Genomic DNA, 42,394 nt, shown 5'->3' with positions numbered 1-42,394 from the left:
CTGAAATCGGATATCGAAATCGGCCCGGTATACCACCGGCTGCCTGAGCGGATCAGAGCCCATGCCATGATCTGCTTTATCGCTTTGGTTCTGCAGCGCGTGATGCGGATGCGCTTAAAGGCAGCAGGCTCCGAACACTCGCCCATGAGGGCACTGGAGCAGTTACGGCGTATCCAATATCACCAAGCCACCCTCGGTGGCAGCACCGTGACAGGCGTGTCCAGCATGAGCCGGGAGCAGCTGGATATCTTCAAGGCCCTTAGTATCGAAAAACCCAGCGTTGGCACCGATAACCTGATCGTGTAGTGGAGCATTTTGCAGTGCTGTCTATACGAATCAATAACTTATAACGCTAACTGTCGAAAATGGGGGATCAGGCGAAAGGTCAGGTTGATGCGCGGTTCATGGCAGCGCCGGCTGCGTGGCAGGCAATGCTGCCAGTGGTGCTGGGTAGGGCCGGCCATCAGCAGCAGCGAACCGTGCTCCAGTATTAGAGTGTGAGTCTCGCGATGGGTGTTGTGGCGCAGCCTGAAGCGACGCTCGGCACCCAGACTGACGGATGCGATCAGAGGGTTGGGGCCAAGTTCGGGCTCGTTGTCTGCATGCCAGCCCATGGCATCCTGACCATCGCGGTAGAGGTTCAGCAGTAGGGCGTTGAACGGCTGGCCACACACTGACTCCAGCCGCTGTTTCAGTGGCCGCAGAGCGGGTAGCCAATCGCTGCCGGCCAGACGCAGCCCCGAATAGGTGTAATGAATGCCGGGGTCGGACTGGAATGCCTGCAGGCGCGGAATCAGATGCTCGCGGCCAAACAGCCGGATCCGATCCTGACGCCAGTTCACCCGTTGCTGCAGCAGTTGCAGCAGAGTGTCGGCTTCCCCGCGCTCAAGGAAGCCCGGGCGATAGCGCAACTCGGCGTCCGGCAGTGACAGTTCAGTCGGTGTCACGTTGTTGCATCAGCTCACGCACGGCCTCGGCAATGGGGGGGGCGATATCGATCTGGTTGCTCAGGTGCGGGATGCAGGCGGTCGTGACCACATCGGCAACCTGAGTCAGGCGAGTATAGGCGTCGCCGGCAAAGATGCCGTGTACGCCGATGATGGTCGCTCTGGGCAGGCCGGCAGACTGCAGGTGGCTCAGGGTTTCCAGCATGGTACGACCGCTGGAAATGATATCGTCCACCAGTACCGGGGTGCATTGCTGACCCTGCTCCAGATCCGGCAGCGAGATGCTGACATCATAGTCGCCACGGCGCTCTTTCTGCAGAATCTGGAACGGTACGCCTGCAAGGCTCGCGACATGGGACACCCACTGTTCGCTTTCGCTGTCCGGGCCGATCAGCAAAGGGTCACGGATATGCTGGCCGATCCAGTGTGCAATCAGTGGGGCGGCCTGAACCACGCGGGACGGGATGGTATAGATCTCGTCCAGTGAGTGATAGCGGTGCAGGTGCGGGTCCACGGTCACGAGGTAATCGAAGGCCTCGGACAGCAGTCGCGCAAAGGGGCGGGAGCTGACACACTCGCCCGGCTTGAAGCGCTTGTCCTGTCGCATGTAGGCAAGGTAGGGGGTGATCAGGCCCACTTCGGTGGCTCCCATCTCGCGCAGCGTATCTGCCAGAAACAGCAACCGCAGCAGACGCTCGTCAGGGTGAAACAGGTTGCACAGAATGACGCAGCGGCGCCTCTTGCATTCGGTGTGTACCCGCAGGTAGCTTTCGCCGTCGGGGAAACGGCGCTGCTCCAGTACCCCTGCCTGTGCATCCAGCAGTCGAGTCAGTTGTGATGCCAGTGCCGGGTCTGAATCAGGGTTGAACAGCAGAATACTCATGCGCAGGCTTCCTCGCTTGAATCGGTCAGTTCGATCACTTCCAGATGATCGTTCAGATACTCTACCGCATAGTTGAGTTCGCCGGCATTTTCGGCGTGGATCATCATCAATACATCCTGACAGGCAACCCGGTCGCCGAGTTTGGCGCAGATCTCAACCCCCGCGGCTGGATCGGCCGGAGCCCCGGCAAGCTTGGCAATCTTGGCCAGAATGCGGTTGTCGATCCGCTCAACAATGCCGTCACGCTCTGCCACCATGGCGTAGCGGTAGGGCGCCACAGGCGGCACCTTCAGACCGCCCTGAGCGAGGCAGATGGCACGAAACTTGGCCCAGGCACTGCCGTTGTTGAGGGTTTCCTCGGCCAGAGCAACACCCTCTTCAACACTGATCCCTTTAACCATCGCCAGCATGGCCCCCGCGACCCGCGCGGCACGGTCACGCAGATCGGCTGGGGCACCGGGATGATTCTGCATCACCGCCAGCAGGTCGTGTGCTTCCAGCGCAGGGCCGATACCGCGCCCGACCGGCTGAGAGCCGTCGGTGAAAAGAATCTTCAGGGTCAGGCCCAGATTTTCGGCCACGACTCGGAAGCTTTCCCCGAGGCGCTCGGCGGCTTCCTGGCTGCGCACCTTGGCGGTTGGGCCAACCGGAATGTCGATCAGTACATGGGTTGCGCCTGCTGCAATTTTTTTCGACAGTACCGACGCAATCAACTGACCCTCGCTGTCGATATCCAGTGCTCGCTCGACCTGAATCAGCATGTCATCGGCCGGGCTCAGTCGCATGGAGCCGCCCCATGCCAGGCAGCCACCTTCGGCCCCGACCACCTGACGCATCTGCTCCAGTGTCAGGCTTACCTCGGTCAGTGTTTCCATGGTGTCGGCCGTTCCGGCCGGTGAAGTGATGGCGCGGGATGAGGTTTTGGGGACGGTCAGGCCGCAGGCGGTCAGAATCGAGACCACAATCGGGGTGGTACGATTGCCGGGCAGGCCGCCCACGCAATGCTTGTCCACCACCATGGGGAGCTTCCAGTCCACGGTACTGCCTGACTTGACCATCGCCTGAGTCAGTGAAGTGATCTCGTTATCGTTCAAGCTGTCATCGCCGCATGCGGTAATGAACGCGGCCAGATGTACATCGGCATAACGGCCATCGACGATATCGTTGATGATGCTCTGGAACTGCAGATCAGTCAGCTCATGACCATACACCTTGGCACGGACATAGGAGAGCGACTGCACCGGCTTGGGATGCGACAGCCAGATGGGGTCGTTCTGTTCCAGTCGCAGGCGCTGCCAGGCCGACTCTGAAAAGCCGACCTCCTCCTCACTGATCAGGTCGCTGGTGATGATGTTGAGTGAGGCAATCAGGTGCTGGTTCTGATGAGTGGTAACCAGTACGCGTGACAGGCTTTCAAACCCTTCCGAGCGACAGACGTGGCTCTGGGCCGGCAGGTAGAGGGTTGGCTCGTGGTGGGTATCAATTCCGAGCCGGCGAGCCTTGAGGGGCGCCATGCGCTCAGGGGTCAGCATCATCATTGCGGATCTCCGATCGGTTACAGCCTTTGGCTCAGTGTAACCCAACTGCAGCAATTGCGGATATTCGGCTTTACGCCTCGCTCCGGGTCGAGATGCTGTCGAGAGGAGGGCGCTGCTGTTAGAATGCTTGATTCGACTTTGGATCTATCAGGATTAGAGCACATCTATGGAACGCCGTTACCGTTTGGTTCTTTCCTGCCCGGACCGGGTGGGCATCGTTGCGATGGTCAGTAACTTCATCTCCAGTCATGGTGGCTCCATCGCGGATGCCAACCAGCACTCCGATCCGGTCACCGGTCGCTTCTTCATGCGGGTTGAGATCAGCGCGGCCACACTGCCGTTTACGCTTGAGCAGCTGCAGGAGGCATTCGCACCGATCGCGGCTTCTTTTCAGATGGACTGGGAGATCAACGACTCGTCCCGTCCCAAGCGTGTAGTACTAATGGCCAGTCGCGAGTCCCACTGCCTGGCGGATCTGCTCTACCGCTTCCACAGCAAGGAGCTGTTCTGCGAGATTCCCTGCGTGATCTCCAACCACGATGATCTGCGCAGCATGGTGGAGTGGCACGGCATCCCCTACCACCATGTACCGGTCGATCCGGCAGACAAGGCCCCTCACTTTGCTGAAGTAAACCGGCTGATCAATGATTACGAAGCCGATGCAGTGGTGCTGGCGCGCTATATGCAGATTCTGCCGCCAGACCTGTGCGACCGTTACCCGCACCGGATCATCAATATTCACCACAGTTTTCTGCCATCCTTTGCCGGGGCCAAGCCCTATCATCAGGCCCATGAGCGCGGGGTAAAACTGATCGGCGCAACCTGTCACTATGTCACCCAGGATCTGGATGCGGGTCCGATCATCGACCAGGACGTAACCCGTATCAGCCATCGTGACCTGCCGGAAGATATGGTGCGGCTGGGGCGTGATGTCGAAAAGACCGTGCTGGCACGAGGGCTGCGCTGGCACCTGGAAGATCGGGTGCTGGTCCATGGCAACAAGACGGTTGTGTTCTCCTGAACCGATGGTTGCCGTTCAGGGTCTGAACTAGTATTAACAACAGACAGGCTGCCGTACGCTACCTGGCAAGTCGAGATAAGGAGCCTCAACATGCTCAGATCAGTTAAAGCACAGGATTACATGGCCACTCGCCTGATCTCATTTGGTCCGGAAACCCACCTGTTCGATGCGATCCGTGCGATGCAGGAATATGGTATATCCGGCGCACCTGTAGTGGATGTTGATGGGTGTCTGCTGGGCATGCTGTCGGAACTGGATTGCCTCAAGGCAATTCTGAGCCAGACCTACCATGAAGAAGAGATGGGCAGTGGTGGTCATGTGGCTGACTACATGACCCGAAACGTTGACACGGTTGCTCATGACGCCGACCTGACCGCTGTAGCGCATCAGTTCATTACCAAGGGGCGGCGACGCCTGCCGGTGGTCAAGGCCGGCAAACTGGTTGGCCAGATCAGCCGGCGTGATGTGCTGCGTGCCGTGGAAGAATTTGCCAAGGATGGTTGAGTGAAACCGAGAGACATCAACCATGAGTGACTGGCTGCCGGAAGCGCCACTGCTGTTTTATCCCTCTTTGGCGCATCGCCTTGGCAGTGACGAGGCGTTACTGCTGTACATTTATACCGACTATGGTCGCTTGGCGGGCATGAAGGCGGATGATGGCTGCGTGGAGTGTATTCTGCCCCACAGCCGCTGGCTGCAGCTTGCCGGTTTCTGGAGCGAAGAGCGGCTGCGCACGGCCACTGAAAGCCTGGAGCGGCAGGGTTGCCTGCAGGCCAATCTTAGTCAGGGGGGCAGCGTACGGCTGCGGCTGCTGCCGCAGCAGGTAAGTGCGCCTGAGCCTGAAGTTCGTACCGAAAGTGGCCAGCCGGCCCCGCCCGCTGTACAACAGTTGCCGGTGTATGATGCACCACCACCAAGACCCGCGCGGCGCGAGACCATGATGCAGCGCAAGGGGCCTGCTCCCACCTTTGGCGGCAGCATCGGCTGGCGCCGTCACAAGGATGAGTTGCAGGCGATCTTTGAGCAGGCGGAAGAGCGCAACCAGCAGCTGCAGTCCATGTTTCTGGGCTGGGAGCCCTCTGACATGTTTCACGCCATGCTTCCGCGTCACTCGATTCCGGCGGAATTTGCCAGCGGCTGCCTGGACGAGTTTGTATTGTATTGGCTCGACAAGGATCGCAAGGAAAGCAATTGGGATCAGAAATTTCTGGCCTGGGTCAAACGCGAATGGGTCAAGAAGCAGACGCGTGATGCACGGGAACAGCGCTATGAACAGGAACGCCAGTCAGTCGTAACAGGGGGCAGTGATGAAAACACCCGCCGGGATTCTCGGGAAAAGCGCAAACGGATTACCGCAGCCATCATGGACATCAAGGACACCGACTGGTAACGACGCACGCGAGCAGGCTAAGGCCCAGCCGATCAGCGCCGAAACCAAAACACTGGTGAACATGATATTCGCCCGTTTCATGGCGATCTATGGGCACAAGTTCAAAAGCTGTTTTGAAACCGAAGATGAGCTGCGCATCGCCAAGCGCGAGTGGGCACTGAGTCTGCGCGGCTATGGCGAGTCGGAACTGGTTGCCGCCGTCAATCGCTGCAAGGAAACCCTGGCCTGGATGCCGACCATCTCGGAGTTTCTGGCCCTGCTGCGAGAGATTAGCGGTGATCATGGCCTGCCGGGCATGCGCGATGCCTATATCGAGGCCTGCATGCACGCCGAGCATCCACTTGAACATCCGTGGAGTCATCCGGCGGTGTATCATGCCGGCCGTGAGACCGGCTGGTTCAGGCTGCGCAGTGAAGAGGAGCGGCAGGTGCTGCCGGCTTTCAGCTATCAGTATGATGTGATGTGCCGGCGTGTGCGCGAGGGTGAGTCGCTGGAGCAGCCGGTACCGGTGGCGATTGAAAACAAGCAGGCCAATACGGTCGCCGACTTTATTCAGCGCTTCACGGCCGAGCATGATCTGGAACCGGAAGAGGGCGCAACACTGCTGTATTACCTGACCCTGCCTCGCGGCAGCAAAATTCGTCAGCGGATGCAGCAACAGTCACAGCAGAAGTTGGATCAGCGCGCGGCCGGTATCACCTTGCCGGATGAGGCGCACTGAATCACCCCACTTCTGCTCAATGTGTTTCGGTTGGTGTGGCAAAACTCTGACCGAACATTTCCCCGATTGCCTGACTCAAGCACTCACTGCGTTCCGGGTTGCGAAACGCGTGCAAAATCAGGGCTCTGTGTACCGGCATGAACATCAGCTCCGCCAGAATGCGGCTGAATCCGACCTGACCAGCCTTACCTTCCGCCAGCCGTTCCAGAAATACCTGCAGAACTTCAGGTGCCATCAGTGCACTGTCACAGCGGGTGGCAACCACCGTAATCACTTCCGGTTCCAGCGCATGCGGAGTCGCCAGCACATCGAGCATTAGACGCTGCTTGGCTGATTCGTCCGTAATGTTGGACAGTGCCCGGCACAGGGCGGCAACACGGTTACTGTCCGTTTCCATTAAAGATGCCTGCAGCAACTGCTCCAGTTCAGCCTGCAGGCCTGCGCCGGGTTTGATGTGTTCCAGCAGTGGGCAGAGGGCTTCCAGAACGGACGCTGGCATTGCGGGCAGACGTTGTTTGAGTGCCTGGTCGTTGTCATCCTGATCCAGACGCATAATGAAGTCGGCCAACCCCTGATAGGCGAGTGTCTGCCACGCATCAAGAGGCAGCCGGTCGCTGAACCAGGCCTGGGTACGCTCATAGTGCGGTGAGGCCGGTGACTGCATTTCGCGAGCGGCCAGGGCATGGAAGGCGGCCATGCGACTCTGGTCCGGGGTGAAAGAGTACGGATTGTCCTTCAGTGCATCTTCATCCAGCTGGCCATTTTTGCTGTTGATTACGTTCTGGATCAGGCGCTTGAGCAGGTCATCTCGGGCGGCAGGTGCTATCAACCCCTGTTCGTCCAGGGGCAAACGCAGAAACCAGACCGCATTTTCCTGTTTGCGTTTCGGATTCCAGATCAGCAGCGCCAGCCAGGCAAGGTGCTGAAACGGCGTCGGGTAGGCCAGCTGAGAGTCTTCAATGCGGCGAAACTGGTCCTGGCTTAATTTGCTGATTCGACGTCCCATATCAAATACCCGAAGGGCGGCACCGCTGGCACGCAGTAGTTCAGTGATTGAGTCGGGCAGAGCAGTTTCAGTATTGGCAGGCATGGCGCTCACACAGCTTGGCGTTGGTCGGGCAGCCATTTTACCAGCTGAGGCGCGCAAATGCAGATCAACAGGGTCTGTCCCGTTTGTGGAAACAGAGCATGTTGCACCAGCCAGCGTTTGTTAAGTCACGCTTGTGATAAAATTCCGACTTAATATGGATAAAGGCTATTCCGTACGATGATCCTCACGCTTCTGTTTGCCAGCGCGATGCTGCTGATCAGCATCCTCCTGAGCCCGCTTTCCAACCGTATCGGCATGCCGGTGCTGTTACTGTTTTTGGGTGTTGGACTGCTGGCCGGTCAGACTCAGGTGGGGCAAAACCTGTCGGCGGATGTGGAAAGCACGTTTTTTGTCGGTCACCTGGCGCTGGCGATCATTTTGCTGGATGGTGGCATGCGTACCCGTATCGAGACGTTCCGGGTCGGGCTGCGGCCTGCTTTGGCGCTGGCCACCTTCGGGGTTGTTATCACGGCTGCCGTGACCGGGCTGGCAGCCTGGTGGATTCTCGAATTGCCACTGCTGCATGCGCTGCTGATCGGCACCATCATCTCGTCAACCGATGCTGCCGCTGTATTTGCGTTGCTGCAGAATCACGGCCTGCGTCTGAATCAGCGTGTCAGTGCAACCCTTGAGATCGAGTCGGGCAGCAACGATCCGATGGCGATCTTCCTGACCATCATCCTGCTGGAATTGATCACGCGGGAGACTCCGCCGGGGGTAGCTGAAGCCGCGCTGCTGCTGGGTAAACAGCTGGCGCTGGGGGCGCTGGGTGGACTGGCCGGCGGTTGGGTCATGGCGCGGCTGTTGCCATGGCTGGACTTGCAACCAGCCTTTTATCCGCTGTTGGTGACCGCTGCCGGGCTGACGGTCTTTTCGGTGGTCTATCTGCTCGATGGCAGTGGCTTCCTTGCCATTTACCTGATGGGTATCCTGATCGGCAACCGCGGATTGCGCAAGCTGGATGACATCCTGCAGGTGCATGATGGGTTGGCCTGGCTGGCCCAGCTGAGCCTGTTCCTGATGCTGGGGTTGCTGCTGTCACCGCATGACAAACTGATCTTCGTGCCCGAAGGCATTGCGCTGGGTGCCGTGTTGATCCTGCTGGCCAGGCCCCTGTCCATCGCACTGACGCTCTGGCCGTTCGGCTTTCGTTGGCGTGAGCAACTGTTCATCGCCTGGGTGGGTCTGCGCGGGGCCGTGCCGATTGTACTGGCGCTGTTTCCGTTGATGGCGGGTCTGGATAATGCGGCGCTGTTCCCCACCATCGCCTTTATTGTGGTGATCATGTCGTTGCTGCTGCAGGGGACCACGCTGGCGCGAGCAGCACGCTGGCTGAAACTTGAACTGCCAGCCGAGCCTGAAGCGATGCGCCGCCTGAGTCTGGAGTGGTCAGTGGAACAGAACCATAGGGTCTGGGTGTTTGAGCTTGATGGTGAACACTGGACACCGGCCAGAACCCTGAAAGGGGTCAAACTGCCGGACAACATCGTGATCAGTGCGGTCCTGCGGGGCCGTGAACTCCTGCCCTGGACGTCTGAACTCAAGCTGCAGTCCGGTGATCGGCTGGCGGTGATCGGCAATGACGAAGCGGAAAAACCACTGGCGCGTCTGTTCAGTTCCGTCGAATCAATCCCGGCGTTGAAGGAACGTACCTTCTTCGGCGCCTTTGAGCTCAATGCCAATGTTGAGCTTGCGGCACTGGCACAGAATTTTGGCGTGAGCGTGCCGCAGGAACAGATGGACCAGAACCTGTCAGACTATATCCGCTTGCGGCTTCACACGGCCCCGGTTGTGGGGGACCGAGTGCCCCTGGGCGCCATTGAACTGGTAGTCAAGGCGGTTGAGGCGGGTCAGGTTACACGCGTCGGTCTGAAGTTCTGATCCTGATCGCTGACACCTCTTGGCTGACATGGTTTAATGCCCCCGCGCACTGAATGACAAAGGAGAGTAACGCGTGATCGAAGCTGTCTGGATTATCTTTGCCTTTTCGTTGGGAATGGCGGTCAAGCTGGTGGGGTTGCCGCCGCTGATCGGTTATCTGGCGGCGGGCTTTGCCATTGTGGCCGCAGGTGATATCGCGGGTATTCCCGTTGAGGGCACCGATGTACTTGAGCATCTGGCCCATCTGGGTGTTCTGCTGCTGCTGTTTACGGTGGGGTTGAAGCTCAAGGTCCGTAATCTGGTGCGCCCCGAGGTGATTGGCGGAGGCGTGCTGCACTTTGTCATCTCAATTTTGCTTTTCATGCCCGGCATACATTTTTTTATGGAGCTGGACTGGTACACCTCCCTGATGCTGGGGATTGCACTCTCCTTTTCCAGCACGGTACTGGCCGCCAAGGTACTGGAGTCCAAGCGCGAGCTGCGTGCCTTTCACGGCCGGGTGGCGATCGGTATTCTGATTGTGCAGGACTTGTTGGCATTGCTGGTACTGGCGCTGGCCAGCGGCAAAACGCCTTCCATGTGGGCGCTGGTGGTATTTGGCATACCGCTTCTGCGACCGATTCTGTACAAAGTGCTTGATGTCAGCGGACATGATGAACTGCTGGTGTTGCTGGGGTTGCTGCTGGCGCTGGTGGTGGGTGGGCATGGCTTTGAAAGTATCGGCCTCAGCTCTGAGCTGGGTGCACTGGCGTTCGGTGCGCTGCTGGCCAACCACAAGCGAGCCGGGGAATTGTCTCAGTCGCTCTGGAGCATCAAGGAAGTGTTTCTGGTGGGCTTCTTCCTGCAGATCGGTATGGGTGGTCTGCCGGACATGGATGCGATTGTGTTCGCGGTGGTGATGGGCGTGCTGTTGCCGCTGAAAGGGATTCTGTTCTTCTTCCTGCTGCTGATGTTCAAACTGCGGGCACGCAGCGCCTTCCTGTCCGGTTTGAGCCTGACCAACTACAGTGAATTCGGCCTGATCGTGGCCAGTATTGTACTGCCGCAGTGGCTGATTCCGCTGGCAATTGCGGTATCGGTTTCGTTTCTGGTATCAGCGCCGTTGTATCGTATGGCGCATCCTCTGTACGATCGTTTCGGTGACTGGCTGTCGCGTTTCGAGCGCAAGGGCTTTCATCCGGACGAGCAGCCGCTGTCGCTGGGTGATGCGCGCATACTGGTGATCGGTATGGGGCGTACCGGCACGGCCGCCTACGATCACCTTAAGAAACGCAATATTGCCATGGTGGGGCTTGATTCGGATCCGGCCAAGGTGGCCGATCATCAGCACAGCGGACGCAATGTGGTGTTTGCCGATGCCGAAGATATTCAGCTCTGGAAGAACCTTGAAGCGCCTGAGCTGGAGTATGTGATACTGGCTGCCAATGATGTGGAGGCCAAGGTGATTGCGGCACGTCAGTTGCGACAGTCCGGCTTCGAAGGCGTGATTGTGGCGCACAGCATGTTTGCCGACCACGCTGATGCCATCACGCGGGCCGGTGCTGACCATACCTATCAGACCATGGCTGAAACCGGTGTGGGTCTGGCCGAACATATTTTCAGCGTAGGTGCGCGCAAGCAGCAGGAAGTGATTTGAGCCGACAGGGATATCCGTTCGGCTCAGGAGTTTGATTCCTTGTCCCCGGGGGGGATGTCACGCCTCTGTGCGTCCCTGTCCAACTCGGAGTTTCTTCGCTCGAGCAGGCGCAGCATTTTTTCCAGCTGGGTTTCAATATTTTCCAGTCGATTTTCCAGATGTGTGATCCGGTTAAGGTTCTGGCGCTCCCGCTCGGCAATCTGGCCTTCATCCTTTTCGATGAAGAACACCGAGAAACTGGCTGTCAGGAGTGAAAACATGCAGATGCCGAGCAGAATCAGAAAGGCGCCAAATAGCCGTCCTTCGTTGGTTGTTGGTACAAGATCGCCATAGCCGACGGTTGTCATGCTCACCCAGGCCCACCAGATGCCATCCAATGGTGTTTCAAATGCAGGGTCCAGGGCCGCAATGATAAAACCGGAAATAACCAGAAAAACGAAACAGACCAGCAGAGTCGTGCCGAGGTTATGTCTGGCCAAAATCGAACGCAGGTCATGAGACACCTTGAACAATATGCCGAGCATCACCAGCAGGCGCAGGCTACGAATGGCGCCGGCGTAAAAGCTGTGGACTCCCCACAGTGCGGGCAGCCCGCCCAGAATAATAACCAGGCTCATCCAGTTGTGTCTAAGATAGCGCCAGCGGTCATCCACAACCAGCAGCATGATGCTCAACTCGGCCACGAAGCCAAGCCAGATAACCCAGTCAGTCACGCGGTGGGACAGTTCTGAGCCAAGGCCGTCAGCTCGCATGTACCAGTCCACAAGTATCCAGAGCGCAAGCAGCAACATGGGCCATTCAAGCCGCTTGCCCCAGATACGCGCGCGAGTATTCTCATGCTGACTGACGCCGCCGAAGCCGAGCCTGAGCATAAGTTTGTTATGTCGTTTGAAGGCCATTACTGCTCACATTTTGCTGTCAATGATGAACTGACAGCTGGGCGTCCAGCTGCTCGATCAGTTCAAGCAGGCGGTCTGTGTCTGCCTGTACCTGCTTGAACACCTCCTCTGCCATGGGCTGAATCTGGCTGCTTTGGGGCAGAGGGAGTTCCTGACGGATCATCTCCTGCAGCCGCGGTATCAGCAGCCACTGCAGCCACTCGGTGAAGTGCAGGGTGTCGACGCAGAAGGGTTGGGTGCTGGCCAAGGCTTCTGCAGACGGAGGGCTGGACTGCCAGAGCTCCAGCACCTCCATTTCGGTTCTGATCTTCAGCAACAGGACAGATACCTGTTCGGTGCGATGCATGCTTACTCCTTGCGTGCGGCCTTGAGGGTGTCGGCAATGAGGAATGCCAGCTCCAGCGACTGATCAGCATTGAGGCGCGGGTCGCACTGTGTATGGTAACGGTCGCCCAGCCCCTCTTCGGTGATCTGGTAGGCGCCACCTATGCATTCGGTGACATCGTTGCCGGTCATCTCGAAGTGGACGCCACCGGCGTGGGTGCCTTCGGCGTTGTGCACTTCAAAGAAGCCTTTCATCTCGGCCAGAATCGAATTTACGCTGCGGGTCTTGTAGCCGCTGGAGGCCTTGATGGTGTTGCCGTGCATCGGGTCGGAGCTCCACACTACATGGTGGCCGCTGGCCTTCACCGCACGTACCAGCGGCGGCAGCAGCTCGGTGATCTTGTCTGCACCCATGCGGGCAATCAGGGTAATGCGGCCCGGAATCTGGCTCGGGTTGAGAATATCCAGCAGGCGCAAAAGGTCATCCACCTGAGTGCTTGGCCCCACCTTGATGCCGACCGGGTTGCGCACGCCGCGCAGGAACTCCACATGAGCGTGATCCGGCTGGCGGGTACGGTCACCGATCCAGAGCATGTGCGCGGAGCAGTCATACCAGTCACCGGTCAGGCTGTCCTGGCGGGTCAGTGCTTGCTCGTACCCCAGCAGCAATGCCTCGTGCGAGGTGTACAGGCTGGTTTCCTTCAGTTGCGGGGTGTTGGCCGAGCTGATGCCACAGGCTTCGATGAACGCCAGTGTCTGGTCGATCTGATCAGCCAGGTGCTGATATTTCTCGCCCTGGGGGCTCTGCTGCACAAAGCCCTGAGTCCACTGGTGGACCTTGTGCAGGTCGGCAAAGCCACCGGTTGCGAATGCCCGCAGCAGGTTCAGTGTGGCCGAGGACTGGTGGTAGGCCGACAGCAGGCGCTGTGGGTCAGGCGTGCGCGCATCGGCCGTGAAGTCGATACCGTTGATGATGTCGCCACGGTAGCTGGGCAGTTCGATACCGTTGATGGTTTCGGTATCGGCCGAGCGCGGCTTGGCAAACTGACCGGCCATGCGGCCGATCTTCACCACTGGGCAGCTGCCGGCAAAGGTCATGACAACCGCCATCTGCAGCAGCACTTTGAAGGTGTCGCGGATTTTGTTGGCGTTGAACTCGGTGAAGCTCTCGGCGCAGTCACCGCCTTGCAGCAGGAATGCCCTGCCTTCCGATACCTGAGCCAGGTCCTGAGTCAGAGAGCGGATCTCCCCGGCAAACACCAGTGGCGGGTACTCGCTCAGCGTGCGCTCGACCTGATACAGGGCGGCCTGATCAGGGTAGGTCGGGTGCTGCTTGATCGGTTTGCTGCGCCAGCTTTCGGGTGTCCAGGGTTCCATGTTCGCTCTCACTGAAAAACAAATTAACAAGAGTCCAGATATTACCGCAAATATGTGCAATCAGCAGCCTCAGCAGCAGAACTGGCTGACTTCGAACAGGATGTGGCGGTGGATTGACGTTGGCTGACGGCACCGGTGATCTGCAGCGTCATCGCCAGTGGCAGTGGCGAGATCAGTGGTGACTTTACTTCGCAGGAGGCCGGACAGCTGGCCCTGTTGCTCAGAGCCGGGGCGTTGCCGGTGCCCCTGGAGGTGATCGAGGAGCGCTCGGTTGGTCCTGATCTGGGGCGAGAAACCATCAATATGGGCCTGACAACCGGCCTGATCGGCTTCGTACTGGTGGTTGAGTTCATGCTGGCGCTGATCGGCTATTCGGTCAATGATAAAGTGGTGGTGTTTGACCGAGTGCGTGAAAGTCTGCGTGCTACACCGGACAAGCCGTTGCTGACGCTGCTCAACGAGAGCATCGCCGCCACGCTGGCGCGCACGGTGTATACATCCATTACGACAGTGCTGACGCTGTTGCCCATGGCGCTGGCCGGGGGCAGTGCGGTGGCCAGCTCTGCCCAGCCGATGCTGTTCGGCGTGGTGATCGGCACCAGTTCATCGGTGTTCATCGCCGCACCTTTGTTGTATTGGCTGGCGCAGCGGCGGGTGCACCGTGGCGAGGTACAGCTGCGCCCGAGCGCGGACGAAATTCGGCAACAGTTGGCGCAGATGCCTTAGGGAGGCAACGATGATCGCAGTGGAATTGATGGCAGGGCTGGTGCTGCTGGTCGTGGGGGCCGAGCTGCTGGTGCGTGGTGCGGCCAGACTGGCCCTGGGGCTGGGGATACCGGCGCTGGTGGTCGGCCTGACGGTAGTGGCGTTCGGCACCAGTGCGCCGGAACTGGCGGTGAGCGTCAAGTCGGCCTGGTCCGGGCAATCCGAGCTGGCACTGGCCAATGCGGTTGGCAGCAACACCTTCAACATCCTGTTTATTCTCGGGCTGTCGGCACTGGTGGCACCGCTGGCGGTTTCGCGCACGCTGCTGCGGCGTGATCTGCCGATCATGGCACTGGTGGCGCTGGTTGCGCTGTTGATGGCCTGGAACGGCAGCATAGGTGCCGTAGAGGCAGGTTTACTGTGCCTGGGGCTCGTGGGGTATACGGTATGGCTTCTCAGGCAGGGGCTCAAGGATGGTGCCGATGCAACTGATGCGGATCTGGCTGAGTTGGTAGAAACTCCACAGCCCGCCTGGCGCAATCTGGTGCTGGTGCTGGCAGGTCTGGTGCTGCTGGTGATGGGTGCTCGCTGGCTGGTATCCAGCGCGGTGGAGCTGGCTACGGCACTGGGGCTGAGTGAAGCGATCATCGGGCTGACTATTGTGGCGGCAGGTACCTCGCTGCCCGAGGTGATGACATCGGTGATGGCAACGTTTCGAGGTCAGCGCGATATCGCCATCGGTAATGTGGTGGGCAGCAATATTTTCAATATTCTCTGTGTGATCGGTCTTTCGGGTCTGTTTGCGCCAGAAGCGCTGACCGCGGGTGCTCAGATGCGCTTGTTGGATCTGCCGGTAATGCTGGGCGTATCGTTGCTGTGTCTGCCGTTGTGTTTGAGCGGAGCGCGTCTGTGTCGGCGCGAAGGTGTGCTGTTGCTGCTGCTCTACCTCAGCTATCTCTGGTACAGCATCGCGCTGGCCACTTCTGCCGAGTATCTGCCGCAGTTGCAGTGGGGTCTGGGTGTAGGCGTTCCGTTACTGGTTGTTATGGTTGTGGTGATGATCTGGAAACTGGAGCGAGGCGGGGCGGGCAGCCCGTCCTGAGTCAGATACGAATCAGGCCGAGCGGACGCCATTGAGATTGCGGAAGGTTACATCGCGAGCGGTATTGAGGAAGTCGACCATGAAGTCGGCATCTTTCTGGTCCTCGCGCATGGCGGCATAGAGCGTGCACCAGAGTCCTTTTTCACCCAATGGGCGGGCGGCGATGTATTCGCGTTCCAGGTACTCATGCGCCGCCCAGTTGGGCAGCGCGGCCACACCACGACCGCTGGCGACCAACTGCATAATCATCACGGTCAGCTCGGCGGTACGAATCTCGGCGGGCTCCACATCGGCCGGGTCGAGAAAGCGCGAAAAAACATCCAGTCGATCCTGTTCAACCGGGTAGGTGATCAGGGTTTCCTGAGCCAGGTCCTGAGGCTGTATGTGGCGTCTTGCCACCAGTCGGTGCTGGCGTCCCATGACGAGTACGGACTCATAGCTGAACAGGGGGACGTAGTGAATCCCACTGCGCTCTTCCGGATCGGAAGTGATCACCAGATCCAGGTCACCCCGCGCCAGTGCCGGCAATGGCTGAAAGCTGAAACCGGTAGACAGATCCAGTTCCACTTCGGGCCAGTGTTGGCGGAAATGGTCAATGGTAGGCATCAGCCAGTCAAAGCAGCTGTGGCACTCGATGCAGATGTTCAACCGTCCGGTTTCACCGCCGGCCAGGCGCATGATGTCACGCTCGGCACTGCGCACCATCGGCAGCAGCTCGTCAGCCAATGTCAGCAAGCGCTGGCCTGCGCTGGTAAAGCAGATCGGTCGGGTCTTGCGGATAAACAGGGAGCAGTTGAGCCGCTCCTCCAGATCCTTGATCTGATGGGAGAGTGCAGACTGGGTCAGGTGAATCCGTTCGGCGGCCTCGACCAGACTGCCGGCGTCGCGCAGCGCGGTCAGTGTTTTAAGATGACGTATCTCGATCATGCCCGGTTCCCGTAATCAGAATCACAGCCAGTATAGTATCGAATGTGGAGGTCTGGCGAGGTAAGGGCAGCCCTGTCGGGCTGCCGGAGGATCACTTGTGGTTGACCAGCAGAAACTCGAGCAGCGCTTTCTGGGCGTGAAGGCGGTTTTCGGCTTCTTCAAATACCACTGAGCGCGGGTCATCAAGCATGTCTTCACTGACCTCTTCACCACGGTGAGCGGGCAGGCAGTGCATGAACAGGGCGTCAGGGGCAGCCAGGTCCATCAGCGCGGGGCTGACCTGGTAACCACGGAACTCGCGCACACGCTCGCGCTGTTCCGCTTCCTGCCCCATGGATGCCCAAACATCAGTTACGACAAGGTGAGCGCCTTTGACAGCCAGCTCTGGGCTTTCAAACACGCTCACCCGGTCACTGTTGCGGGTGACCAGGTCCGCGTTGGGGGCAAACTCTTCCGGGCAGGCAATGTTCAAGTGGAAATCGAACTGGCGTGCCGCGTTGATATAGGAGTTGCACATGTTGTTGCCATCGCCGACCCAAGCCACGGTTTTTCCCTTGATGGAGCCGCGCTGTTCGATGAAGGTCTGCATATCGGCCAGCAGCTGGCAAGGGTGATAGTCGTCGGTCAGGGCGTTGATAACCGGTACCCGCGAGTAACGCGCGAAGGTTTCAACCAGTTCGTGGCTGAATGTGCGGATCATCACTACATCGACCATGCTGGAGATGACGCGGGCGCTGTCTTCAACCGGTTCGCCACGGCCCAGTTGGGTATCCCGGGGTGACAGGAACATGGCGTGACCGCCGAACTGGGCCATGCCTGCCTCGAAGGAAACGCGGGTGCGGGTGGATGCCTTCTCGAAGATCATCGCCATGACCTTGTTTTTCAAAGGCTCGTAGGTTTCACCGGCATTGCGCATCTGCTTGAGGATGATGGCCCGCTGCACGATCTGTTGCAGCTCTTCCGGCGTCATGTCGAGCAGGGTCAGAAAATGTCGTGTACTCATAGGTCAGTTGTCAGTCGGCGGCCGAAGCCGCCGGCTCCTGAGGTCAGTTAAAGGGGGTCTTGCTCACTCTGCGCTGTCGCGCTCTTCACCGGTATATACCTTGATCAGCTGCGATACAGTGCTGACCAGCAGGTCAGCTTCGCTGTCACTCATGATCAGTGGGGGCAGCAGGCGCACGACCTTGCCGCCACCGGTCACATTCAGCAGTATGCCTTTTACCTTGGCCAGTACGACCAGTTCAGAGCCGGCCTCGGTCAACTCGATGCCGATCATCAGGCCCTTGTTGCGTATCTCTTTCACGTGCCGGCTGTGGCCAAGCTGTGCACGGAAGCCGTTAACGATGCGCTCACCCAGTTCAGTGGCACGGGCGCACAGATTGTCCTGTTCAATGGTGTCGACCACGGCGATGCCGGTAGCACAGGCCAGCGGGTTGCCGCCATAGGTGGTGCCGTGAGTACCGGGCGTCAGAACCTCGGCGGCGATGCCCTGTGCCAGACAAACGCCGATCGGGAAGCCGTTGCCCAGGCCTTTGGCGGTGGTCACCACATCGGGCAGGATGCCGTTCTGCTGGAAACAGAAATAGGTGCCGGTACGACCATTGCCGGTTTGAACTTCGTCCAGCATCAGCAGCCACTGGTGCTGGTCACAGATGTCGCGCAGCTGGTTCAGGTAGTCGGGGGCCGGAATGTGAATGCCGCCTTCGCCCTGCACGGGCTCAACCAGTACCGCCACTACATTGGGGTTGTTGCGGGCAACCTGACGCACCGCTTCAACATCGTCGTAGGGAACGCGCACAAAACCGCTGACCAGTGGCTCGAAGCCCTGCTGGGTGGCGCGGTTGCCGGTGGCGCTCAGAGTGGCCAGGGTACGTCCGTGGAAGGACTGATCCATCACGATGATGGCCGGATTGTCGATGCCACGGTTGTGGCCGTAACGGCGAGCCAGCTTGATGGCGGCTTCGTTGGCTTCGGCACCTGAGTTGGCAAAGAACGCGTTTTCCATACCGGAGATACGAGTCAGCTTTGCGGCCAGTTCAGTCTGCTGTGGAATGGTGTAAATATTGGAGCAGTGAATCAGCTTTGCAGCCTGTTCACTGATCGCGCGGGTAATGGCCGGATGTGCGTGGCCAAGCCCCGTGACTGCGATGCCGCAAAGGGCGTCCAGGTACTTGTTACCGTCAGTATCGTAAAGCCAGGCACCCTCGCCGTGATCGAAGGCAACTGAGAGCCGGTTGAATACATTCATCAGTGGCTGCGTGGCCATGGGGGACTCTCCCTACAACGCAAAAAGGCAGCCAGAGCTGCCGAAAAAACGACCATTCTATGAGTAGCTACCGCGTTTGGCAATTTAATCCTGCTGCCACAAGGTAACAAAATGGTCTCCAACGACTTGAAAAAGTATGGTCTTTCCTCGATAAACAGTAAACAGATTTCCGCCGGGTTGTGATGGCTAAGTTGAGTGATTTGGTGGGTTATATGATAGACTGTTGTTCACCGGCACAGTCCTACAAGTGTTAACCAAAGGTGTTTTTAAATGAGTGTAGTCGACACAATCAAAGAACAGATCGAAAACAATGCCATCCTGCTGTACATGAAAGGTACGCCGAGGTTCCCGCAGTGTGGTTTTTCTTCGCGTGCGGTTGAAGCCATCATGTCCTGTGGTGAGCGCTTTGCCTTCGTCAATATCCTCGAAAATCAGGATATCCGTGCCGAGCTGCCCAAGTATGCCAACTGGCCGACGTTCCCGCAGCTGTGGATCAATGGTGAGCTGGTGGGTGGTTGCGACATCATTTGCGAGATGGCCGAAAGCGGCGAGCTGAAAGAGCTGATCCTGGCCGCGGCCAAGGATGCAGACGCAGCAGAAGCCTGATCGCGCCGCGTTGAATCGGCAGCCCCGGTTCTGACTGGAAAGCCCGCAGTCCTCACGGAGTGCGGGCTTTTTGGTTCAGTCGCGGGTGGCCAGTACCATGTCCCAGCCGCCCATGTCTTTCCAGTTGTTTACAATTGCGCAGAACAGCTCGGCTGTCTTGATGGTGTCATACAGTGCGGAATGTGCCTGCTTGCCGTCGAAATCGATACCGGCCATGTTGCAGGCTTTTGCAAGAACGGTCTGGCCATAGGCCAGTCCTGCCAGCGAGACGGTATCGAAGGTGGAAAACGGGTGAAAGGGGTTGCGCTTGATGCCGGCCCGATCGGCTGCATTGGTAACAAAGCTGTGGTCAAACGAAGCGTTGTGACCCACAAGAACGGCTCGTTTGCACCCATGTGACTTGATCGATTTTCGGATCGGCTTGAAAATCTGCTCCAGTGCCTCCTCTTCGGGCAGGGCGTTGCGCTCCGGATCGTGTGGGTCAATTCCGGTGAAGTCCAGTGCGGACTGTTCCAGGTTGGCGCCCGGGAACGGACGCACGTTGGCGTCGTAGCTCTGATCGATCATCAGGTAGCCGTTTTCATCCATCGTAAGTGTGACGGCCGCAATTTCCAGCAGCGCATCGGTGCGCGGATTGAAGCCGGCGGTTTCAACGTCGATGACGACCGGCAGAAAACCGCGAAAACGATCTGCCATCGGATGAGGGGCTGAATTGCGTTGAGTCAACGAAAGTCCTTATTGCAACAGGTGATTGGCCGCAGGCATTCTAACAGCCTGGGAAGTGGCGTCAAAATGAGGGTTAAAGCGCCCGCGGCTGGTGCCGATAGCTGAATACTGATCTGATTGCCGGGAGAAACCGAATTGAGATACCCCTGTATGGCCCTGCTATTGCTCCTGTTGTTGCCGGGATGGGCACAGGCCGTTGTATTTCGGGCATCGATCGATCAGTCCGTGTGGGAGATGGAAACCTCGCGCTTTTTTTGTCGTCTGAGCCAGTCTGTGCCGGCGTTTGGCCAAGCTGTATTTGAGCATGAGGCCGGTGAGCCGCTGCGTTTCAGGCTTCAACCCACGCAAACATTCCAGTTAAGCGGGTCTGCCATGCTGGTGGCGCGGGCATCACCCTGGCAGCCGGGAGTGGCTCCGTTCAGTATTGCGGAAGTGGAAGTGAATCAGCAGTCAGGTGTACTGGAGCTGGGCAGCGAAGCGGCCAGTCAGATGCTGGTGGCACTGCATCGAGGCATGACTCCAACCTTTTCCAGCGAACGCTGGTATCAGAGCGACGAGCCGGTGGAGATCGGCATTTCGGCAGCCAATTTCAAATCGGCCTATGATGACTATCTGGGCTGTCTCGATACGCTGCTGCCGGTGAACTATCGTCAGGTGGCGCGCACGGCACTGCTGTTCCCCTCTGCGGCCTGGCAGCTGTCCGATGCAACGCGTGAGCGACTGGACCTCATCGCCCTCTATATCAAGACCGATGACAGCGTGCATTCGGTGTATGTCGATGGTCACTCTGACAATTACGGTCGGCGGCTGTTGAACCGAGACCTGTCCAAGCGGCGCGCCGAGGAAGTGACGCGTTATCTGGTGAATCAAGGGGTTTCGGAAGAGATGATCACCACTCGCTATCACGGTGAACGCTATCCGGTGGTCCCCAACAATACGGCAGAAAACCGGGCACGGAACCGGCGTGTGGCGATACGACTGGAGCGCGAGTAGAGGCTGTTCAGCGCTTTTGAGCTTTCTGGTATGATAGTCGCCTTTGTGCCGAGTGATTTGTTTCCGTGTGCCGGTCGTGGTGATCGGCACACTCAGTTTCTGGAGCAGCAACATGTCCGATATCAATAAGGTCGTACTGGCGTATTCGGGTGGGCTTGATACCTCCGTAATCGTGCGCTGGTTGCAGGATACCTACAACTGCGAAGTGGTGACCTTCACTGCCGATCTGGGGCAGGGGGAAGAGGTAGAGCCTGCACGTGCCAAGGCCGAAGCGCTGGGCGTGAAAGAGATCTACATTGAAGACCTGCGTGAAGAGTTTGTACGTGACTTCGTATTCCCGATGTTCCGCGCCAATGCCATTTACGAAGGCGAGTACCTGCTCGGCACGTCGATTGCGCGCCCGCTGATCGCCAAGCGTCTGATCGAAATCGCCAACGAAACCGGTGCTGATGCGATCTCCCATGGTGCTACCGGCAAGGGCAATGATCAGGTCCGTTTCGAGCTGGGGGCCTACGCCCTGAAGCCGGGTGTCAAGGTGATTGCACCCTGGCGTGAGTGGGATCTGACTTCCCGCGAAACCCTGATGGCGTACTGCGAAGAGCGTAACATCCCGGTGGACTTCAGCAAGAACAAAAAGAAGTCGCCTTACTCCATGGATGCCAATCTGCTGCATATTTCCTATGAGGGCGGCATCCTGGAAGATCCATGGGCGGAAGCCGAAGAAGACATGTGGCGCTGGAGCGTGAGCCCCGAGCAGGCACCGGATGAGCCGACCTATCTGGTACTCACCTACCGCAAGGGCGACATCGTGGCTATCGACGGTAAGGAGATGAGCCCGGCAACCGTGCTGGAATACCTGAACAAGGTGGGTGGTGCCAACGGTGTTGGCCGTCTCGACATCGTTGAAAACCGCTTTGTCGGCATGAAATCCCGTGGCTGCTATGAGACGCCGGGGGGTACCATCATGATGAAGGCGCACCGTGCCATTGAATCCATCACCCTGGACCGTGAAGCGGCTCATTTGAAGGATGAGTTGATGCCACGTTACGCCGAGATCATCTACAACGGTTTCTGGTGGTCTGAAGAACGCAAGATGATGCAGCAGATGATCGACTACAGCCAGCGCAACGTGAATGGCGAAGTGCGTATCAAGCTGTACAAGGGCAGTGTCAGCGCCGTAGGTCGCCGTTCTGATGACAGTCTTTTTGACGAAAGCATCGCAACCTTTGAGGACGATGCAGGTTCTTACGATCAAAAGGACGCGGAAGGCTTCATTAAGCTGAATGCGTTGCGCATGCGCATTGCGGCCAGCAAGGGCCGTAACCTGCTTGAAGACTGATTTCCTGTACAGAGAAATCCACAAGGGGCGATGCCGGCATATGCCGGCATCGCCCCTTTGTTTTTGCGGTGCGCTAAGACCCTGTGCCGAAAAGGGTTTTGCCTGCAGTCAGGCCCTCATGCTATTTTTCCGGTAGTCTTGGTTGCTGTAGGCCTATGGATACTCTTTTCTCAGGCAAAAAGGTGCTGATCCTCGATAAACAGCTGGAAGACCTCCGGACGTTGCGTGATCTGCTCACCGGCCTGGGGTTCGGGCAGATTGAGGTAGCCTCATCCGTCAATATGGCGCTGTCGATTCTGCGTGAGCAGAATGTCGACATATGCTTTATGGCGTATGACCTTGGCAAGGGCGAAAAAAGTGGCCTGCAGGTGATGCATGAGGCTCAGGCTGAAGGCATTCGTCACTACGGTACCGGTTTCGTGCTGGTGGCCGACCCGGAAACATCCGAGCTGCTGTTCGGTTCTCTCGAATATTCTCCCGATCTTTGCATCAACAAGCCCTATAACGGCGCTCAGTTACGCCAGGTTATTGAGAAGCTGCTGCGTTTGAAACAGTCTCTCAAGCCACTGGATGAGCTGATGGATCATGAGAAGTGGCTTGAAGCGCTGATACTCTGTGATCAGAAAATTCAGGAATTCCCGGCGCTGAAAATCTTCATGTTGCGTTTCAAGGGGATCATTCTGCTGCGGCTGGGGCGCTACCCTGAAGCGCGGACGCTGTTTGAACGCATGCTGGAAGCAAGAGACCAGCACTGGATGCGGGTGGGGGCGGGTGTTGCTGCCTACCGCGAAGGGCGTTTCAATATGGCCTACGACTGCCTCAATGCAGTGATCAACCAGCAACAGGTCAGTGTTGATGCGTTCAATTGGCTGGCGCGGCTGCATCGTCTGCGCGGAGATCTGAGCCAGTCGATGACCCTGCTGCGCAAGTCTGTGTTGTTACAGCCCTCGGTTGCGGTGCTGCAGGGAGAGCTCGGCAATGTGGCGGCTCGGTTGCAGGACTGGCGGCTGGCAACCGATTCCTTTCGTGCCGCCATCCGCTTTGGCCGCTATTCAGCCTTTCAGTTGCCGGACTATTATTTTGCGCTGGCACGCTCGCTCAGTGATCGTGTCGAAGGGCAGCAGGGAGGACAGGCTGCAGAGTCCGAGGCCGAAGCAATTCAGGTACTGGAGCAGGTCATATCCGATTTCGGTCATGATCGGGTGGCGCTGTTCAAATCCCGGCTGTTGCTGTCGGATATTTTGCGTCGAAGTGGTGATGTGCCTCGGGCCGAACAGGCAGCAAGGGCGGCGCTGGATCTGTTTCTGGCGCTGCCGCTGGACGATCAGGCGCAGTGGATTGATCAGCTCAGTGATGGGCTCGAGTTGTCAGAAGCCGCGCGCAGTGTAACCGCATTGCGTCAGGAGTTGACCCGTAAAATGGTCAATATCGATTGGGCCAGGGCCAATCTCAAGGGCATGATGCACTTTCGCAAGGCGGAGCTTGAGCAGGCCCGTGACGCCTTTGCATTTGCCCAGCAGGCGCAGCCAGACAACCCCAGTATTGGCTTGAATCTGGTTCAGACCGAGCTGGAGCTAATCAAGCGAGGGCAGTCACCGGATCTGGTTGCATCGATCCGGCGCTGTGATGATGTGCTCTATGGCATTCAGTATGCGGCGCTCAGCAACCGTCAGCAGCAGCGCCATACGGCACTGGCAGAACGGCTGGCTGCTCAGGTGCAGCTGCTGTCGCGGCAGGAGGATCAGAACAGCTGATCTTCGTCCTTGAGAAACATCTCTGCATCCATATCGTCCTTATCTGCCGCCACGTATTCATCAGGGTGGACGATGGAGCGTGCGACCTTACGGCTGAGCAGCTTGCGCTGGGCGGCCTCGGGCAGGTCGGTGAAACGTATTACCTGGCGGTCGATCAGGGTGTCAATCAAGTCTTCCAGGATACGGATAGTGGACAGATCCGAATCTTCAAGGAACTCGTTGGCCGTAAAGGCCGAGGAGTCCAATGACAGGAACTGCAGCACTTCCGGGTCGGCTGCATCGACCGAGTGGGCGTCAGGGATCTTTCGATCGGTCAGGGCGGTGATGTTGCCCGCCTCGTCTCTGAGTGCGTAGAGCATTTTAATAAACCTGATCTAAGCTGAGTACAGATTCGAGTGTAGCTCTAGAAGCCTCGACTGTAACCTATATTTGGGGTTTATATCAGTTAAAACAGGTGTTAGAGTTTCGTTTTTCTTCTGTCTGGAGTAATGCATGGATGTGAGACAGGACCCGCTGCTGGAGTGCCTGGTGCTGTTGACTCAGCAAAGCCAGCGTCCATTTTCCGCTCAGGTGCTGGTTGAGGGCTTGCCGCTGGTTGATGGGAGGCTGACCCCCAAGTTGTTCCTGCGTGCAGCGGCACGGGCTGGATTTGCCGCCAAGGTGGCTCAGCGACCGCTGCAAAAGCTCTCCAGGTTGCTGTTGCCTGCGGTGTTGCTGTTAAAGGACGAACAGTCCTGCATACTGCAAAAGATCGACCTCGAAAAGGGTGAAGCCGAAATTCAGCAGCCTGAAAGTGGCGGCATCGTCAGTATCAGCCTGGAAGAGCTTGAATCTCTCTATACCGGCTTTGTCATCTTTTTGCGCGCCGAATACAGCTTTGGTGAAACCACAACGCGTGAACTGGATGATCGTGGCGGTCACTGGTTCTGGAGCACGCTGTGGCGTTCGGCGCGTATCTACCGGGATGTGTTGCTGGCATCTCTGCTGATCAATATCTTTGTACTCGCCAATCCCCTGTTTGTGATGAATGTATATGACAGAGTGGTGCCCAACCATGCGGTTGAAACCCTCTGGGTGCTCGCGATTGGTGTGCTGGTGGTGTACCTGTTCGACTTCGGCCTGAAAATGCTGCGGGCCTATTTTATTGAAGTGGCCGGGAAAAAATCGGATGTGCTGTTGTCCGCGCGGCTGTTTGAGAAGGTGATGGGGCTGCGTTATGACGCTATGCCAGCCTCGGTGGGGGCTTTCGCCAGTAACCTGCGCGAGTTTGAGAGTATCCGCAATTTTCTGAGCTCGACCACCAATACTGTCCTGATCGATATCCCATTCATGTTGCTGTTCCTGCTGGTGATCAGCTGGATCGGCGGGCCTTTGGTGGTTGTGCCGGCCATGGCGGTTCCGATCATTCTGATCTATGCGTTGCTGATCAAGCCGCGGCTGCGCCGCTCCATTGAACACACCTTTACCGCTTCGGCGCAAAAAAATGGCACGTTGGTGGAATCTCTGACTGCCATGGAAACCCTGAAAACTCAGCGGGCGGCGAGCCCGATGCAGGGTCGCTGGGAAAACGCGGTAGGGTACATTGCCAACTGGGGACTCAAGTCACGCATGTTGTCCGCTTCAGTGGTGAATGTGGCCGGGTTTGTGCAGCAGTTGGCCTCCGTGCTGCTGGTGATTGGTGGTGTTTACATGATCATGGACCAGACGCTGTCCATGGGCGGATTGATCGCCTGCGTGATTCTCAGTGGTCGTGCGATTGCCCCGCTGGCGCAGATTGCCAGCCTGATCGCGCACTACGAGCAATCGCTCAAGGCGTTGAAAACCCTTGATGAAATCATGGCGTTGCCGGATGAGCATGAAGCGGGGCGGCGCTACATCCACAGGCCGGAATTGAAAGGCGGTGTTGAGTTCAAGGATGTTGCCTTCACCTATCCTTCGACCGAATACGGTGCTCTGCACGGGGTTTCGTTCCGTCTGCAGGCGGGGGAAAAGGTCGGGTTGATCGGGCGCATCGGCTCGGGCAAGAGTACCATTCAGAAATTGCTGTTGGGGCTCTACCGGCCTGTTGAAGGGGCTATCTCGATCGACGGTATCGACCTCAACCAGATCGACCCGACCGATCTGCGTCGCTCGGTGGGGTATGTTCCCCAGGATGTGATGCTGTTCGCCGGCACCGTGCGCGATAACATCACCATTGGTCTGCCCCATGCAACTGATGCCCAGATCCTGACGGCTGCCCGTTTGGCCGGTGTTGAAGGTTTTGTGAATCAGCATCCACTGGGGTTTGATATGCCGGTGGGTGAGCGCGGCAGCCGCCTGTCGGGTGGTCAGCGTCAGGCGGTGGCGCTGGCACGGGCGTTGCTGCATGATCCTTCCATTCTGGTGCTGGATGAACCCAGTAACTCGATGGATAACGCATCCGAAGAAACTATGAGGCGCCAGCTCAAGGGTTACCTGAAAAACAAGACTCTGATAATGGTGACGCATAAAATGTCGCTTCTGGATCTGGTCGACCGCCTGATTGTGGTCGACGGTGGCCGCATTCTGGCGGATGGTCCCAAGGACAGTGTGCTGGAAGCATTGAAGCAGGGTCGTTTGCAGGTGAGGAAGTAGAGCATGAGCAAGCACTCTCCACAGCCTCAGGGCGATGATATCCGCTACACCTCCAGTATCAGCGAAGCGATGCTGGAACAGGCGCCGCGTGGTGCCAGTCTTTTGCTTTGGGCAGGGGCGCTGTTTATCGTTTTTGCCATTATTTGGGCCAATTGGGCTGAGCTGGATGAAATCGCTCGAGGCGAAGGTGAAATTATCCCTTCCCACCAGTTGCAGGTGGTACAAAACCTGGAAGGCGGTATCGTGTCCGAAATTCTGGTGCGCGAAGGACAGCTTGTCGACAAGGGGCAGGTGCTGTTGCGGATCGAAGACAAGCGTTTTGCCAGCTCCTTCCGCGAAAATCAGGTACGGATGCTGGAGTTGAATGCGCGCAGTGCGCGGTTGACGGCTGAGTCCGGTAATACGGAGTTTATCCTGCCGATGGACTTCCCGCCTGAATACCAGAACCTGTTGCAACAGGAGCGTTTGCTGTTTGCATCCCGACGTGAAGAGCTCAGTACCAACCTCTCGGTACTGGAGCAGCAACAGGAGCAGCGCGAGCAGGAGCTGGTGGAGGCGCGCGCCCGAATTGAACAGTTGCGCGGCAGTTATAACCTGTTGCTGCGAGAACTGCGCATCAGTGATCCGCTGGTAAAGGAAGGTGTCATTTCAGAGGTTGAGCATTTGCGTCTGCGCCGTCAAGTGAATGACCTGCGGGGCGAGATGTCCAGCATTGAGCTGAGCATTCCGAGAATCGAATCCACCATTGCAGAAATTCGGCAAAAGAAGCAGGAGATGGAACTTAACTTTCGTAACCGTGCTCGAGCCGAGCTCAATGAGGTGTTTGCCGAGCAGGTCAGGCTTGAAGAAGCGTTGGGCGGAATGGAAGACCGCATCAGTCGTACAGAGGTGCGCGCGCCCATCAAGGGAACAGTCAAGCAGCTGATGATCAACACCATTGACGGTGTGGTGAGGCCGGGCGATCCGCTGTTGAGTATCGTGCCTTGGGAGGATCAGCTGCTGGTGGAAGCGCGCATCAAGCCATCCGATATTGCCAATATCCGACTGGACCAGCCCGCAGTGGTCAAGATCAGTGCCTATGACTTCGCCATCTATGGCGGGATGGAAGCGAATGTGGCGTTTATTTCGCCCGGTACTATTATGGATGAAGAAACCAAACAGCCGTATTATCTGGTGCGACTGGAGATGGATGCGCCGGAGGCGGGTGCCGAACAGGACGTGTTACCGCTGATGGCCGGGATGACTGTCAGTGTGGATATCCTGACAGGTAAGAAGTCGGTGATGCACTACCTGTTAAAGCCAATCAATCGAGCAAAAGAACGGGCGTTGACGGAGCGATAGCATATGGAGTTGTTTGTCTGGAGCAAACGGAGTGATATCAGAGAGCGTTGGCTGGCTCAATTGACGATGGCGAAAATGCTGGACCCGGAATCTGGCTCACTATCGGCTCTGCCACAGGGCGCTATACTGTTGTTACATTGGAATGCACTGAGTGCAGAACAGCGTCAGCAACTGATCTCTGACAGCCAATATCTTCGTCTGGTCGCGCTGGTCGATGCTCCCAGCGATCAGGAGGCAATAGAGCTGTTGCAGGCGGGCTTCAGGGGATATGCCAACACCTTCATTCAGGGGGCCCTGTTAACTGAGTTGGTAGCGGCTGTCGGTCGTGATGATATCTGGGCGGGCCCCGAACTGCTGCAGCGACTGTTGAGGCGTCTGCTGCTCCAGTCGAAGCCGCCGGTGGATGTTCCGGTTCAGTGGTCACTGAGCGAGCGTGAGCTGCAGGTGATGGAAGCGCTGAAACGGGGGGAAAGCAACAAGGAGATTGCACGCGAATTGAACATAACTGAACGTACCGTCAAGGCACACGTCAGTGCCATCCTCGAAAAGGCCGGGGCGCGAGACAGGATCGACCTGATTCTTAAAGCTAACGGTCAGGTGTACCCACATTGAAAATAGCCGGAGCAAGGATATGAAATTTCGATACTCAATGCTGGCACTTGCCCTGAGTGCAGGAGTTGCGGGCTGGAGTTCCGCCGCCACCCTTCAGGACGTGGTAGCCGGTAATATAGAACAGAACCCGGAAGTGCAGCGCGCACTTCAGAACTATGCCGCCGTGATTCAGGAAATTCGTCAGGCGCGAGCGGGTTATTACCCCACCCTTGATGCCACGATCGGTTACGGCTACGAGTGGACCGACAAGGAAAATGGCACTCAGGATACTGAGCTTGATCGACGCGAAGCTCGCCTTAACCTGAACCAGATGATCTTTGACGGCTTTGCCACCGGCAGCGAAGTGAAGCGTCAGGAGGCGCGTGCCGCTTCAAGGGCCAGCAGCCTGAAGGACACGGCACAGCGTTATACACTTGAAGCCAGTCGTGCCTATATGGAAGTGCTGCGTCGCGAGCAGCTGCTGACGCTGGCCAAGGAAAGCCTCTATAACCATGTCACCATCTATGACCAGATCAAGCGCCGTACCGAGTCCGGCATGGACAGTCTGGCGTCCAATCAGCAGGCCGATGGTCGTTTGGCGTTGGCAGAAGTGAACATGCTGGCAGCCGAGAACAATCTGCGTGATGCCCGAGCCAACTACCTGCGCGTAGTGGGTCAGCCTGCGCCCGAAAATCCTGAGCCTTTCAGTGCCATGGAGCTTGGCTTGCCCGCCAACCTTGAAGAGGCGGTGGCTCGCGGGCTGGAAAATCAGCCAGTAGTCGGTGTTGCCCAGTTTGATGTGGAAGCGGCCGTGGCCCAGCGTGATGCAGCCAAGAGCCGCATGTACCCGCGTCTGGATTTTGAAGTGGAGCGCCGTTGGGATGAAAACATCGATGGCATAGAAGGTGATGACGAAGACCTGACCGCCATGCTGCGACTGCGCTACAACCTGTTCAACGGGGGGGCTGACAAGGCGCGTATTCGTCAGACTGAACACCAGATCGGTGAAGCCCAGGCGATTCAGCGGGACGCTCAGCGCCAGATCCGTGAAAGCATCGAGCTGGCCTGGAACGCCCATGAGATTCTGACCCGTCAGATGGCGCATCTGGAGCGTCATGTGATATCCAGTGAAGAAACCCGCGACTCCTACAAGAAACAGTTCGATATTGGCCAGCGCTCACTGCTTGACCTGTTGGATACCGAGAACGAAGTGTTCTCGGCCAAGAACCAGCTGGCAGAGGCGCGAATTGACGATCAGATGGCCCAGTTGCGTATTCTGGCCGGTACCGGAGATCTTCTCGAAGCACTCAATGTACCACTGCCGGAGGTGGGTGATCAGCCACAGCAGGAGATGGCTGACAGCGGGCAGTAATTGCATCCATCTGCGCGGGTGGCTTAAAATCCCGCGCAGCCTGAGGTCTTTACAAGAGGGTTGCCACAGTTGCAGCCCTTTTTTTGTTTTCAGAGGATGCGTTGAGCATGAAGTCACACAAAATACTGGAAGCTCCCATCCCGATGCGCTGGGTCGGGCCGATCAAGATCAGCGGTGATGTGCTGAGCGAGAAACTGAGCGTCCCCCTTGCGACCTATGAAACTCCGCTCTGGCCTTCTGTTGGCCGGGGTGCGCGCGTCTCCAACCTGACTGAAAAAGGGATTGTCACCACTGTAGTGGACGAACGCATGACCCGGTCGATTCTGTTGGAGGCGGATGATGCTCTCTCGGCCTATCAGGCGCTGCAATCAATCAAGGCACGCAAGGATGAGCTTAATGCAGTGGTCGCCACCAGCAGCCGTTTTGCCAACCTGATCGATATGCACAGCCAGATCGTGGGTAATCTGATCTATCTGCGTCTTGAGTTCACTACCGGTGACGCGTCCGGCCACAACATGGTCACCAACGCCGCCGACAAGCTGATTCCGTGGGTGCTGCAACAGTATCCGCAGTTGCGTTACTGCTCCATATCGGCCAACTATTGCTCTGACAAAAAGGCCACGGCCGTCAACGGCATTCTGGGGCGTGGCAAGTACGTGGTCAGTGAAATACTGATTCCGCGCGATGTCTGCGAACGTCGCCTTAAAACCACGCCGGAAAAAGTGGTTGATCTGAATATCAAAAAGAACCTTATAGGAACCTTGATGGCGGGTGGGCTGCGAAGCGCCAATGCCCATTATGCCAACATGCTGCTGGCGTTCTATCTGGCCACCGGTCAGGATGCTGCCAACATTATCGAAGGCTCACAGGGGGTTGTGCACGCCGAAGTACGTGATGGCGATCTCTACTTTTCCTGCACGTTGCCGAACCTGATCGTTGGCTCGGTGGGTAACGGCAAGGGGATCGACTTTGTCGAGGATAATCTGCGCCAACTGGGCTGCAAGGAAGCGCGTGAGCCTGGCGCCAATGCTCGCAGGCTGGCGGCGATCTGTGCAGCAACGGTACTGTGTGGAGAGTTGTCGCTGATGGCGGCGCAGACCAACCCCGGTGAGCTGATGGAAGCCCATATCAAGCTGGAGCGGTAATGACCGACCCCACCAACGAGCGCAAGATAGAGCATATCCGGGCGATTGAACAGGACCCGCTGACCGATCGCCAGGGACACTGGTTTGATCGTATACGCCTGACTCACCGAGCCCTGCCGGAACTGGCACTGGATGCGATCGACCCTTCGACCGAGTTTCTTGGCAAGCGACTCTCGTTTCCGCTGCTGATCTCTTCCATGACCGGCGGTGATCATGAACTGGTACGCCGTATTAATACAAACCTGGCACTGGCGGCTGAACAGTGTCAGGTGGCCATGGCGGTCGGATCGCAGCGGGTGATGTTTACCCACCCCGAGGCGCGTGCCAGTTTTGCCCTCAGAGAGCATGCACCGACCACCGTGCTGATCGGCAACGTGGGTGGGGTGCAGCTCAACTACGGTTTTGATCTGGACAAGTGTCAGCAAGCGGTTGATTGTGTCGGAGCCGATGCGCTCTATTTCCACCTCAACCCGTTGCAGGAAGCGGTGCAGCCCGAGGGTGATACCAACTTCTGCAACCTGGCCCAACAGATGGGCGCCGTAGCGGCAGGCCTGTCGGTTCCGGTGATGCTCAAGGAGGTGGGCTCCGGCCTGTCACCGGCGGATATCGAGCTGGGGCTCGGGCAGGGGATTCGCTACTTTGATGTTGCCGGCAGCGGCGGTACGTCATGGAGCCGGATCGAGCATCATCGGCGCCATGATGGCAGCGATATTGGTCTCAGGTTTCAGGACTGGGGGCTGCCAACACCCCTGGCTCTGCAGCAGGCGGAGCCCTATCTGGATCGGGCAAGCCTGATCGCCAGCGGCGGGCTCAGAGATGGGATTGATATGGCCAAATCTGTTATACTCGGCGCCTCGCTGTGCGGTATGGCTGCGCCCCTGCTGCAGCCGGCGATGGAATCTGCCGAAGCGGTGATTGACGCCATTGAGCGTTTGCGCCGCGAATTTGTTACTGCGATGTTTCTGCTCGGTACGCCTGATGTAACGGCGCTGTTCCGGAACAGGACTCTTATTGTCCAAGAGCGTTGAGGACCCTGGTCGAGTATGTCCGTTGGTATAGACGAAATCAGCTTTTACACCTCCAACTATTATCTGGACCTGCGCACGCTGGCTGAGGTGCAGGGCACCGATCCCGAGAAGTACTATACCGGCATTGGTCAGGAGAAAATGGGAATGGCCGCGCCGGACGAGGATATCGTCACCATGGCAGCCAATGCGGCTCTGCCGCTGGTAGAGCGCATCGGGCCTGAAACGATCGGGACATTGCTGTTTGCCACCGAAACCGGCATCGATCAGTCCAAAGCCGCGGGCGTGTATGTGCACCGTCTGCTTGGCCTGAACGCCAATTGCCGGGTGGTAGAGCTGAAACAGGCCTGCTACAGCGCGACCGCCGCGATCCAGATGGCCTGTGCGCTGGTGGCACGCAAGCCGGACAGCAAGGTGCTGGTGATCGCTTCTGACATTGCCCGCTACGATCTGGATACGCCCGGCGAGGCGACTCAGGGCTGCGGTGCCGTGGCCCTGCTGATCAGTGCCAATCCACGCCTTGTCACCATCGATCCTGAGGTGGGCAACTACACGGAAGACGTGATGGACTTCTGGCGGCCTAACTATCGCTCAACCGCGCTGGTGGATGGCAAGTATTCCACCAAGATCTACCTTAAGGCACTTAAAAAGGCCTGGGAGCATTTCCGCGAGGCCAGCTCACTGGCATTTTCAGACTTCAGTCATTTCTGTTATCACCTGCCTTTTAGCCGCATGGCGCAGAAAGCGCATCAGCAGCTGGTCAAGCTGAACAAGGCTGGCCTGTCTTCGGCTGAGCAGGAAGCGCAGATCAGCAATACCCTGCTGTACAACCGCATCATCGGTAACAGCTATACCGCTTCCATGTATATTGGCCTGACCTCGTTGCTGGAAAATACGCTGGAAGATCTGGCCGGCAAGCGGATCGGTTTTTTCAGCTATGGCTCCGGCTGTGTGGCCGAGTTTTTCTCCGGCACCGTGGTGGAGGGGTATCAGCAGGCACTGCATACCGAGCTGCATCAAGAGATGCTAAACGCCCGGCGTGAAATCAGCCACGATGAATACCTGAAGCTGTATCAGCATCAGGTGCCCACCGATGGCGGTGAATACACCTTCCCTGAAGGCACCACCGGCCGTTTCCGTCTGGCGGGCATTATCCACCACAAACGCGAATATATTCCCTGCTGATGCCGACCGCCTGTGCTCCGGGCAAGATCATTCTCAGTGGTGAACATGCTGTGGTGTACGGCGCGCCGGCGCTGGCACTGGCGGTGGATCGGCACATGCGGATCCACTACCGCCCTGACCAGTTGCCGCGTTTGAGCTGGCATACCCGTGAACGTACCCATGAGCTGGGGCTGGACAAGCTGGCCGGCCTGCGGCGTCGGCTCGACAATCACTTCGAGCGCTACCTGCGCGGCGAACTGCCGATTACCCGTATCCTGAAAAAACCTGCCGAGCTGGCGTTCTATGCCATCGATATGGCGCGGGTGCTGTCCGGGCTTGATATTCACCCGCGTGGCAGTCTCAGTATCGATTCAGATATTCCCATTGGTGCCGGCATGGGGTCTTCTGCGGCGTTGATTGCGGCACTGTTGAAACTGTTTGGGCATTTTGACAGCCTTGAACAACTGATTCAGCAGGTGCGTTACTGTGAGCGTTTGCAGCATGGGCGCGGCAGTATGATTGATGCCGCGGCTGTGTGCAGTGGTGGGCTGGTCAAACTGCAGGGTGAACAGGTGTCACGGCTTCCGCTGGCTGATGAGGGGCTGGGAGCCGGGTGGTTCTGGCTGTTTACCGGCACGCCGGCCAGCAGCACCGGCGCCTGTGTGGATGAGGTACGGCGCCACTTTGGTCAGTCTGACATCTGGAATGAATTTGCCGACATCACCGAGCAGGTTGCGGCGGCTCTGCTCAAGGGTGAGGCTCCGCTGGAGCAGGTGCGTGCCAACCATCGGCTGCTCAGCCGTATCGGGGTTGTACCGGCCCCGTTGCAACGTCTGGCCGAGCGTGTCGAGCAGCGTGGCGGGGCGGCCAAAATCTGCGGCGCGGGGGCGGTCTCCGGGGATCAGGGCGGGCTGATGCTGCTCTGGCTGCCGCAGGGTACTCCGGCCCAACTGCCGTTGCAGCCGCACTGGCACTGGGGCGTTCTGAAAGAGGATCGAGAAGGTGTCCGCATACTCGAGGATTAATACCCGCGCCCCCGGCAGCATCATGTTGATGGGTGAGCATGCGGTACTGTTTGGCGAACCGGCACTGGCCTGTGCGCTGGAGCACTGGCTAGAGGTCGAGCTGACCCCACTGGCATCGCAACGGGTAGAAATTGACAGTGCACTGGCGCAGTACCGGAGTGATCTGAACCGGCTGCAACCGGAGCCCGCACTGAGCTTTGTACTTGCCGTGATTGACGCATACCGCCCCCAATTGAAGCAGGGCTTTCGCCTGCAGATACGTTCAGGCTTTTCGCATACCGTCGGGCTTGGCTCTTCGGCGGCAGTCACGGCGGCGGTTACGGCGGCACTGGCCGAGTTCTGTGGTGCCGATACCTCACCGGCTGCGCTGTTTGATATGGCGCTGAGAGCGGTACATGCCGCCCAAAACGGACGCGGTTCCGGCACTGATCTGGCGGCCAGTATCTATGGCGGTGTCGTTCAATACCGTGTGAGTCCGCGTACAGTGGAACGTCTGGATGGCCTGCCACCACTGGCGTTGCTGTATTGCGGCTACAAGATGAAAACCCCCGAGGTTCTGGCGCTTGTGGAATTCCGTGCGGCCGCTCAACCGTCACTCTATGCCGGGCTGTATCGTCTCATGGGTCAGGCCTGTGAGGCGGGACGAAGGGCGGTGGACAGCGCTGACTGGTCGCAGCTGGGGCAGTTGATGAACCTGTATCAGGGCCTGATGGATGCGCTGGGGGTGAATGATGCCACCCTGTCCGAGATGATCTGGCGCTTGAGAGCGCAACCGGACATTCTGGGTGCCAAAATATCGGGCTCTGGCCTGGGTGACTGTGTACTGGCGCTGGGACACATGACCGAAACGCTGCCCTGGGAGTCGATCCCGGTCTCGGTAGCCGCTACTGGAGTGGAGATTAGCCATGACACCTGCTGAAGTGATTGATCGTCTATTACCCTCGCGCCTGCAGGCGAAGGCGTCATCGGAGCTGTTTGCCCCCAGTAACATCGCGTTGTGCAAATACTGGGGCAAGCGTGACCGACGCTTTAATTTGCCCGTCAATGCATCACTGTCCGTTTCGCTGGATTATCTGGGGACCCATACCCGGTTGACCCCGATTGATGCTGAAGTGGATGAAGTGTGGCTCAATGGGCAGCAGCTTTTGCCCAGCGCAAAATTCAGCGAGAAGGTGTCGGCTTTCATCGATCTGTTTCGTCGGCAACAGGATCTGTACTTTCGGGTTGAAACCCGCAACAACATCCCCACCGCAGCCGGGCTGGCGTCTTCGGCCTCGGGCTTTGCAGCCCTGACGCTGGCGTTGAATGATGCGCTGGGACTGGATCTGGAGCCTCGACTGCTGTCCGTGTTGGCACGCCACGGCAGTGGCAGCGCCTGTCGCTCTGTGTTTGATGGCTTTGTCGAGTGGCGCATGGGGCAGCGTGAAGATGGCCTTGATAGCCACGGTATTGAGCTGGATGCAATATGGCCGGGCCTGTGTATTGGCCTTGCCAAGGTGGATGCCGGAGAAAAGGCGGTGGATTCCCGCTCTGGTATGCAGCGCACGGTGGAAACGGCCCATCTCTACCAGAGCTGGCCATTGCAGGCGGCGGCTGATCTGGAAAAGCTGCATCAGGCGATTGCACGGCAGGATTTTGAGCTGTTGGGGCAAACCGCCGAACAGAATGCACTGTCGATGCACGCCACCATGATCGCGAGCTGGCCGCCGCTGCTGTACTGGCAACCGGAATCGGTGGCGGCGATGCAGACGGTGTGGGCGCTGCGACGGCGCGGAGTACCCGTTTACTTCACCATGGATGCAGGCCCTAACCTGAAACTGCTGTTTGAACAGCAGTGCCGTGATGAGGTGTTGCGCCACTTTCCTGACCTGGAAACCGTGGAGCCTTTCGGCAGCCGCTGATGTCTGCCTTGATCGGTTTCCCGCTGACCCGTCGACAACGGGATCACAATGGCCGGCTGCAACTGAGTTACTGGCTCAGAACCGCTACCGGTGCCCATGAAGCGGTCATTGAGGGAGAATCCGCGGTCGCTTTCATACGGCAGGCAGATGAGCCTCGTGCCGCTGAGCTTCTGTCAGAGCTGTCCGGCTGTCGGTTGCGGCCACTGTCATTATCAAGCCTGAATCATGAGCCGGTCAGCGCCCTGTACGCAGACAGCCTGCGTGAATGGCACGAAGCGCTTGGCCGCCTGCAGCAGGCGTGTATCGCGCTCATGGAAGAGGATATTCGCCCGGCTGACCGCTATCTGATTGAACGTGGCATCTTTGCTTCCGCCAGGGTCATTGACGACGCCTCAGGGCTTCGCCTGCAGCGCGCCGAGTTTGAACCCCCTCTGCGCATTCTGTCACTGGATATAGAAACCACTCTCAGGGCCGACCGAATCCTGTCCGTTGCGCTGCAGTCACAAGGCTATGAACGAGTGCTGTTCAACGGCAACATCGCCAACTCGCCTGCCGTTGTGCGCTGTCATAACGAGCGTGATCTGCTGCAGCAGCTGATGGCCGAAGTACATCGCTTCGATCCGGATCTGATAATCGGCTGGAACGTGATCGGCTTTGATCTGAGGGTGTTGCAGCAGCGTGCCGAGGCACAGCGATTGCCACTCTGTCTGGGTCGTGATCATGAGCCGGTACGAGTGGAACAAACGCGAACGGGGCGCTGGTATGCCCGTCTCAACGGCCGCGTGGTACTGGACGGAATCGATACCCTTAAAGGTGCGACCTGGCAGTTCGAACGCTACAGCCTGGAGTTTGTGGCGCGTGAGCTGCTGGGACGTGGCAAGCTGATCGACACCCCGGATGACCGAGGAGAGGAGATTCAGCGCCTGTATCGCGAAGATCCGCAGGCGCTGGTGCGCTACAACCTGGAAGACTGCCGCCTGGTCAGCGAGATCTTTGAACATACGGAATTGATTCCATACCTGCTGGCGCGGGCACGTTTGACCGGACTACCGCTGGATAAGGTCGGTGGCTCATCACAGGCGTTTGACAACCTCTACCTGCCACGCTTGCACCGCGCAGGGTACGTGGCACCCCAGTATGCGTCCGGTGTGGATGGGCTGGATGTTCCGGGCGGATTCGTGATGGAGTCGTGTCCCGGGCTGTATCGTCATGTGCTTGTACTGGACTTCAAGAGCCTGTACCCCAGCATCATTCGCAGCTTTCGGATTGATCCGCTGGGGCTGGCGCTGGGTACTCGCGGTGATGCGCCGCCCGATGCATTGGTGCCGGGTTTCCATCACGCCATTTTTGACCGCCGCCATGCGCTGCTGCCCGATATAATCGAACGTCTGTGGCAGGCGCGAGACGAAGCAAAGCGGCAGGGCAATTCGGCCCTGTCGCAGGCGATCAAAATTCAGATGAACGCCTGCTATGGCGTATTGGGCTCACGGGTGTGCCGTTTTTTCGATCAGCGTCTGTCCGGCTCCATCACCCTGCGTGGCCATCAGATTCTGCAACAGACCGCCGAGCGGATCGAGCAGGCCTTTGGTCATCAGGTGATCTACGGTGATACCGACTCGGTGTTCGTCTGGCTGGCGGATGATTGGCCGGATCGGGATACGGACCGCTATGGGCATCAGCTTGCCAGTGAGCTGAACGTTTGGTGGCAGGAGCAGCTGCGGGAGCGGTTTGATATCGACTGTTCGCTTGAACTGCAGTACGAAGCGCACTATCGGCGCTTTTTGATGCCGCGCATGCGTCACTCCGAGAAGGGCAGCAAGAAACGGTATGCCGGTCTCAAGGTGCAGCCGGATGGCAGCGATCAGCTGGTGTTTCGCGGGCTCGAATCGGTGCGGACCGACTGGACGCCACTGGCGCGCCAGTTTCAGCAGGCATTGTATGAGCGCATATTTCGCGACCAGCCCTGGCAGGCCCTGTTGCAGGAAACCGTACGTGCCGTTCGGGCCGGTGAGCGGGATGGTGATCTGGTGTACCGCCGTCGCATTCGCCAGCCGCTGGATGCGTATCAGCGCAATCGACCGCCCCATGCGCGCGCGGCTCAGATGCTGGATGATGATCGTCGTCACCGTGGTTTACCGCCGGTCGTTCGGGTTGGTGACAGCATCGCCTATCTGATGACGGTCAACGGCCCGGAACCGCAGGAGTTGCTGCGTTCACCGCTGGACTACCAGCACTATATTGACCGACAGCTGCTGCCGGTCGCTGACACTCTTCTGCCGTTCGTGGGCGAATCCTTTGATCGACTGATCGCCCCGCAGCAGGAGCTGTTTTGAACAGGCAGGGGGATAATCCTGCCGTTTTTGGGGTCAGAACAGCAAGACAGAACGGAGAATGCCATGTCCGAACATCGCCATCAGCCAGATCCTGACCGTACCCGTCGCGGACTTGCCCGCTGGATGCATCATCTGACCTGGGTAGCGCTGCTGTTTCTTCTGACGCTGTTTTTCACGGACTTTGTCGAGGATAAGCGAAACCCAAACCGTAATCTGAACCTGATCAGTCATGATGCGGGTGAGGTGGTGCTGCAGCGTAACCGTGGTGGTCACTACGTTGCCCCGGGGCGTATCAACGGTGAGCCGGTCACCTTTTTGCTGGATACCGGTGCGACCCAGGTCAGTGTGCCCGAGGCGCTGGCGGAGAGAATCGGTCTTGAGCGAGGGCGCCGGCAACAGACCATGACCGCCAACGGTGTGATCAGTGTGCATACCACACGACTGGACTCGGTGCAGCTGGGCGGGATTGAACTGAGGGATGTGACCGCCAGCATCAACCCCTATATGCCCGGTGATACGGTGTTGCTGGGCATGAGCTTCATGCAGCATCTGGATATGGTGCAGCGCGATGGTACGCTCAGTCTCAGTGTGCCATCGCGGTAGACGTCATCCGACCAGATAGATCACCAGCTGACGTGGGCCATGGGCTCCCATCTGCAGTTTCTGCTCAATGTCGGCGCTGCGAGAAGGGCCCGTTATCAGGTTGACGGTCCGCGGCAGCCGGCCGCTGCAGAGGCTGCGCAGCCGGTCCCAGCCATCCTCATAGACCCCTACGATATCCTTGCGCTGCAATACAACCAAATGCGTATCCGGCAGGAAGTTGAGCGTGGTGGGACTGTCCGGGCGCGAGTAGAGCATCAGGGTGCCAGTCTCGGCGATACCGGCAAAGGCCAGCGTCAGGCTCGCCTCATCTCCCACCTGTCCCACCCGCTGATGACAGCGGATACGCTCATGTACCGAGGCCCAGCCCAGTGCAGTGAGGCTTTCGTCGCTGGCCAGTACCAGTTCACGCTGGCCCTTTGCTTCCAGAGTGTCCGCCACCGCCTTTGGCAGCTGCTCGATGCTGTCCAGTGCAACCACTTCAGCGGCCGCTTCCTGTGCCATACGGATGAACAACTCAACCTGAGCCTCGGGCGCCTGCTGTCCGCGTGCGGGGATCAGATTGCGCGGGTGCTGCTGCAAGCGCTGCTGCACCGCTTCACGCTGGGCATCCGTCGCTTCGCTGCGGCGCAGGCCATGGCGAATGTTGGCAAAAATCTCGGCACGGCTGCTCATGACTTGTTCTCCTGTTTCTGGCGCGCTTGCCACTGCTGCATGAAAGTCTTGCCGGTGGGAGTAGGCATATCGCGGTGGTCGGTCCAGCCGGATGCCAACGGCAACTTGCTGATCTTGCCTTTTCGGCCGCCCAGCAGACGCATGAACCGGGATGCGCTGGCCGAGAACAGTCGGTACAGCATCGGGCGGGTGGCGAAAAAGGCCCAGCTTCCCAGTCCCCAGCGGACAGCGCGAGGCGTCAGGTGCTGCTCAAACTCTTTCTCGCGCCAGTGACGCATCAATTTGGGCAGCGGAATGCGTACCGGGCAGACCTCTTCGCACTTGCCGCAGGCAGTCGATGCATTGGGCAACAGCGCCGACTGCTCGATGCCGATCATTTGCGGGGTCAGCACCGAGCCCATGGGACCGGGGTAAACCCAGCCGTAGCTGTGACCACCGACAGCGCCGTATACCGGGCAGTGGTTCATGCAGGCGGAGCAGCGAATACAGCGCAGCATCTCCTGAAGTTCGGTGCCCACCATGTCGCTGCGACCGTTGTCGACCAGTACGACATGGAAATTTTCCGGCCCGTCCCGGTCGTCCGGGCGGCGGTTGCCGGAGGAAAGGGTGTTATAGACCGAAAACTCCTGCCCGGTGGCCGAACGCGCCAACAGGCGCAGGAACAGCGTCATGTCCTCCAGTGTGGGTACAACCTTTTCAATTGAAGACACCACGATGTGTGTTTTGGGCAAGGTCTGGGTAAGGTCGCCGTTACCCTCGTTGGTGACGATGATGGTCGAGCCGGTTTCAGCCACCAGGAAGTTGGCGCCGGTAATTCCCACATCGGCGGCAACAAACTGCTTGCGCAGCATTTCACGAGCCTCGGCCATCAGGGCGGCCGGGTCAGTCAGCTTGGGGCGCTTGTGGTGTTCATGGAAGGCTTCGGATACATCTTCCAGGTTGAGGTGAATCGCCGGGGCGATGATATGACTCGGGTGATCGCCGCGCAGCTGCAGGATGTACTCCCCCAGATCGGTTTCCACCGGGCGGATGCCGTTTTCTTCCAGATATTCGTTGAGATTGATCTCTTCGGTCACCATCGATTTGCCCTTGGTGACGGTTTTGGCATTCTGTTCACGGCAAATCTGCAGGATAGTCTGGCGTGCATCATCAGCGCTGCGACACCAATGTACCTGGCCGCCGTTCTCGACCACGCGAGCTTCAAACTCTTCCAGGTACAGGTCCAGGTGTTCAAGGATATGGTTCTTCAGGTCGCGAGCTTCATCGCGCAGCTGGTCGAATTCCGGCATGCGAGCGACCGCTGCGGCGCGCTTGCCGGGAAAACCGGCCTTCAGGTTGCCCAGCGCCTTTTGCAGGTTGACATCCTGTAGTGCGATGCGGGCACTTTGCTTGAATTCAGGGCTTTTGATCTGCATGGGGGGCTCCGCTTAAAGTGGCTGGCCAAGGTCATAATCGGCTTCGCCGATTGCCGGGCTTCTGGTCATATCGGCGAGCAGTTCAACCACATGGCGTACCTGTACTTCACGGCCTTCACGCTTGAGCTTGCCGGCCATGTTGAGCAGGCAGCCCAGGTCTCCACCCACCAGTGTGTCGGCGCCGCTGTCGGCAGCAAAGCCGGTCTTGTTGCTGACCATGCGGTTGGATATGTCGGGGTACTTGACGCAAAAGGTGCCGCCAAAACCGCAGCAGGTTTCCGCTTCCTGCATCTCGGTCAGTTCAACGCCGTCGATTTCGCCGAGCAACTGGCGTGGCTGCTGCTTTATGCCAAGCTCGCGCAACCCGGAGCAGGAGTCGTGATAGGTGATCTTGCCCTTGAAGTCGCTCTGGATACCGCTGAAATTCAGCACGTCCACCAGAAAGGAGGTGATCTCAAAGGCGCGAGCTTTGAGCGCTTCCGCACGCGCTTTCCAGGGATCGTCCTCGGCAAAGAGTTCCGGGTAGTGGTGCAGCATGCCGATGCAGGAGCCGGACGGCCCCACCACGTAGCGATAGCCTTCCAGAGCTTCGATGGTCTGACGCGCAATGGTACGGCTGTTGTGTTTGTCACCGGAATTGAATGCCGGTTGGCCACAGCAAGTCTGATTAAGGGGTACTTCCACTTCACAGCCGGCCTGTTCCAGAAGCTTTACAGTGGCAAAGGCCACCTCGGGGCGGAACATGTCGGCCAGGCAGGTAACGAACAGGCCGACCTTGATCGGCGTGGTTTGGGTGTCGGACATGGTGTCGGCAACCTCGGATTGGTATCGGTGCGGTTTCATGACGGTATGGCTTCAAGATAGGTGATCAGGCCCGAAGCGTGAATGCTATACTTCCAACTGGTCTTACCAAAATGATCCCTGGGGGTGGTGGTGACACTGCAATATGAGCTGGAACGCCTGTTGCTGGAGGGCGATTGGGTGCCCGGGCACCCGGTACCCTCAGAGCGCAGGCTGATGCAGATATACGGAGCTTCGCGCGGTGCCGTCCGTGAGTCGCTGGCGGGCA

Annotated in this window: 40 protein-coding genes and 1 pseudogene (1 of these 41 only partly in view); 26 read left to right on the top strand and 15 right to left on the bottom strand. The window is 58.2% G+C overall.

Annotated features, from left to right (window positions below; all coding sequences use genetic code 11):
- Positions 1 to 306, top strand: a pseudogene (locus ABIE60_RS02945) (IS1634 family transposase); the annotation flags it as partial.
- 38 nt (positions 307 to 344) lie between these two features.
- Here the strand turns inward: ABIE60_RS02945 and ABIE60_RS02940 are convergent.
- The 3 genes from ABIE60_RS02940 to ABIE60_RS02930 are packed head-to-tail and all read right to left on the bottom strand — an operon-like array spanning position 345 to position 3,365.
- Positions 345 to 947 carry an alpha-ketoglutarate-dependent dioxygenase AlkB family protein gene (locus ABIE60_RS02940; protein ID WP_354467615.1) on the bottom strand — a complete coding sequence of 201 codons (603 nt, stop codon included), beginning with the start codon at positions 945 to 947 and terminating at the stop codon, positions 345 to 347.
- Positions 934 to 1,830, bottom strand: a complete 897-nt coding sequence (locus tag ABIE60_RS02935; RefSeq protein WP_354467613.1) for a ribose-phosphate pyrophosphokinase — start codon at positions 1,828 to 1,830, stop codon at positions 934 to 936. The genes ABIE60_RS02940 and ABIE60_RS02935 overlap by 14 nt, the downstream gene beginning before the upstream one ends.
- Positions 1,827 to 3,365 (bottom strand): thymidine phosphorylase family protein, encoded by a 1,539-nt coding sequence (locus tag ABIE60_RS02930; protein ID WP_354467643.1) that lies wholly within the window; start codon positions 3,363 to 3,365, stop codon positions 1,827 to 1,829. The genes ABIE60_RS02935 and ABIE60_RS02930 overlap by 4 nt, the downstream gene beginning before the upstream one ends.
- Before the next feature lie 169 nt (positions 3,366 to 3,534).
- On the opposite strand from ABIE60_RS02930, the gene purU reads away from it, so the two are divergent.
- The 4 genes from purU to ABIE60_RS02910 all read left to right on the top strand — a co-directional run bounded on the left by purU (position 3,535) and on the right by ABIE60_RS02910 (position 6,500).
- Positions 3,535 to 4,389, top strand: coding sequence for a formyltetrahydrofolate deformylase (gene purU / locus ABIE60_RS02925; protein ID WP_354467611.1), 855 nt, complete (start codon positions 3,535 to 3,537; stop codon positions 4,387 to 4,389).
- A 90-nt stretch (positions 4,390 to 4,479) separates the two neighbouring features.
- The gene (locus ABIE60_RS02920) at positions 4,480 to 4,893 is read left to right on the top strand and encodes a CBS domain-containing protein (RefSeq protein WP_354467610.1); all 414 of its coding nucleotides are present in this window, start codon (positions 4,480 to 4,482) and stop codon (positions 4,891 to 4,893) included.
- Positions 4,894 to 4,915: 22 nt separating this feature from the next.
- A complete protein-coding gene (locus ABIE60_RS02915) occupies positions 4,916 to 5,779 on the top strand; it encodes a DnaT-like ssDNA-binding domain-containing protein (protein WP_354467609.1) in 864 nt (287 codons plus the stop codon).
- Entirely contained in the window at positions 5,697 to 6,500 is an 804-nt protein-coding gene (locus ABIE60_RS02910) for a replication protein P (protein WP_354467608.1), read from the top strand. Before ABIE60_RS02915 ends, ABIE60_RS02910 begins: the two co-directional genes overlap by 83 nt.
- Positions 6,501 to 6,516: 16 nt before the next feature.
- Here ABIE60_RS02910 and ABIE60_RS02905 read toward each other — a convergent pair whose 3' ends face one another.
- Positions 6,517 to 7,590 carry a DUF3549 family protein gene (locus ABIE60_RS02905; protein WP_354467606.1) on the bottom strand — a complete coding sequence of 358 codons (1,074 nt, stop codon included), beginning with the start codon at positions 7,588 to 7,590 and terminating at the stop codon, positions 6,517 to 6,519.
- A gap of 177 nt (positions 7,591 to 7,767) precedes the next feature.
- On the opposite strand from ABIE60_RS02905, the gene ABIE60_RS02900 reads away from it, so the two are divergent.
- Positions 7,768 to 9,471 carry a potassium/proton antiporter gene (locus tag ABIE60_RS02900; protein WP_354467605.1) on the top strand — a complete coding sequence of 568 codons (1,704 nt, stop codon included), beginning with the start codon at positions 7,768 to 7,770 and terminating at the stop codon, positions 9,469 to 9,471.
- Positions 9,472 to 9,544: 73 nt separating this feature from the next.
- Positions 9,545 to 11,107 carry a cation:proton antiporter domain-containing protein gene (locus tag ABIE60_RS02895; RefSeq protein ID WP_354467603.1) on the top strand — a complete coding sequence of 521 codons (1,563 nt, stop codon included), beginning with the start codon at positions 9,545 to 9,547 and terminating at the stop codon, positions 11,105 to 11,107.
- Positions 11,108 to 11,130: 23 nt separating this feature from the next.
- Here ABIE60_RS02895 and ABIE60_RS02890 read toward each other — a convergent pair whose 3' ends face one another.
- The 3 genes from ABIE60_RS02890 to ABIE60_RS02880 are packed head-to-tail and all read right to left on the bottom strand — an operon-like array spanning position 11,131 to position 13,707.
- Complete coding sequence (locus ABIE60_RS02890) at positions 11,131 to 12,006, bottom strand: potassium channel family protein (RefSeq protein WP_354467601.1); 876 nt, start codon at positions 12,004 to 12,006, stop codon at positions 11,131 to 11,133.
- Between the two features lie 19 nt (positions 12,007 to 12,025).
- The gene (locus tag ABIE60_RS02885; protein WP_354467600.1) at positions 12,026 to 12,352 is read right to left on the bottom strand and encodes a YqcC family protein; all 327 of its coding nucleotides are present in this window, start codon (positions 12,350 to 12,352) and stop codon (positions 12,026 to 12,028) included.
- A gap of 2 nt (positions 12,353 to 12,354) precedes the next feature.
- Entirely contained in the window at positions 12,355 to 13,707 is a 1,353-nt protein-coding gene (locus tag ABIE60_RS02880) for a class II 3-deoxy-7-phosphoheptulonate synthase (RefSeq protein ID WP_354467598.1), read from the bottom strand.
- A 135-nt stretch (positions 13,708 to 13,842) separates the two neighbouring features.
- Here ABIE60_RS02880 and ABIE60_RS02875 point away from each other — a divergent pair, with 135 nt between their 5' ends.
- Both ABIE60_RS02875 and ABIE60_RS02870 read left to right on the top strand, forming a co-directional pair.
- Positions 13,843 to 14,433, top strand: coding sequence for a SecDF P1 head subdomain-containing protein (locus ABIE60_RS02875; RefSeq protein ID WP_354467597.1), 591 nt, complete (start codon positions 13,843 to 13,845; stop codon positions 14,431 to 14,433).
- Positions 14,434 to 14,443: 10 nt separating this feature from the next.
- Entirely contained in the window at positions 14,444 to 15,514 is a 1,071-nt protein-coding gene (locus tag ABIE60_RS02870; protein ID WP_354467594.1) for a calcium/sodium antiporter, read from the top strand.
- 12 nt (positions 15,515 to 15,526) lie between these two features.
- Here ABIE60_RS02870 and ABIE60_RS02865 read toward each other — a convergent pair whose 3' ends face one another.
- The 3 genes from ABIE60_RS02865 to ABIE60_RS02855 form a co-directional block, all read right to left on the bottom strand.
- Positions 15,527 to 16,441, bottom strand: a complete 915-nt coding sequence (locus ABIE60_RS02865) for a LysR family transcriptional regulator (protein WP_354467592.1) — start codon at positions 16,439 to 16,441, stop codon at positions 15,527 to 15,529.
- A 91-nt stretch (positions 16,442 to 16,532) separates the two neighbouring features.
- Entirely contained in the window at positions 16,533 to 17,444 is a 912-nt protein-coding gene (gene argF, locus ABIE60_RS02860; protein WP_354467591.1) for an ornithine carbamoyltransferase, read from the bottom strand.
- Between the two features lie 63 nt (positions 17,445 to 17,507).
- Entirely contained in the window at positions 17,508 to 18,707 is a 1,200-nt protein-coding gene (locus ABIE60_RS02855; protein ID WP_354467590.1) for an aspartate aminotransferase family protein, read from the bottom strand.
- Between the two features lie 270 nt (positions 18,708 to 18,977).
- Here ABIE60_RS02855 and grxD point away from each other — a divergent pair, with 270 nt between their 5' ends.
- The gene (gene grxD, locus ABIE60_RS02850) at positions 18,978 to 19,313 is read left to right on the top strand and encodes a Grx4 family monothiol glutaredoxin (protein WP_354467588.1); all 336 of its coding nucleotides are present in this window, start codon (positions 18,978 to 18,980) and stop codon (positions 19,311 to 19,313) included.
- A 75-nt stretch (positions 19,314 to 19,388) separates the two neighbouring features.
- Here grxD and rnt read toward each other — a convergent pair whose 3' ends face one another.
- Positions 19,389 to 20,009: a ribonuclease T gene (gene rnt, locus ABIE60_RS02845; protein ID WP_354467641.1), complete on the bottom strand. Its 621-nt coding sequence runs from the start codon at positions 20,007 to 20,009 to the stop codon at positions 19,389 to 19,391.
- Between the two features lie 180 nt (positions 20,010 to 20,189).
- Here rnt and ABIE60_RS02840 point away from each other — a divergent pair, with 180 nt between their 5' ends.
- From ABIE60_RS02840 to ABIE60_RS02830, 3 genes are all read left to right on the top strand, one after another.
- On the top strand, positions 20,190 to 21,032 hold the full coding sequence (locus tag ABIE60_RS02840) for a flagellar protein MotY (protein WP_354467586.1): 843 nt from the start codon (positions 20,190 to 20,192) through the stop codon (positions 21,030 to 21,032).
- Positions 21,033 to 21,144: 112 nt separating this feature from the next.
- A complete protein-coding gene (locus ABIE60_RS02835; RefSeq protein ID WP_354467585.1) occupies positions 21,145 to 22,371 on the top strand; it encodes an argininosuccinate synthase in 1,227 nt (408 codons plus the stop codon).
- 155 nt (positions 22,372 to 22,526) lie between these two features.
- Positions 22,527 to 24,125, top strand: a complete 1,599-nt coding sequence (locus ABIE60_RS02830) for a hypothetical protein (protein ID WP_354467584.1) — start codon at positions 22,527 to 22,529, stop codon at positions 24,123 to 24,125.
- On the opposite strand, the gene ABIE60_RS02825 is transcribed toward ABIE60_RS02830, so the two are convergent.
- Complete coding sequence (locus ABIE60_RS02825) at positions 24,113 to 24,484, bottom strand: hypothetical protein (RefSeq protein ID WP_354467582.1); 372 nt, start codon at positions 24,482 to 24,484, stop codon at positions 24,113 to 24,115. The genes ABIE60_RS02830 and ABIE60_RS02825 overlap by 13 nt on opposite strands.
- 133 nt (positions 24,485 to 24,617) lie before the next feature.
- Here ABIE60_RS02825 and ABIE60_RS02820 point away from each other — a divergent pair, with 133 nt between their 5' ends.
- The 12 genes from ABIE60_RS02820 to ABIE60_RS02765 all read left to right on the top strand — a co-directional run bounded on the left by ABIE60_RS02820 (position 24,618) and on the right by ABIE60_RS02765 (position 39,238).
- A complete protein-coding gene (locus ABIE60_RS02820; RefSeq protein WP_354467581.1) occupies positions 24,618 to 26,738 on the top strand; it encodes a type I secretion system permease/ATPase in 2,121 nt (706 codons plus the stop codon).
- A gap of 3 nt (positions 26,739 to 26,741) precedes the next feature.
- A complete protein-coding gene (locus ABIE60_RS02815; RefSeq protein WP_354467579.1) occupies positions 26,742 to 28,079 on the top strand; it encodes an HlyD family type I secretion periplasmic adaptor subunit in 1,338 nt (445 codons plus the stop codon).
- 3 nt (positions 28,080 to 28,082) lie between these two features.
- Positions 28,083 to 28,691 carry a helix-turn-helix transcriptional regulator gene (locus ABIE60_RS02810; protein WP_354467577.1) on the top strand — a complete coding sequence of 203 codons (609 nt, stop codon included), beginning with the start codon at positions 28,083 to 28,085 and terminating at the stop codon, positions 28,689 to 28,691.
- 19 nt (positions 28,692 to 28,710) lie between these two features.
- A complete protein-coding gene (locus ABIE60_RS02805) occupies positions 28,711 to 30,042 on the top strand; it encodes a TolC family outer membrane protein (protein WP_354467576.1) in 1,332 nt (443 codons plus the stop codon).
- A 107-nt stretch (positions 30,043 to 30,149) separates the two neighbouring features.
- Positions 30,150 to 31,187 carry a hydroxymethylglutaryl-coenzyme A reductase family protein gene (locus tag ABIE60_RS02800; RefSeq protein ID WP_354467574.1) on the top strand — a complete coding sequence of 346 codons (1,038 nt, stop codon included), beginning with the start codon at positions 30,150 to 30,152 and terminating at the stop codon, positions 31,185 to 31,187.
- Positions 31,187 to 32,215, top strand: a complete 1,029-nt coding sequence (gene fni / locus ABIE60_RS02795) for a type 2 isopentenyl-diphosphate Delta-isomerase (RefSeq protein WP_354467572.1) — start codon at positions 31,187 to 31,189, stop codon at positions 32,213 to 32,215. The genes ABIE60_RS02800 and fni overlap by 1 nt, the downstream gene beginning before the upstream one ends.
- 15 nt (positions 32,216 to 32,230) lie before the next feature.
- Complete coding sequence (locus ABIE60_RS02790) at positions 32,231 to 33,397, top strand: hydroxymethylglutaryl-CoA synthase (protein ID WP_354467571.1); 1,167 nt, start codon at positions 32,231 to 32,233, stop codon at positions 33,395 to 33,397.
- The gene (locus ABIE60_RS02785; protein WP_354467569.1) at positions 33,397 to 34,401 is read left to right on the top strand and encodes a mevalonate kinase family protein; all 1,005 of its coding nucleotides are present in this window, start codon (positions 33,397 to 33,399) and stop codon (positions 34,399 to 34,401) included. Before ABIE60_RS02790 ends, ABIE60_RS02785 begins: the two co-directional genes overlap by 1 nt.
- Positions 34,379 to 35,320, top strand: coding sequence for a mevalonate kinase family protein (locus tag ABIE60_RS02780; RefSeq protein ID WP_354467568.1), 942 nt, complete (start codon positions 34,379 to 34,381; stop codon positions 35,318 to 35,320). Before ABIE60_RS02785 ends, ABIE60_RS02780 begins: the two co-directional genes overlap by 23 nt.
- Complete coding sequence (mvaD, locus tag ABIE60_RS02775) at positions 35,307 to 36,302, top strand: diphosphomevalonate decarboxylase (protein WP_354467566.1); 996 nt, start codon at positions 35,307 to 35,309, stop codon at positions 36,300 to 36,302. The genes ABIE60_RS02780 and mvaD overlap by 14 nt, the downstream gene beginning before the upstream one ends.
- Entirely contained in the window at positions 36,302 to 38,635 is a 2,334-nt protein-coding gene (locus ABIE60_RS02770; protein ID WP_354467565.1) for a DNA polymerase II, read from the top strand. Before mvaD ends, ABIE60_RS02770 begins: the two co-directional genes overlap by 1 nt.
- A gap of 63 nt (positions 38,636 to 38,698) precedes the next feature.
- Positions 38,699 to 39,238: a retropepsin-like aspartic protease family protein gene (locus ABIE60_RS02765; RefSeq protein WP_354467564.1), complete on the top strand. Its 540-nt coding sequence runs from the start codon at positions 38,699 to 38,701 to the stop codon at positions 39,236 to 39,238.
- 3 nt (positions 39,239 to 39,241) lie between these two features.
- Here ABIE60_RS02765 and ABIE60_RS02760 read toward each other — a convergent pair whose 3' ends face one another.
- The 3 genes from ABIE60_RS02760 to ABIE60_RS02750 are packed head-to-tail and all read right to left on the bottom strand — an operon-like array spanning position 39,242 to position 42,129.
- Complete coding sequence (locus ABIE60_RS02760) at positions 39,242 to 39,910, bottom strand: LutC/YkgG family protein (protein WP_354467563.1); 669 nt, start codon at positions 39,908 to 39,910, stop codon at positions 39,242 to 39,244.
- Positions 39,907 to 41,325 (bottom strand): LutB/LldF family L-lactate oxidation iron-sulfur protein, encoded by a 1,419-nt coding sequence (locus ABIE60_RS02755; protein WP_354467562.1) that lies wholly within the window; start codon positions 41,323 to 41,325, stop codon positions 39,907 to 39,909. Before ABIE60_RS02755 ends, ABIE60_RS02760 begins: the two co-directional genes overlap by 4 nt.
- Before the next feature lie 12 nt (positions 41,326 to 41,337).
- Positions 41,338 to 42,129 (bottom strand): (Fe-S)-binding protein, encoded by a 792-nt coding sequence (locus ABIE60_RS02750; RefSeq protein ID WP_354467560.1) that lies wholly within the window; start codon positions 42,127 to 42,129, stop codon positions 41,338 to 41,340.
- A gap of 129 nt (positions 42,130 to 42,258) precedes the next feature.
- On the opposite strand from ABIE60_RS02750, the gene ABIE60_RS02745 reads away from it, so the two are divergent.
- On the top strand, positions 42,259 to 42,394 hold the 5' end (the start) of the coding sequence (locus tag ABIE60_RS02745; protein WP_354467558.1) for a FadR/GntR family transcriptional regulator. Its footprint extends 554 nt past the window's final position; only the first 136 of its 690 coding nucleotides appear in the window; its start codon is at positions 42,259 to 42,261; the stop codon falls past the right edge of the window.

Source organism: Marinobacterium sp. MBR-109 (genome assembly GCF_040547565.1).
GTDB lineage: Bacteria > Pseudomonadota > Gammaproteobacteria > Pseudomonadales > Balneatricaceae > Marinobacterium.
The sequence above is the reverse complement of the archived record's forward strand: the minus strand, read 5'-3'. Positions and strand labels throughout refer to the sequence as shown.

What these genes read in the sequence shown, in the direction of transcription:
- ABIE60_RS02935 (WP_354467613.1), bottom strand. Translation starts at nt 1,830, where the DNA reads ATGAGTATTCTGCTGTTCAACCCTGATTCAGACCCGGCACTGGCATCA.
- ABIE60_RS02930 (WP_354467643.1), bottom strand. Translation starts at nt 3,365, where the DNA reads ATGATGCTGACCCCTGAGCGCATGGCGCCCCTCAAGGCTCGCCGGCTC.
- purU (WP_354467611.1), top strand. Translation starts at nt 3,535, where the DNA reads ATGGAACGCCGTTACCGTTTGGTTCTTTCCTGCCCGGACCGGGTGGGC.
- ABIE60_RS02920 (WP_354467610.1), top strand. Translation starts at nt 4,480, where the DNA reads ATGCTCAGATCAGTTAAAGCACAGGATTACATGGCCACTCGCCTGATC.
- ABIE60_RS02915 (WP_354467609.1), top strand. Translation starts at nt 4,916, where the DNA reads ATGAGTGACTGGCTGCCGGAAGCGCCACTGCTGTTTTATCCCTCTTTG.
- ABIE60_RS02910 (WP_354467608.1), top strand. Translation starts at nt 5,697, where the DNA reads ATGAAAACACCCGCCGGGATTCTCGGGAAAAGCGCAAACGGATTACCG.
- ABIE60_RS02905 (WP_354467606.1), bottom strand. Translation starts at nt 7,590, where the DNA reads ATGCCTGCCAATACTGAAACTGCTCTGCCCGACTCAATCACTGAACTA.
- ABIE60_RS02900 (WP_354467605.1), top strand. Translation starts at nt 7,768, where the DNA reads ATGATCCTCACGCTTCTGTTTGCCAGCGCGATGCTGCTGATCAGCATC.
- ABIE60_RS02890 (WP_354467601.1), bottom strand. Translation starts at nt 12,006, where the DNA reads ATGGCCTTCAAACGACATAACAAACTTATGCTCAGGCTCGGCTTCGGC.
- ABIE60_RS02885 (WP_354467600.1), bottom strand. Translation starts at nt 12,352, where the DNA reads ATGCATCGCACCGAACAGGTATCTGTCCTGTTGCTGAAGATCAGAACC.
- ABIE60_RS02880 (WP_354467598.1), bottom strand. Translation starts at nt 13,707, where the DNA reads ATGGAACCCTGGACACCCGAAAGCTGGCGCAGCAAACCGATCAAGCAG.
- ABIE60_RS02870 (WP_354467594.1), top strand. Translation starts at nt 14,444, where the DNA reads ATGATCGCAGTGGAATTGATGGCAGGGCTGGTGCTGCTGGTCGTGGGG.
- ABIE60_RS02865 (WP_354467592.1), bottom strand. Translation starts at nt 16,441, where the DNA reads ATGATCGAGATACGTCATCTTAAAACACTGACCGCGCTGCGCGACGCC.
- argF (WP_354467591.1), bottom strand. Translation starts at nt 17,444, where the DNA reads ATGAGTACACGACATTTTCTGACCCTGCTCGACATGACGCCGGAAGAG.
- ABIE60_RS02855 (WP_354467590.1), bottom strand. Translation starts at nt 18,707, where the DNA reads ATGGCCACGCAGCCACTGATGAATGTATTCAACCGGCTCTCAGTTGCC.
- grxD (WP_354467588.1), top strand. Translation starts at nt 18,978, where the DNA reads ATGAGTGTAGTCGACACAATCAAAGAACAGATCGAAAACAATGCCATC.
- rnt (WP_354467641.1), bottom strand. Translation starts at nt 20,009, where the DNA reads ATGGCAGATCGTTTTCGCGGTTTTCTGCCGGTCGTCATCGACGTTGAA.
- ABIE60_RS02840 (WP_354467586.1), top strand. Translation starts at nt 20,190, where the DNA reads ATGGCCCTGCTATTGCTCCTGTTGTTGCCGGGATGGGCACAGGCCGTT.
- ABIE60_RS02835 (WP_354467585.1), top strand. Translation starts at nt 21,145, where the DNA reads ATGTCCGATATCAATAAGGTCGTACTGGCGTATTCGGGTGGGCTTGAT.
- ABIE60_RS02830 (WP_354467584.1), top strand. Translation starts at nt 22,527, where the DNA reads ATGGATACTCTTTTCTCAGGCAAAAAGGTGCTGATCCTCGATAAACAG.
- ABIE60_RS02825 (WP_354467582.1), bottom strand. Translation starts at nt 24,484, where the DNA reads ATGCTCTACGCACTCAGAGACGAGGCGGGCAACATCACCGCCCTGACC.
- ABIE60_RS02820 (WP_354467581.1), top strand. Translation starts at nt 24,618, where the DNA reads ATGGATGTGAGACAGGACCCGCTGCTGGAGTGCCTGGTGCTGTTGACT.
- ABIE60_RS02815 (WP_354467579.1), top strand. Translation starts at nt 26,742, where the DNA reads ATGAGCAAGCACTCTCCACAGCCTCAGGGCGATGATATCCGCTACACC.
- ABIE60_RS02810 (WP_354467577.1), top strand. Translation starts at nt 28,083, where the DNA reads ATGGAGTTGTTTGTCTGGAGCAAACGGAGTGATATCAGAGAGCGTTGG.
- ABIE60_RS02805 (WP_354467576.1), top strand. Translation starts at nt 28,711, where the DNA reads ATGAAATTTCGATACTCAATGCTGGCACTTGCCCTGAGTGCAGGAGTT.
- ABIE60_RS02800 (WP_354467574.1), top strand. Translation starts at nt 30,150, where the DNA reads ATGAAGTCACACAAAATACTGGAAGCTCCCATCCCGATGCGCTGGGTC.
- fni (WP_354467572.1), top strand. Translation starts at nt 31,187, where the DNA reads ATGACCGACCCCACCAACGAGCGCAAGATAGAGCATATCCGGGCGATT.
- ABIE60_RS02790 (WP_354467571.1), top strand. Translation starts at nt 32,231, where the DNA reads ATGTCCGTTGGTATAGACGAAATCAGCTTTTACACCTCCAACTATTAT.
- ABIE60_RS02785 (WP_354467569.1), top strand. Translation starts at nt 33,397, where the DNA reads ATGCCGACCGCCTGTGCTCCGGGCAAGATCATTCTCAGTGGTGAACAT.
- mvaD (WP_354467566.1), top strand. Translation starts at nt 35,307, where the DNA reads ATGACACCTGCTGAAGTGATTGATCGTCTATTACCCTCGCGCCTGCAG.
- ABIE60_RS02770 (WP_354467565.1), top strand. Translation starts at nt 36,302, where the DNA reads ATGTCTGCCTTGATCGGTTTCCCGCTGACCCGTCGACAACGGGATCAC.
- ABIE60_RS02765 (WP_354467564.1), top strand. Translation starts at nt 38,699, where the DNA reads ATGTCCGAACATCGCCATCAGCCAGATCCTGACCGTACCCGTCGCGGA.
- ABIE60_RS02760 (WP_354467563.1), bottom strand. Translation starts at nt 39,910, where the DNA reads ATGAGCAGCCGTGCCGAGATTTTTGCCAACATTCGCCATGGCCTGCGC.
- ABIE60_RS02755 (WP_354467562.1), bottom strand. Translation starts at nt 41,325, where the DNA reads ATGCAGATCAAAAGCCCTGAATTCAAGCAAAGTGCCCGCATCGCACTA.
- ABIE60_RS02750 (WP_354467560.1), bottom strand. Translation starts at nt 42,129, where the DNA reads ATGTCCGACACCCAAACCACGCCGATCAAGGTCGGCCTGTTCGTTACC.